General features: G+C 44.6%; 52 protein-coding genes, 2 tRNA genes, 1 other RNA gene and 1 other annotated feature (1 of these 56 running past the window's edge). Of the genes, 11 read left to right on the forward strand and 44 right to left on the reverse strand.

Annotated features, from left to right (window positions below):
* Positions 1–126: 126 nt before the first annotated feature.
* From PEPTYR26121_RS07245 to PEPTYR26121_RS07265, 5 genes are all read right to left on the reverse strand, one after another.
* A complete protein-coding gene (locus PEPTYR26121_RS07245) occupies positions 127–1,092 on the reverse strand; it encodes a 3-hydroxyacyl-CoA dehydrogenase (protein ID WP_180500645.1) in 966 nt (321 codons plus the stop codon).
* A gap of 501 nt (positions 1,093–1,593) precedes the next feature.
* Positions 1,594–1,669 (reverse strand) — tRNA-Val (locus tag PEPTYR26121_RS07250).
* A gap of 68 nt (positions 1,670–1,737) precedes the next feature.
* Positions 1,738–2,061 (reverse strand): cupin domain-containing protein, encoded by a 324-nt coding sequence (locus tag PEPTYR26121_RS07255; RefSeq protein ID WP_180500647.1) that lies wholly within the window; start codon positions 2,059–2,061, stop codon positions 1,738–1,740.
* Complete coding sequence (locus tag PEPTYR26121_RS07260) at positions 2,061–2,435, reverse strand: DUF488 domain-containing protein (RefSeq protein ID WP_180500648.1); 375 nt, start codon at positions 2,433–2,435, stop codon at positions 2,061–2,063. The genes PEPTYR26121_RS07255 and PEPTYR26121_RS07260 overlap by 1 nt, the downstream gene beginning before the upstream one ends.
* A 60-nt stretch (positions 2,436–2,495) precedes the next feature.
* On the reverse strand, positions 2,496–3,458 hold the full coding sequence (locus tag PEPTYR26121_RS07265) for a DUF4300 family protein (RefSeq protein WP_180500650.1): 963 nt from the start codon (positions 3,456–3,458) through the stop codon (positions 2,496–2,498).
* A 166-nt stretch (positions 3,459–3,624) separates the two neighbouring features.
* Here PEPTYR26121_RS07265 and PEPTYR26121_RS07270 point away from each other — a divergent pair, with 166 nt between their 5' ends.
* The gene (locus PEPTYR26121_RS07270; RefSeq protein WP_180500652.1) at positions 3,625–4,656 is read left to right on the forward strand and encodes an acyltransferase; all 1,032 of its coding nucleotides are present in this window, start codon (positions 3,625–3,627) and stop codon (positions 4,654–4,656) included.
* Between the two features lie 157 nt (positions 4,657–4,813).
* The gene (locus PEPTYR26121_RS07275; protein ID WP_180500654.1) at positions 4,814–8,692 is read left to right on the forward strand and encodes an S-layer homology domain-containing protein; all 3,879 of its coding nucleotides are present in this window, start codon (positions 4,814–4,816) and stop codon (positions 8,690–8,692) included.
* 96 nt (positions 8,693–8,788) lie between these two features.
* Here the strand turns inward: PEPTYR26121_RS07275 and PEPTYR26121_RS07280 are convergent, their stop codons facing one another.
* From PEPTYR26121_RS07280 to PEPTYR26121_RS07310, 7 genes are all read right to left on the reverse strand, one after another.
* Entirely contained in the window at positions 8,789–10,012 is a 1,224-nt protein-coding gene (locus PEPTYR26121_RS07280) for a Fic family protein (RefSeq protein ID WP_180500655.1), read from the reverse strand.
* A gap of 266 nt (positions 10,013–10,278) precedes the next feature.
* Positions 10,279–10,629, reverse strand: a transfer-messenger RNA (tmRNA) gene (ssrA, locus tag PEPTYR26121_RS07285).
* Positions 10,630–10,706: 77 nt separating this feature from the next.
* Complete coding sequence (locus PEPTYR26121_RS07290) at positions 10,707–12,461, reverse strand: ABC transporter ATP-binding protein (protein ID WP_180500657.1); 1,755 nt, start codon at positions 12,459–12,461, stop codon at positions 10,707–10,709.
* A gap of 21 nt (positions 12,462–12,482) precedes the next feature.
* A complete protein-coding gene (locus PEPTYR26121_RS07295) occupies positions 12,483–13,280 on the reverse strand; it encodes a TraX family protein (RefSeq protein WP_180500659.1) in 798 nt (265 codons plus the stop codon).
* Entirely contained in the window at positions 13,273–14,454 is a 1,182-nt protein-coding gene (locus PEPTYR26121_RS07300) for a cation diffusion facilitator family transporter (RefSeq protein WP_180500661.1), read from the reverse strand. Before PEPTYR26121_RS07300 ends, PEPTYR26121_RS07295 begins: the two co-directional genes overlap by 8 nt.
* 41 nt (positions 14,455–14,495) lie before the next feature.
* On the reverse strand, positions 14,496–15,746 hold the full coding sequence (locus PEPTYR26121_RS07305; RefSeq protein WP_180500668.1) for an HlyC/CorC family transporter: 1,251 nt from the start codon (positions 15,744–15,746) through the stop codon (positions 14,496–14,498).
* On the reverse strand, positions 15,746–16,309 hold the full coding sequence (locus tag PEPTYR26121_RS07310) for a DUF2140 family protein (RefSeq protein WP_180500670.1): 564 nt from the start codon (positions 16,307–16,309) through the stop codon (positions 15,746–15,748). The genes PEPTYR26121_RS07305 and PEPTYR26121_RS07310 overlap by 1 nt, the downstream gene beginning before the upstream one ends.
* Positions 16,310–16,406: 97 nt before the next feature.
* Here PEPTYR26121_RS07310 and sppA point away from each other — a divergent pair, with 97 nt between their 5' ends.
* Positions 16,407–17,435: a signal peptide peptidase SppA gene (gene sppA, locus PEPTYR26121_RS07315; protein ID WP_180500672.1), complete on the forward strand. Its 1,029-nt coding sequence runs from the start codon at positions 16,407–16,409 to the stop codon at positions 17,433–17,435.
* The gene (locus tag PEPTYR26121_RS07320) at positions 17,436–18,074 is read left to right on the forward strand and encodes an RDD family protein (protein ID WP_180500674.1); all 639 of its coding nucleotides are present in this window, start codon (positions 17,436–17,438) and stop codon (positions 18,072–18,074) included. It begins immediately after the preceding gene.
* A gap of 237 nt (positions 18,075–18,311) precedes the next feature.
* Here PEPTYR26121_RS07320 and PEPTYR26121_RS07325 read toward each other — a convergent pair whose 3' ends face one another.
* The 4 genes from PEPTYR26121_RS07325 to PEPTYR26121_RS07340 form a co-directional block, all read right to left on the reverse strand.
* Positions 18,312–19,529 (reverse strand): tyrosine-type recombinase/integrase, encoded by a 1,218-nt coding sequence (locus tag PEPTYR26121_RS07325; protein WP_001291561.1) that lies wholly within the window; start codon positions 19,527–19,529, stop codon positions 18,312–18,314.
* A gap of 81 nt (positions 19,530–19,610) precedes the next feature.
* Positions 19,611–19,814, reverse strand: a complete 204-nt coding sequence (locus PEPTYR26121_RS07330; RefSeq protein ID WP_000814511.1) for an excisionase — start codon at positions 19,812–19,814, stop codon at positions 19,611–19,613.
* Between the two features lie 460 nt (positions 19,815–20,274).
* On the reverse strand, positions 20,275–20,505 hold the full coding sequence (locus PEPTYR26121_RS07335) for a helix-turn-helix domain-containing protein (RefSeq protein WP_000857133.1): 231 nt from the start codon (positions 20,503–20,505) through the stop codon (positions 20,275–20,277).
* A complete protein-coding gene (locus PEPTYR26121_RS07340) occupies positions 20,502–20,924 on the reverse strand; it encodes a sigma-70 family RNA polymerase sigma factor (RefSeq protein ID WP_000804885.1) in 423 nt (140 codons plus the stop codon). The genes PEPTYR26121_RS07335 and PEPTYR26121_RS07340 overlap by 4 nt, the downstream gene beginning before the upstream one ends.
* Before the next feature lie 504 nt (positions 20,925–21,428).
* On the opposite strand from PEPTYR26121_RS07340, the gene PEPTYR26121_RS07345 reads away from it, so the two are divergent.
* A complete protein-coding gene (locus tag PEPTYR26121_RS07345) occupies positions 21,429–21,782 on the forward strand; it encodes a helix-turn-helix transcriptional regulator (protein ID WP_001227347.1) in 354 nt (117 codons plus the stop codon).
* Between the two features lie 59 nt (positions 21,783–21,841).
* On the opposite strand, the gene PEPTYR26121_RS07350 is transcribed toward PEPTYR26121_RS07345, so the two are convergent.
* The 21 genes from PEPTYR26121_RS07350 to PEPTYR26121_RS07455 all read right to left on the reverse strand — a co-directional run bounded on the left by PEPTYR26121_RS07350 (position 21,842) and on the right by PEPTYR26121_RS07455 (position 45,082).
* On the reverse strand, positions 21,842–22,009 hold the full coding sequence (locus tag PEPTYR26121_RS07350; RefSeq protein WP_000336323.1) for a cysteine-rich KTR domain-containing protein: 168 nt from the start codon (positions 22,007–22,009) through the stop codon (positions 21,842–21,844).
* A 118-nt stretch (positions 22,010–22,127) separates the two neighbouring features.
* Complete coding sequence (gene tet(M), locus PEPTYR26121_RS07355) at positions 22,128–24,047, reverse strand: tetracycline resistance ribosomal protection protein Tet(M) (protein ID WP_000691727.1); 1,920 nt, start codon at positions 24,045–24,047, stop codon at positions 22,128–22,130.
* A gap of 15 nt (positions 24,048–24,062) precedes the next feature.
* Entirely contained in the window at positions 24,063–24,149 is an 87-nt protein-coding gene (locus PEPTYR26121_RS07360) for a tetracycline resistance determinant leader peptide (RefSeq protein WP_011058339.1), read from the reverse strand.
* 92 nt (positions 24,150–24,241) lie between these two features.
* Positions 24,242–25,126: a conjugal transfer protein gene (locus PEPTYR26121_RS07365; RefSeq protein ID WP_425484718.1), complete on the reverse strand. Its 885-nt coding sequence runs from the start codon at positions 25,124–25,126 to the stop codon at positions 24,242–24,244.
* Positions 25,127–25,140: 14 nt separating this feature from the next.
* Positions 25,141–26,142: a bifunctional lytic transglycosylase/C40 family peptidase gene (locus tag PEPTYR26121_RS07370; protein WP_000769868.1), complete on the reverse strand. Its 1,002-nt coding sequence runs from the start codon at positions 26,140–26,142 to the stop codon at positions 25,141–25,143.
* The gene (locus PEPTYR26121_RS07375) at positions 26,139–28,316 is read right to left on the reverse strand and encodes a CD3337/EF1877 family mobilome membrane protein (protein ID WP_000804748.1); all 2,178 of its coding nucleotides are present in this window, start codon (positions 28,314–28,316) and stop codon (positions 26,139–26,141) included. The genes PEPTYR26121_RS07370 and PEPTYR26121_RS07375 overlap by 4 nt, the downstream gene beginning before the upstream one ends.
* Positions 28,317–28,318: 2 nt before the next feature.
* Positions 28,319–30,766 carry a conjugal transfer ATPase TcpF gene (gene tcpF, locus PEPTYR26121_RS07380; RefSeq protein ID WP_000331160.1) on the reverse strand — a complete coding sequence of 816 codons (2,448 nt, stop codon included), beginning with the start codon at positions 30,764–30,766 and terminating at the stop codon, positions 28,319–28,321.
* Positions 30,750–31,142 (reverse strand): conjugal transfer protein, encoded by a 393-nt coding sequence (locus tag PEPTYR26121_RS07385; protein WP_000723888.1) that lies wholly within the window; start codon positions 31,140–31,142, stop codon positions 30,750–30,752. The genes tcpF and PEPTYR26121_RS07385 overlap by 17 nt, the downstream gene beginning before the upstream one ends.
* Before the next feature lie 88 nt (positions 31,143–31,230).
* Complete coding sequence (locus PEPTYR26121_RS07390; protein ID WP_000342539.1) at positions 31,231–31,728, reverse strand: antirestriction protein ArdA; 498 nt, start codon at positions 31,726–31,728, stop codon at positions 31,231–31,233.
* 116 nt (positions 31,729–31,844) lie between these two features.
* Positions 31,845–32,066 carry a hypothetical protein gene (locus PEPTYR26121_RS07395; protein ID WP_001009056.1) on the reverse strand — a complete coding sequence of 74 codons (222 nt, stop codon included), beginning with the start codon at positions 32,064–32,066 and terminating at the stop codon, positions 31,845–31,847.
* Between the two features lie 42 nt (positions 32,067–32,108).
* Complete coding sequence (gene mobT / locus PEPTYR26121_RS07400) at positions 32,109–33,314, reverse strand: MobT family relaxase (protein WP_000398284.1); 1,206 nt, start codon at positions 33,312–33,314, stop codon at positions 32,109–32,111.
* A gap of 177 nt (positions 33,315–33,491) precedes the next feature.
* Entirely contained in the window at positions 33,492–34,877 is a 1,386-nt protein-coding gene (locus PEPTYR26121_RS07410) for an FtsK/SpoIIIE domain-containing protein (RefSeq protein ID WP_000813488.1), read from the reverse strand.
* A gap of 28 nt (positions 34,878–34,905) precedes the next feature.
* The gene (locus PEPTYR26121_RS07415; protein WP_000985015.1) at positions 34,906–35,292 is read right to left on the reverse strand and encodes a YdcP family protein; all 387 of its coding nucleotides are present in this window, start codon (positions 35,290–35,292) and stop codon (positions 34,906–34,908) included.
* A gap of 15 nt (positions 35,293–35,307) precedes the next feature.
* Positions 35,308–35,622, reverse strand: coding sequence for a YdcP family protein (locus tag PEPTYR26121_RS07420; protein ID WP_000420682.1), 315 nt, complete (start codon positions 35,620–35,622; stop codon positions 35,308–35,310).
* Between the two features lie 525 nt (positions 35,623–36,147).
* Complete coding sequence (gene abc-f, locus PEPTYR26121_RS07425; protein ID WP_180500675.1) at positions 36,148–37,749, reverse strand: ribosomal protection-like ABC-F family protein; 1,602 nt, start codon at positions 37,747–37,749, stop codon at positions 36,148–36,150.
* 244 nt (positions 37,750–37,993) lie between these two features.
* Positions 37,994–38,069: transfer RNA gene (locus tag PEPTYR26121_RS07430), tRNA-Thr, on the reverse strand.
* A 90-nt stretch (positions 38,070–38,159) separates the two neighbouring features.
* Entirely contained in the window at positions 38,160–39,776 is a 1,617-nt protein-coding gene (locus PEPTYR26121_RS07435) for a potassium/proton antiporter (RefSeq protein WP_246285921.1), read from the reverse strand.
* Positions 39,769–40,245 (reverse strand): methylated-DNA--[protein]-cysteine S-methyltransferase, encoded by a 477-nt coding sequence (locus tag PEPTYR26121_RS07440; RefSeq protein ID WP_180500677.1) that lies wholly within the window; start codon positions 40,243–40,245, stop codon positions 39,769–39,771. Before PEPTYR26121_RS07440 ends, PEPTYR26121_RS07435 begins: the two co-directional genes overlap by 8 nt.
* A 121-nt stretch (positions 40,246–40,366) precedes the next feature.
* Positions 40,367–42,517 (reverse strand): polyphosphate kinase 1, encoded by a 2,151-nt coding sequence (ppk1, locus tag PEPTYR26121_RS07445; RefSeq protein ID WP_180500679.1) that lies wholly within the window; start codon positions 42,515–42,517, stop codon positions 40,367–40,369.
* Between the two features lie 2 nt (positions 42,518–42,519).
* Positions 42,520–43,422 carry a Ppx/GppA phosphatase family protein gene (locus tag PEPTYR26121_RS07450; protein WP_180500680.1) on the reverse strand — a complete coding sequence of 301 codons (903 nt, stop codon included), beginning with the start codon at positions 43,420–43,422 and terminating at the stop codon, positions 42,520–42,522.
* A 49-nt stretch (positions 43,423–43,471) separates the two neighbouring features.
* The gene (locus tag PEPTYR26121_RS07455; RefSeq protein ID WP_180500687.1) at positions 43,472–45,082 is read right to left on the reverse strand and encodes an ABC-F family ATP-binding cassette domain-containing protein; all 1,611 of its coding nucleotides are present in this window, start codon (positions 45,080–45,082) and stop codon (positions 43,472–43,474) included.
* A gap of 178 nt (positions 45,083–45,260) precedes the next feature.
* Between PEPTYR26121_RS07455 and PEPTYR26121_RS07460 the strand changes: the two genes are divergently transcribed.
* Complete coding sequence (locus PEPTYR26121_RS07460) at positions 45,261–46,706, forward strand: nicotinate phosphoribosyltransferase (RefSeq protein ID WP_180500689.1); 1,446 nt, start codon at positions 45,261–45,263, stop codon at positions 46,704–46,706.
* A 38-nt stretch (positions 46,707–46,744) separates the two neighbouring features.
* Here the strand turns inward: PEPTYR26121_RS07460 and PEPTYR26121_RS07465 are convergent, their stop codons facing one another.
* From PEPTYR26121_RS07465 to PEPTYR26121_RS07490, 6 genes are read right to left on the reverse strand one after another with little or no spacing between them, the layout of a single operon-like run.
* Positions 46,745–46,945: a hypothetical protein gene (locus PEPTYR26121_RS07465; protein WP_180500691.1), complete on the reverse strand. Its 201-nt coding sequence runs from the start codon at positions 46,943–46,945 to the stop codon at positions 46,745–46,747.
* A gap of 10 nt (positions 46,946–46,955) precedes the next feature.
* On the reverse strand, positions 46,956–47,795 hold the full coding sequence (locus PEPTYR26121_RS07470; protein WP_180500693.1) for a two-component system regulatory protein YycI: 840 nt from the start codon (positions 47,793–47,795) through the stop codon (positions 46,956–46,958).
* Complete coding sequence (locus tag PEPTYR26121_RS07475; protein ID WP_180500695.1) at positions 47,792–49,129, reverse strand: hypothetical protein; 1,338 nt, start codon at positions 49,127–49,129, stop codon at positions 47,792–47,794. Before PEPTYR26121_RS07475 ends, PEPTYR26121_RS07470 begins: the two co-directional genes overlap by 4 nt.
* Positions 49,126–50,931, reverse strand: a complete 1,806-nt coding sequence (locus tag PEPTYR26121_RS07480) for an ATP-binding protein (RefSeq protein WP_246285922.1) — start codon at positions 50,929–50,931, stop codon at positions 49,126–49,128. The genes PEPTYR26121_RS07475 and PEPTYR26121_RS07480 overlap by 4 nt, the downstream gene beginning before the upstream one ends.
* Positions 50,921–51,601, reverse strand: coding sequence for a response regulator transcription factor (locus PEPTYR26121_RS07485; protein ID WP_180500697.1), 681 nt, complete (start codon positions 51,599–51,601; stop codon positions 50,921–50,923). The genes PEPTYR26121_RS07480 and PEPTYR26121_RS07485 overlap by 11 nt, the downstream gene beginning before the upstream one ends.
* Before the next feature lie 56 nt (positions 51,602–51,657).
* Positions 51,658–51,942 carry a chorismate mutase gene (locus tag PEPTYR26121_RS07490; protein ID WP_180500699.1) on the reverse strand — a complete coding sequence of 95 codons (285 nt, stop codon included), beginning with the start codon at positions 51,940–51,942 and terminating at the stop codon, positions 51,658–51,660.
* Between PEPTYR26121_RS07490 and PEPTYR26121_RS07495 the strand changes: the two genes are divergently transcribed.
* From PEPTYR26121_RS07495 to yedF, 5 genes are all read left to right on the forward strand, one after another.
* On the forward strand, positions 51,922–52,767 hold the full coding sequence (locus tag PEPTYR26121_RS07495; RefSeq protein ID WP_180500701.1) for a RimK family alpha-L-glutamate ligase: 846 nt from the start codon (positions 51,922–51,924) through the stop codon (positions 52,765–52,767). The two genes, PEPTYR26121_RS07490 and PEPTYR26121_RS07495, sit on opposite strands and share 21 nt — an antisense overlap.
* Before the next feature lie 127 nt (positions 52,768–52,894).
* Positions 52,895–53,137: a binding site (T-box leader), on the forward strand.
* Between the two features lie 54 nt (positions 53,138–53,191).
* Positions 53,192–54,511, forward strand: coding sequence for a branched-chain amino acid transport system II carrier protein (brnQ, locus tag PEPTYR26121_RS07500; protein WP_180500703.1), 1,320 nt, complete (start codon positions 53,192–53,194; stop codon positions 54,509–54,511).
* 10 nt (positions 54,512–54,521) lie between these two features.
* The gene (locus PEPTYR26121_RS07505; protein ID WP_180500705.1) at positions 54,522–55,802 is read left to right on the forward strand and encodes an O-acetylhomoserine aminocarboxypropyltransferase/cysteine synthase family protein; all 1,281 of its coding nucleotides are present in this window, start codon (positions 54,522–54,524) and stop codon (positions 55,800–55,802) included.
* 141 nt (positions 55,803–55,943) lie between these two features.
* Positions 55,944–56,951 (forward strand): selenide, water dikinase SelD, encoded by a 1,008-nt coding sequence (gene selD / locus PEPTYR26121_RS07510; protein WP_180500707.1) that lies wholly within the window; start codon positions 55,944–55,946, stop codon positions 56,949–56,951.
* A 4-nt stretch (positions 56,952–56,955) separates the two neighbouring features.
* Positions 56,956–57,546 carry a sulfurtransferase-like selenium metabolism protein YedF gene (yedF, locus tag PEPTYR26121_RS07515; protein ID WP_180500709.1) on the forward strand — a complete coding sequence of 197 codons (591 nt, stop codon included), beginning with the start codon at positions 56,956–56,958 and terminating at the stop codon, positions 57,544–57,546.
* Between the two features lie 98 nt (positions 57,547–57,644).
* Here the strand turns inward: yedF and PEPTYR26121_RS07520 are convergent, their stop codons facing one another.
* Positions 57,645–57,671 carry the 3' end of a sulfite exporter TauE/SafE family protein gene (locus PEPTYR26121_RS07520; protein WP_218956341.1) on the reverse strand. Its footprint extends 852 nt past the window's final position, so 27 of the gene's 879 nt are visible here — the last part of the coding sequence; the start codon falls outside the window, past its right edge — the gene reads right to left on this strand; its stop codon occupies positions 57,645–57,647.

The raw sequence follows: 57,671 nt of genomic DNA on the forward strand, positions 1-57,671 counted from the left end.
ATTCTTCGACAATTTTCTTCTTCAATTCATAACTGTATTTTGCCATTAAAAGACCCCCAAAGGTTGGATTTCTTGGTCCAACTTTTGGGGGTCAGTGCAGTTTCCCCTCGTGGATTTCCATCCTATTTATTTGCTGTAATCGTAGAATCCCTTGCCGCTTGTAACGCCAAGCTCTCCCTTGTCGATTTTTTCGTCGATCATTTCGATGAGACGATAGGTTACGGATTCGGGATCTTTTGCATCGGGTTTCATGTTTAAGATATTGCTTACGGTTTTAAGTCCTACTACGTCCATAATTTGGAAGGGGCCTACGGGCGCGCCTGTGCCGATACGCCAGGAGGCGTCGATGGTTTCGGGATCGGCAATGCCTCTCGCCCAAAGATTTTGGCCTGCATCGAGTAAGGGCACGAGGAGCGAGTTCAGCACATAGCTCGGTTGTTCTTTATGAAGCTGAATGGGCACCATGTTCATGTCTTCCGCAAATGCCACCACTTGTTCGTAAACCTTGGGATCGGTTCCTTCGTGTCCCATACATTCCGCCGTGTTATGTGCCCAGATGGAGTTGGCGAAGTGAAGCGCCATGTATTTTTCCGGGCGGCCGGTGTGTTCGGCGAAGGTGGAGGGCAAGAGGGTGGAGGAGTTGGTACAGAGGATGGTTTTTTCATCGAGGATGTCCTGAATGCTCTTGTAGAATTCGATTTTTTCCTCGGTGTTTTCCGCCATGGCCTCGATGGCGATATCCGCATCTTTCAATGCCTTTTCTTTATCCAACTCGAGATGAAGATTTTCTTTCATGTTTTTTTCGCCTTGGGCGATGAGCTCGTCGATTCCCTCCACGGTTATGTTGTTCCAATCGCGAATGAGGGCTTTCGGGTAAACGAAAGCGCCCAGGGGGTTGCCGACGAATTTCTTCGCATCTTCCAATGCCTGTAAAATAGCCTTGGTGTAGTATTCGATTTTAGGTTCCGTACGGCCGATGGAGCCTTCGCTTCTCAGCCAGATGGTGGTGTCGTGACCGGTGTAGGCGGACATAAGGGCGATTTGCGTGCCGAGGACACCTCCGCCTAATAGTACAACTTTTTTGAATTCCATGATTGCCTCCTTTTATATTATAACAAATGCTTTTTCCTTGCATTTACTTCTTCAAAATTTTACCTACCGAACAATCGAGGTTGTTCTATATGGTGGGTATTTCTTATGTACCCTATAAGCTTTTTTTAAAACAATATTTAATAGTTTTCCTCGGTTTTTTCTTTTATTTTTTTCATATAATTGCTTTTATAGATAATATTTTAATTTTTAACTCTTATTTCTTTTATTCTGCAAAAAATTCTGCATAAAAAACGCACCCTCTCGGGTGCACTCGACGCAAACCACATCAAAATACATCCACGCCACAAAGAGCGTAGACGAAGAGGCTGAAAATGTTTTAGCCGAGATCGCCAAGCCCAAACTAAAACTCGTTAAATAAAAAATCGGGATAAAAATCGGGACGTCGGGGAATAATCAGCAGCAATGATAGGCAGCTAAACGATAATGGAAAAGAAAAACGGCTGATTTACGCCATTAAACGTAATCAGCCGTTATCATACTTGGTGGACAGTACTGGACTTGAACCAGCGACCCCTACGATGTCAACGTAGTGCTCTACCAACTGAGCTAACTCTCCTCACTATTTATAACAATAAATAGTATACCAAGCTTTCTTCTTTTTGGCAAGAAGTTTTTACCTGTTCTTTACGCCATGAGCATAAGGGCCATTTTCATTTTACCTTGAGCTTCAACGGAATGGAGTCCCCCTTCTTCAAAGTACATAAGATCGCCGACTTTCAGTTCATGATCCTCGCCTTCGTAATTTACTTTAGCCTCGCCTTCTAAGACTGTGAGGACGGCGTCGGCGGGCGCCCGATGGGGGCTGAGTTTTTCGTCGCCGTCGAAGGCCATGAGGATGAGTTTCATGGCGTCGTTCGAAAGTATTTCTCTCTTAGCCACTGTCTTTTCTTCGTAATCGATCAGTTCTTTTAGTGTGGCGACGTCGCCGCCTTTAAATGATATGTTCATTATTCCTCCTCGCTCAATGGTTCTTCTATCCATTCTTGTAATACACGGGCGTGGTTGATCGTCTCGCTTTTAGCGGCGTAAATCAGTGTTACGGGCGAATCATTAAGGCTTTTAGTTATTTCTTTTCGCCACGCCCTCGCCTCTTTCGATGCGTTCAGCTCTTCCCGATATTTTTCGGCGAAATCCGAAAAGCGATCTTCCCGGTGGTCGAACCATTTTCTTAAACCGTTGGACGGGCACACTTCTTTTGCCCATCCGTCCAATTTCGCCTCTTCTTTTTTCACGCCTCTCGGCCAGTAGCGATCGACGAGGATGCGCTTCCCGTCGTCGGAAGAAGCTTCTTCGTATGCTCTTTTTATTTTTATCGAATGCATGTCTATCACCTAAATCCAGCATAGATCACTTTTGATTTTGATTCCGTCTCATTTGTTACGCTATCCCACGTAGCGATCATTTTCCATAATAAATGGCGGGGCGACTTGAGGATCGGTGTAGTCTTTGAATTTGTTTTTTAAATAGCGGTAGCATGCTTCTTTGGTTTTGAATTTTACGGCCTGATAGGGTTCTTCGAACGAAATTTTTTCCACAAACAGATAGCCGTCGCCGTCTTTTACGAGAATGCCCACGTGACCGATAAATAAATAGTTTCCGTCGAGATTATCGTGGAGCACCACGGACATCATGGCGGCATTTTTCGGAAAGCGCATTTTGGAAAGGAAGGACGCCATGACTTTTCCCTGTTCCGCCGGGTCTTTGCTTGCGCCGGTTTTAACACGGCTGAAGAGGCGCATAAAATCCGCCATTTCCTTCTCGTTGAGTATATTGGAACGGTTCAAGGCTTCCCGATCCATAAAGAGGAGTTCTCCGTCTTCCTCTGTCTTATCGCTCACTTCCATATTATTCTTTAATAGAAGATAAGATGTGATCCGGCAATTGGTATCGGGATATTCCCGCTTCCCCTTCGATTGGGCTTCAGTGATTTTTCCCACATCGTAAGTAGGGGCGGCCTTTTTTGTGAAGTCCGCCGTTAAATAAGCGGCGGCGGAGCGATTGTAATCCTCTGCGAGCTTCATCAGCCGATCTACATTCTCGGGATTTAAAGCTGATTTTAATCTCGTTTCCACATACTCTTTGTCTTCCGCACTGAGCATATTGGAAATAGGCAGGTTTTCGGCTTGTTTCTCGGGCAGCGTTTGTTTTTTGTTTGCAGTTTTTATTCTTCGCCTGCATAGGCGCCTCCTGTATCGGCGATTTCTCTTTTGCATCTTCCCTTTTCCGGCTGAAGCCGTTACGCTTCGCCGAACCCCCTTCCCCGAGTTTGTTCGAGGGGCAGCGCCGCAAGCGACGATGATCATGGCCAAGACCGCCAACGCAATTAGAATGTGCTTTAATTTCATTTTTATTTCCTCATCTTTATTTTATTTGCGCCTATTTTATTCTCTTTAATTGAAAAAATGGTGATCAAACGGAAAATTTACGGTGGCGAATCCCTTCGCTCCGCCGTGGAAGTTTTCCAATACTTTCGCTATAATCATATTATTAAAATAATTATAAAGGTGAATTATGTACCCTTCCAAACGAAATGATACGATCGATCTTATTAAAACTGTAGCTATTTTTTCAGTTATAGTCATACACGTTGCCGCTCCCTACGTGGCGGGAGATGTTGCCGGCAAATTTTGGCCCCTCGCCTGCTTTTTCAGGAGCCTGGCTTCCGGCGGCGTTCCCCTGTTTTTAATGGCCAGCGGGGCGCTCCTGTTGCGTCCTGAAAAATATATGCCTCTTGAAAAACTCTACGGAAAAAATATGCTCCGCATCGTGCTGGCGCTTTTTTTCTGGGCTTTTCTTTACCGCGCCGCGCCTCTTTACGGCGGCATCCATTCTCCGGGAGAACTGAAGGACATCCTCGGCGATTTAATCCTTTTTCGCCACAAGGATCATCTCTATTATCTCCACATGATAATTCTTGTCTACGCTTTTTTGCCCTTGAGTCGAATCGTCGCCTGCCACTCCACGAAAAACGAAATGCGCTATCTCTTGGCTCTGTGGTTTTTCCTCGGGATTTTTCTCCCGACGATCAGATCTTTTTATACCTTGGACGGACTCGGCGATATTCCCCTTCAATGGATCATGGTGTTTTCTTACAGCGCCATCGGCTACACTTTTATGGGCTATTATCTTTCGGTGCAAAAACCGCCTAAAAACCCCTACGCCTTAGGAGCGGCTTTGGGACTGGCCATTGTCTTCGGCGGTACTTTTTATTTTTCAAGGACGCTTGGACAATTGGAGGAGCGTTTTTTTGAAGGCATGTCCACAGGGGTCTTCCTTTGGTCTTCCGGCATCTTCGCCCTTTTGCAACACATTAGGCTTTCGGAAAAAGCTAAGGCCTTCGTCCTGGAAATTTCGAAAAGCTCCTTCGCCATTTATCTCGTTCACGTCCTCGTGTTGGATTATTTGAAGTACTTTTTCCCGGCTCTCGAAAGGCTGAGTCCTCTCATCGGAATCCCCGTCATGACGGCGGCAGTCTTCGCAGTTTCCTATATTCTTTACAAAATACTCTCCTACATTCCCGTCGTACGAAAATGGCTGATTTAGGAAATGAACAAGCGATGCACGAGCATCGCTTTTTTTGTTGGAGCTATAGAAAAATCCAATTTATCTTTCGATGTTTTTATTATAAAATATAAATTCATACATTTAAATTTGGTAAGTAATAATCATTCCCGGTTAACGGCAAGTGAAAGGAGAAAATATGAAACGAAAACTAGCCCTGGCCATGGCCTTTCTACTCTTTATGAACGGAACAGCGCCTACTGCTGAGGTTTTCGCCCAAACTACGGCGGAGACGAGGGATTCCGGCATTACTGACGAGCCGACGATTATGAAGCTCAGTGCGGAAAGTTTAACTTTTAAAGCGGATGACCTCGCTCGCACGGCGCGAACAAATTTGACCGGCACTAATCTTTCAAAAGAAGCCATTACTGTTACTACGGAGAAATTCCCTGCAGATGCACCCGATATAAAATGGGGCCTCATTCCTATCGATAGTGAATTTGTAATGGGATCAGCCCAGATGCCGGAGGCTCGCGATACGGAGGATTTGATTTACAAGACCACCTTCTCTACGGCCAATGGGTCAAGTAAGACTATAAGCATCGTCTTAAAGTCGAAGAGCGCAAAAACAACCGAGAAATCTTTAAAATCCGTGGACATCGATCCCGCCACACTGCCAAAATCCGGCGGCGATGTAAAGATTACCCTTAAGGGCGAAAATTTGGAATCGGCGGATATTCTTTCGGAGATTCGCATCCGCGAGGCTGAACAGGATATTCCCTTCAACTGGGAAAAAACGGCAGATGGTTTACAAGCCACTTTATCGATTCCGGCAAACACGACGGAAAAGAAGATCATCTACTCTTTATTTTTTGAGATGGCCAATGACATGACTCAAAATCAATCCGGAAAAATAACCGTCGCCGCCGACGAAAGTGAATCTGCGCCGAAAATTCTCCTTCTAAATGCAAACCCGACGAGCTTATCTCATGAAGGCGGAGAGACCACCCTCAATATTATGGCGAAAAATGCCAAAGCCGACGATATTTTCTGGACAGTAAAGAAGGATGGCCAAATCGCTCCGGACTTAAAACCTCAAGCAAAAAGTGATATCGCCTATTCCCTTTCCCTTCCGGAGAATAAGACGGATAGGGATATGGTCTACACGATCGAGGCTAAAACCCTATCGAGTAACGCACCGGTTGTCACGAAAGTTACTGTGAAGGCTAAGAGCGATGCATCGCAGACGGAGTCCAATTCCAAGATAATTTTTATGGGAGACAGTGACAAAACAGTGGACGCAAAAGGCGGAGAAGAAACCTTTAATGTCATTGCCACTCCTAATACAAGCGCCTCTAATGTAAAACTTCGCATTACAGAAAACGGCGAACCTGCCACTATCCCCTACACAGTTACCGGTGACGGGGCACGTAAAACCGTAAAAATTAACTTCCCCGAAAATAAAACAGCGTCTCAGGTAGTGTATAAGATTACTTTTAATGCCAAGGGAAGCGATACGGAGTTTCAAAAAGATGTGGAGGTCACCTTCACTCAAGCGCCCGGAGAAGTCGTAAGCGCAAAAATCAATGAAATGTCCGTCAGCAACGATCAGTTACCCCTCGAGGGAGGAGACACCACCATCTCCCTTAAGGGCACGGATCTGAGTAAGGCAAAACTTATAACGAAGCTTTACAAGATTCAAGACGGCACAGAAGAAGAGCTCCCTATTGAAAACTACCTGGCATCCGATTTTATGGGTGTCGATAAAGCGCAATCCGCCACTTTAAACTTCCTGGAAGTTAGGGAGGATACGGAGTTTCTATTGAAGGTCTCCGCCGACGGCGAGCACTGTTTAGAAAAGACGATTTACCAAACATCGGAAGGTTCTAATCGTAAGACGGAATCTCTCGCGCCTAAAAAGGCCTTCACCATCGGAGATAATAGTCTCATCGTGGATTTCGACGAGCCGGTGGAAGAAGCGCGCACAAATGCCATCTTAAAAAATCTGAAGATTTTGGCGGGAAATGACTCTATTTCCTTAAAGGCTGACGATGCTATTTCCTTCGACGGCACGACCCTGAAAATTAATTTTAAAGAGCCCGTATTCAAATTTCCCGACACTTATAGATTATCTGTAGGCGCCCGTACTTTTAAATTAAATGAAGATGCGGAAAATGCCGCCTTTGATTTCGCCATCGAAAGAAATGCTCCCTATATCGAGAGCGCTACTTTTGTCGAGGGCTATACCTTAAGTTCTCCGGGAGGAGAGGTCGTTTTAAAGCTTAAAGGCTATAATCTTCCCGAGAATTTGAAAGTAAAGATTCTGGAAAATAATAATGAAAAGACACCTCTCCAGGTGACGCCCGACATTACAGGGGGCGCCGACGAAAAAACCGTTCGCTTCACGGCACCTGCCAATGAAACGGATCGCGTGCAAAGCTACAGCGTCCTCGTCTCTACAGACGGTAAGCAGTATTCTTCGGAAATATCCAATATGGAGAACCGCTTCCGCCGCATGGTGGTGTCGGTTCTTCCGGAAAATGCGAAGGCCGATGCACCGCAAATCGATTTTATGCAAATCCAATCCTACGGCAATACCGAAGGCAGGGATACGACCCATACCAATACCCCCGCAGGTCAAGGCTCTAAAAAGACCTTGGTGTGGATTTACGGTGCCAATTTAGATGCCGATCATACCCGCGTGCGTCTCGTAGATAAAAATGGGGTTTACTGGTCTCCCACTTACAGTACGGGCAAAGATAAAAGTACCAGTATTCTCATGACCATGTTGGACGGCATGCGCGGCGGCACCCCCGGCATGACGGGCAAGGGCAATAATATGCTTATGGAGATTATCTTGCCGAGTGATTATAAGCCGGATGAGTGGGAAGGCTATAACAAGGGCACTACCTTTAAATACGAAGTCGCCCCCGACGGAGTAAATTTCGATACCGGTGTTAAAGTAAGCGCCACCGTCAGTTACGACGGCCGGGAACCGAAGATCGATTTGAATTCGTTGCTCGCCGATATTACGGTCCGCCACGTAGACAAGCAAGGTAAGGATCTCGTGGAGCCGGAAGACATTAAGGCCTACGAGCATCTGTCTCCCAATAATTTCCAAAAACTTCTCCCCCTTCGAAATGAAGGTGGATTTATGGAAGGTTTTATGGGTTATCGCGTCGCCGATACCGATGAGCTTGTGAAAGGTGCGGAAAATGAAGGGCCTCAAGGCATCGAATACTACGACGGTAAGACGGTTAAGGAGCTCGTCAACGAAAATGGCGAAATTGTTCTGGTTTATGACAAAGAACAGGATTCGACGGAGCCGGATAAGTCCACACAACCTAATGAGCCGGATGAAACCACTAAACCTGATGATCCTACTCAACCGTCTGAACCCTCCAAGCCAACCGAGCCGACGAAACCTATAAATCCTGCAGGGCCGTCGACGCCGAGCGATGACGGTGAACATTACGTCCTAACCCCGGTGACGCCGACTAAGGAAACGACGAAACCGGAAACCGAGTCCGCTCCTCGATCGGGCTATATTTCCGGCTATCCCGACAATACCTTCCGCCCGGCTAAGTCCATGACCCGCGCAGAAGCCGCATCTATTTTAGCGAGACTTCATAAATTACCGGTGACGGATGCATCGAAGCCCGCTTTCACGGACGCCGACGGATGGTATAACGGGGCGGTCAATGCCGTCGTCAAGGCAGGCTATATGAAGGGTTATCCCAACGGAAGCTTTAAACCTGATCAGCCCATTACCCGCGCCGAGTTTGCTCAACTCCTCTCCTCTTTCTTAAACGGAGAATCCGCCGCCAATCCCTTTACGGATACGGCAAATAGCTGGGCGAAGAAAGCCATCAACAAGGCATATTCTCAAAACATCGTCATGGGTTATGAAGACAATACCTTCCGACCCGAATCTCAGATTACGCGAGCCGAATCTGTGGCCATGATGAATCGTACCTTTAAGATTTCCCCCGCTTCCCACGCCGCGAATCCATTCGTCGACGTGAAGAAAGATCACTGGGCTTACGAGGACATTCTTGCCGCAGTCAATTTTAAATAAACATTTAGGGAGTACACGCTGTACTCCCTTTTTTGTGGAGAAATCTAGGGAGAAAATAAAAAACCACCCGAAAGTGGTTGTGTCGAAACTGTTGTATTACAGTTTACGAAGAAATGTCTCGCCTAAAACATAGGTAATGGGTCGACCTTTAATTCTTGTGATATAGCCGCTTTTTTCTAATTCATCAAATTCCTGAGTCGCCTTGTATTCGCTGATTCCTTCATTGAAAACATTTATAAGCTCTCTTCGCTCGATGCCTGAATTATAATCGAAGTAGTAGTTTTGAGCCAGGATTAATACGACACTCCTCTTGAATTCCGTATTTAATTCATTATCTTCTCCTATACATGTTTCCGCGCGATTTAACTTGTCCAGATTTCGATTGAGGTAGTCGATAATATCTTCCTGCCCGGCAATGAGCAATTTGAAAAAGGAATCGATGAAGTAATTCATCTCTCCTCGGCTTTGTGGCAGGTTCGTCGTGCTGAATGATTTGTAGTAATCCCTCTTCATAATTCGGGAACCCCGCGCCAAGGACATGGCCGTCAGATAATTATATTTTTCGATTAGATAGAGGCTGCCAATAAATCGGCTGACGCGACCGTTACCGTCATAAAACGGATGAATATAGCCGAAATAATAGTGAGCGATGGCGATTCTCAGCAATAAATCAATGCTTTCATCGGATATAAAGCCGAGGAGCAGAATGACTTCTCTTTCGATCTCTTCTTCGCCGAGGATGCCTCGATGGATAACCTCACCATCCACCGCATTCATTTTCTGGACGTATACCGCATCTTTTCTAAAATATTTTCCATCCGGTCTGTCCGATTCCTTGATTTCTCCCTTCGTTATTTCATCGTAAATCTTTCGAATGTCCTTTAGATCTTTAGGCGTTTTCAAAGAATCTTTTAATAAAAAATATGAATTGATCATGCTTGAAAAACGATCGTTCCCGCTATAACCCGATGTGACGAGCTTACGTGTGGTTTCTACGATTTCATCTTTACTGGAGCGAACACCCTCGATTTCATTGGTGCTTTGGAGCTCGGCGGAAATGATCTCGATTAAAAATGACTTCTGTGCAACGACGGGTAATTCGCTTTGTAGGTCATATAAGATTGTATCGTTGTGGCGAATACGATCGATGTAGTTTGCCGTATCGCGATTATATACGTAATAAAGTTGGTGGGTTTCATCGTGACCATAGGGCTTTATATACAGATCGGTCCTGAGCGTTTCTTCAAAATTAAAACGACTTTTATAAATCGCATCAAAATTCTTTTTATCGGCATAGAATACCTTGTGTAAATACATCATAAAATCACCTCCCACACAGCCGGACTTATATTTCGAATCGGTTTCATTATACCATTGTATTTTTTGAAAATGGCGTTTTTTTAAAAATAGAAGTCCTTAATAGCATCTGTAATTTTTGAAATAGACTATTTTCGCAAATTAGAATATGAAATCTCGTTTCTTTTTCCGATTAATCCCATTTTTCAAATTGAAATTTTATCTCTAAAATGCTCTCACATTATTATTGGACATGAAAAAGCCGGACTGCTTTTGCAATCCGGCTTTTTTGGTGGAGACGGCGGGGGTCGAACCCGCGTCCGAGAACTCTTCCACCGAGGTGTCTCCAAGCTCAGTTTTTCTTTAATTTTCCCCTATGACGAAAAGAAAAACAAAAGGTCGCCATAAAGTAGCTTCATAGATTCCACATGCGGGGCAAAGCTTAGCCGCATGCGTTTCACCACTTATTTGACACTTCCCTAAGCCGTGGTCCTCTTAGTTCCGTGAGCAGGGTTAATTACGCTGCTAGTGCTACGTTGTTTTCGTTAGCATTTAATTTTTTGAGCCATTTTAACGTTGCCTGACTCATCAACGGCTTGCTACCTCGGATTCCGAATCCCCGTCGAAGCCAATTCGTCCCCATAGGTAGTAATAGATTATCTTGTTTTTTCCACCTTGTCAAATTCCATTAAAAAAAGCCTGCCGTAGCAGACTCTTTTTATTCTTCGAAGTTTTCCACGAGATCGCCGCCCTTGGTGTAAAGATAGTAGTAAAGGCCGCCTTTTTTCATGAGCTCGTCGTGGTTTCCTTGTTCCACAATGCCTTTTTCCTTTTCCATAACGAGGATGGTATCCGCCGCTTCTACTGTAGAGAGGCGGTGGGCAATGGTAATCGTGGTGCGTCCCTTGGTGAGTTCGTCCAGGGAATTTTGTATGATCATTTCGCTTTCGTTATCCAGCGCCGAGGTGGCCTCATCTAAAATTAAGATCGAGGGGTTTTTCAAAAACACGCGGGCGATGGAAATGCGCTGTTTTTGACCGCCGGAAAGCTTCACGCCTTTTTCGCCGACGTGGGTTTTAAATCCTTTTTCCAGGGCCATTATAAAGTCGTAAGCATTAGCCAGCTTCGCCGCCGCCATTACCTCTTCGTCGGTGGCGTCGGGCTTGCCGTAGCGAATATTTTCCATAATATTGGTGTTAAAGAGATACACATCTTGTTGCACCATGCCGATATTGTTCCGTAAACTCTCGAGGGTTAGATCCCGCACGTCCTGGCCGTCCACTTTCACCGCTCCCCTATCTACATCGTAGAAACGGGGAATGAGATTGCAGATGGTGGTCTTCCCTGCGCCGGAGGGGCCCACAAGAGCCACGTTTTCGCCGGGGGATACGTGGAGGCTGAAGTTTTCGAGAACCTGTGTCTTTCCTTCGTAGGCGAAGTCGACGTCATCGAAGATGATGTCCCCTTTAGGATTTTTCAATTCCACGGCGCCTTCTTTATCTTCGATTTCGCTTTCGATGGACATGATCTCACGGAAGCGTTCGATGCCCGTGGTTCCTTTCTGGAAGGTTTCCGTAAAGTCGATAATACGGCGCACCGTGGCCACCATGGTGGTGACGTACATGATGTAGACGATCATGTCCCCCGGAAGGATTTCCCCTGCCATCATGTAGAAACCGCCGGCGATAATGACGATAAGGTACATAATGCCGTCGAAGTTACGGGTCACGGCGTTAAAGCCTGCCATGGCCTTGTAGTATTCTCGCTTGGTTTCCAAAAAGCGGATGTTTTCGTTTTCGAAGCGTTCTTTCTCGATGTCTTCATTGGCGAAGGATTTCGTCACCCGAATGCCGGAGATGGAATCTTCGATGGTGGCGTTTAAATCCCCCATCATGGCTCTTTGTTTGCGCTGAGCATTGAGCATACGAATGCGGAATTTCCGCGCCGCAATCATCATAATGGGAATCATGATATAGAGGATGACGGTGAGTTTAATATGCACCGATGCCAGAATAATAAAGGTGGCCACGACTTTTACCAGGCCGATAAAGTATTCTTCCGGCGCATGATGAGAAAATTCCGTAATGTCGAAGAGATCGTTGGTGATCCGGCTCATAATCTGGCCCACTTGAGTGTCGTTGTAAAAAGACGCACTCAGCGTCTGCAGATGATTGTACACATCTCGACGCATATCCTTTTCGATATTGGCACCCATCATGTGGCCGATATTGGTCATGTAATAGGCCGCGACGATTTCGATGGCCTTAATGACGAAAAACAAGATGGCGAGACGGGCGATAAGAGACGGGGTAATGAGGGCGATATCTTTCGTCCCCAAATTGGTCATGTACCGTAAAATCACCGGCAGGACGATTTCCGAAACGGTGGTGAGTCCTGCACAGAGCAGGTCGGTAAACAATATGCCTTTGTAATGTGCAAAATAGGGTTTGATCACGTCAAACTTTTTTAACAATCCGTTCTCCTTTCTGTTCCGTTATATCCAAAGGGATAAAAAGTATAAGAGCAAGAGGTGCCCGGGGTAGAAAATATAAAAGCCGTAGCGGCTTCCCCTGCCCCGCTTGCCGTTGTAAGCGTAAATAAGCGGTAGTGACAAGTATACCATACCGTAGAAGGCGGCTTCAAAGAGAAAGGCGAAAAGGCCCATAGTCATGGTTCGACGTCTGCTCCACGCCGCTAAATAAAAGAGCACGATGGCGATAATGCCGGCGAGACCGTAATCGAAGTTGAGGATCTCGCATAGGATAGCTATAAGGATAAAGACGAGGGCTTGAAGCAAGCTCTTTTTTCTGCCGTCGAAACGTGTTTCCATTTCCCGTAAGATGGCCACGGTGGCGACGCCGAAAGCCAATTCAAAGAACACGTTTTGGTGACCTAAATAGAAGGGTTCACCCGAGAGGCATAGGTTAAAGGGGATTTCTGAAATAAGGGCAAAGGCCAGGAGCCGAAGGATTTGCTTTTTATAATCCCTCGTGAGCAGGGCGCCCTGTACGAGTAAAAAGCAAAAGATGGGAAAGGCGATACGCCCGAAGATGGTGGCGACGGTGCCCAGGGTCTCACCCATGGGGACGTTCCAAAAGACGGGCACGCCCAAGGAACTGTATGTCCTCGAAACCTGAAAGCCTATGGAATTAAGTGCCACACCCTGGCTTAAGTGATCGAAGAACATAAAGACGCAGGCGATGACCTTGAGTGCATTGCCGCTGAGACCGCCTTCTCTTCGCCAATTGGCGAGGAGCGATTCTTTTTCTGCCGGAGTTAAAAGACTATTCATTTTTCACCTCCAATAAATCCTGGTAGTCCATATCGTAGATCGTAAGGAGCTGATATTCCGGATGATCTTTCGCCACGCGATCTTTCAGCTCCTCGTCGATGTCCTTTATTTTCTGTTCCAAATTCATGGGAAGCAGCACGTCGAAGACGAGATTGAGCCCGTCTTTTCGATCGACGATGCGAAAATCGTGAAGATCCGATGTGGGCACGATGGCGCGGAGATTGGCCTTTACGTAATCGTAGAGCGCGTTACTTCGGGGGTCGTCGATGCGTATGGGATCGATGTGAATGGTCGCGTCCATATGGTATTTTTCTTCGATATGGCGCTCGATTTCATCGATGTCCTGGTGAATATCCATCACATCTTTTTCGCTGTCCACCTCCACGTGGAGGGTGAGGAAGCGATGGGTGGCGCCGTAATCGTGGTACATAAGATCGTGCACGCCGAGAGTTACGGGAAAGCTTTTAATGTCACGGGTAATGGCGCGCAGCAGTTCGGGATCGGTCTTTTGCCCAAGAAGAGTATCCACCGTATCCCGCAAAGTTTCCCAACCGCTTTTGGCGATAATGACGGAGACGATAAGCCCCATCCAGCCGTCCACATTGACGGAAAACATGGAGGTGGCGATTAGGGAGAGGAGCACGGCCCCTGTGGCAAACACGTCGCCCCGAGCGTCGTATGCCGTGGCGACCAAAAGCTCGGAATCCAGTCGCTTGCCCAAGATCAAATTGTAGCGGTATAAAAAAAGTTTTCCGAATATGGAAATAACCAAAACGGCCACGGCGAGGGGCGTAGCGTCGATGGTGCCCGGATTTATAATGTTTTTAACCGATTGCCACATTAAACTGCCGCCGGTCCAGAGAATAATGAGGCTCACTAAAAAGGACGCCAGATATTCCATACGGGCGTGGCCGTAAGGGTGATTGGAATCTGCCGGCATGGAGGCGAAGTGAAAACCGATAAGGGAAATAGCCGAGCTGAGCATGTCCATTAAATTGTTCATCCCGTCGGCGATCATGGAGATACCGCCGGTGAGAATGCCCACGCCGATTTTAAAGGTTGCAAAGCCTAAGTTCATGGCGATGCCCAGGATGGAGGCTTCTTTTCCCATGGCCATGCGCACCCTTTGATCGGCCGGATTCGGCGTTCGCCGTTTTAAATATCCTTCTAACATACATTTCCTTTCCGCTATAAGGAAGGGAGCCTTTCAGCTCCCTACCCTTCGCTTCCGATTTTTATTTTTAGTTTCGTCAGTTTCAGACCTTGCATTTCGTTCACCGTAAAGACGATGTCGCCGTAGCGAACTACATCGCCCTGTTTGGGAATGCGGTCCAAACGCTCGATGACGAAGCCGCCGATGGAGTCGGCTTTTTCGCTGGCCAGATTCAGGTGGAAGTGATCGTTCACCTCGTCGATGCGCAGTTCCGGATCGATGAGATAGACCCCTTTATCCAGGAGAATAATATCTCGGGAATCCAAGTCGTATTCGTCGTCGATATTGCCCACCAATTCTTCCAAAATATCTTCCATGGTGATAATGCCGCTCGTGCCGGCGTATTCGTCCACCACCACGGCGATGGAAAGATTTCGGGCCTTCATTTCCCGGAATATGCGGTCGGCCACGGCACTTTCGCCGATAAAATAGGGATCCCGTAAGATTTCCTTCAGATGAATCTTTTCCCCTTGAGCCAAGAGACGCACCACATCTTTCATATATAAGATGCCGATAATATTGTCGATGGAATCTTCATAAACGGGAACTCGACTGTAGCGATTTTCCCTGAGAAGCTCTAAAATTTCCTCTTCTGTCGATTCCACATCCAGGGCCACCACCGATGTTCGGGGCTTCATCATGTCCGACGCCGTGGCGGAGGAAAAGTCCAGGACATTGTCGATATAGGTGCGCTCCTCGCTTTGGAGCACGCCCTCTTCTTCCCCTACTTCTACGAGGGTCTTAAATTCCTCTTCCGTAATGGTCGGGGACTGGCTTCCCTGGGGAAAGAGAATGTTTTTCAAGAAATTCGTAAGGGCCGAGAGAAGGAACACGATGGGCTTAAAAATAAAGGCGATGCGGGCGATGTGCTTCGCCGCGGCGCGGCTCACCGCTTCCGGCTGCTCCTGGGCGACGGTTTTCGGCAGCACTTCTCCGAAAATAAGGACGAGCACCGTCATGACGATGGTGGCCACGAGGGGGCCGCTCGCACCTAAAAGTTCTGTGAAAAAGACGGTGGCCACGGCGGAAGAGGCGATGTTGACGATATTGTTTCCGATTAAAATACTGGAAATTAAGTCCTGTGGTTTTTCTAAAAGTTTGAGCACCGCCATGCTCTTCTTATCGCCGTCACTCGCTCTTTGACGCAAGCGAATTTGATTCACCGATGTCAGCGCCGTTTCCGACGAAGAAAAAAACGACGACAGAACGATCATAAAAAGTAATACCGGTATATATATCCAAACATCTTCCATTACGACACTCCTAATTGTCCTTCAAATACGTAGCGATCCTCTTTCAGATTCAATTCTTTTACGCGCAATTTTCCCGCTACCGTTCCTTCGAATAATGCGGCGGGGTTTAGACGAATTTCTCTACGGGAACTGTCTACCGCCATTCCCTGCCGGTTGACGACGCGACCGAAAAGAGCGAGGCTCGCCTCTTCGGGGAGGGGCAGGCGCCCGAGATCCATGCTCTGAATGGCCATGCGCACCTCGCCTCCCTCGGTTACCGAGGGCACGGCCCGCACGGTGAGCGTGCTTTTAAAACCGTAAGCCTCTACGGGCACGGCGAAATTAAATGTGTTGTCGATGTAAAAACGGGCCCCTTCCCCGGACTTTTCCAGTTCGCGATTGACTAGGGTTTCGAAGCCTTCTCCATTTAATCGAAGCTCCATTGAGGGATTTTTGACGATAGTTTCTTGCCGCAGTTCTTGAATTTCCCCTTTCGGCCGCGTCGCCGTAAAGAGGACGAGGACGAAAAAAATATTCAAACCCAGCAAAATGAAAAAAGCTCGTTTCCAAAGCGATTTGTGCATGGTTTACTCCTGTGATATTATTTTCTTGTGAGTATTCTCACTTATTCTTTCATCATACTATAACGGAAAAAATAATTGTAGAAAATTAGGAGGAAATATGCTTGAAAATATGAATACAAAGCGGTGGATCGCCTTCGGCGTCGCCCTGTTAATTATCGGCATCTCCGCTTTATCCACGGGTCTTAGCAATAAGATCAATAAAGAAAAGCGAATGAAGCAAATGGAAGAGACGGTAAAAAATTCCGTGGGAAATCTAAACGAAAACATCTTGGAAGACGGGAATAAAAACGAACGGATCGCCGTGGTAACCGTCGACGGTGCCATTATGAACTCCCCTCAATCCGGTATGCTCGGCGCAGGTTACGATCACAAGGGCACACTCAAAGCCTTAGACGATATTTTACAAGACGACACGATTAAAGGCGTACTCTTAAAGGTAAACTCTCCCGGCGGCGGCGTCTATGAAAGTGCGGAGCTTCATAAAAGATTCGACGCAATGAAAGCCCATAAGAAAAAACTTTACGTCTCCATGGGCAATACGGCGGCCAGCGGCGGCTATTATATTTCCGCACCGGCGGATAAAATTTACGCCGCGCCCTCCACGCTGACAGGTTCCATCGGCGTCATTATGGGAGGCAATAATGTGTCCGGTCTTATGGAAAAATTGGGAGTACAAAACCAAGCCATTAAAAGCGCCGCACACAAAGACATCGGCAGTTCCACTCGCCCCATGACCGACGAGGAACGGGCCATTTTACAGGGCGTTATCGACGATATGTACGGCGAATTCCTGCAAGTAGTCTCCAAGGGCCGGGGCATTCCCGTCGATCAGGTGCGCCCTCTGGCCGACGGCTCCGTCTTTACGGGCAATCAGGCAAAGGCCAACGGCCTCGTCGATGAAGTCGGCTATGAAGAAGATGCCCTCGCCGCCCTTAAAAAAGATTTAAAGCTGGATACGCCTCAAGTCTTTGAATACTCCAATGATTTCGGCTCCGCTTTCCTTTCCAATCTCTTCTCTTCAAAATTCGCGGCACCGCCGGTAACCGAAGAGCAAGTTGCGGCCAAGCTTTTACTGGAATCTTTCTCGGGAGCTTCCCGCCCCATGTACCTCTATGGAGGGATTTAGATGAAGAAAAACCACTACGACCCCTTTAAAAAAGAAAAGAGGAGTCTCTTTTCAAAGAAAAAAGAAGCTCCCGAAGTCGAAGAGGAAAATATCGAAGTGTCGGAAGAACCCAAAGTTGAAAACTTCGAAGAACTCCACGAGTTCAAGGAACGTCCCCTCCCCCGCCGAAGCAAATACCCGATTTCATCGGTGGTGGCGGCAGGCTTTTGGATTCGCACCGTGGCCTTTTTGCTGGATCTCGTTATCGCCAAGGCCTTCTCTTCCATGATCGCCTCCCCGATTATCGCCATCGCCGGATGGCCCGGCGGGCTCTTTTCCGCGGCGATCAAGGGAATCGCCTTTTACCTCTACTTCATCCTCTCCACCTATTGCACCAACGGCCAAACCTTGGGCAAGATCATCTGCGGTCTCCGGGTGATTCACCCCGAGGAAGAGCGCCTCTCCTTTACTACCGTCCTCGTCCGGGAAGGCGCCGCTCGCTTGATTCAAACCACCTTTATGATTCTCTATGTGGTCACGGCCTTTACGGAGCGAAAACAAAATATCGGCGATCTCCTCGCCGACACCTATGTGGTAAAAGAAGAACTTTACGCTATGGAGCGAGAAGACGAAACATTGTTTTATAATTACAGTATTTAAAACACCCTGTACAACCTCCAAGCTTGGAACAATAAATTCAAGCTTTGGAGGTCTTTTTAAAATAAACAAAGTATAAATTTCTAATTATCTTTTTATATTTTCTTAAATGCTCGTAAAGCCTTATTCTATGTGCTTTCGAGTATTTTTACTGTAGGAAGATACTTCACGTTTCTTTGCATATTTCCTCATGTCTTAGCTGTCAGAAGTGGTAAATAAGTAGTAAATTCATTTGTACTACTAAGCAACAAGACGCTCCTGTTGCTTCTCTTTATTCAAGCGTTTCATTTCTGCCATTGCAGAATCGAATGTTGCATGTGCGTAATAGTTCAGCGTCATGGCTATATTAGCATGTCCCATAATGTACTGTAATGCCTTTGGATTCATTCCTGCATTTGCATAGTTGGTACAGAATGTATGTCGCAAACTATGTGGAGTGATGTGTGGCAATTTATCCTCGTTATACTTATTGTATTTCTTAACAAGACCTTTCATCATGCCGTTGTAATCACTTGCCACTTTTGGATAGTTCTTTCTATTAAGAAAGAGGAAATCACTATATCCATCAATCTCAACACGCTTATCATTCTTTCGATTCGCTAACACTCGCTTAAATGCTTGATAGGCTTCTTCAACCATAGGAACTTGACGTTCGCCACTTTTGGTCTTTGGTGTTTCAATGTAGTACCCAATTTCAGTATCTCTCAATAGCTGATGGTCTATATTGACAAGACGATTCTCAAAATCTAAATCTGGAAGTGTCAAACCACCAAACTCTGAAATACGAAGACCTGTTTTTAAGAGTATCAGAATTTCATCATAATTTTTGCTGTAGGTTTTATCAGCTTTTGCAAAGGCTAACAGTTTTTCTTCCTGTTCTTCTGTTAGTACGGTCTTAGGGACAGTATCATCATCAAGAACTGCTTTCAGTTGAAAGTCAAATGGATTCTTCCGAACACAATCATCTTGTATAGCAATATAGAATGAAGCCTTTAAAGAACGTTTGTAGTTATTGATGGTTTGATAAGCATAACCATTTTCACTCATTCTAATAGCCCATTCTTTAGCGTCTGATGGCTTAATACTGTCAATACTTCTTACACCTAACTTGTCTTTCTTCAAAATATCCATAAGATATTTGCGTCCAGTTTCAGTGTTTTTTCTAACCTTTGGTCTTTGAGCGTTCTGTTTTGCGTAAAGCTGGCAGAGTGTCATTTTCTTTCCTACAACATCAATACCATCATGAATGTCTTTCTGTAACTCTGCGATTTTCTCTCTAAGTGAGATACAATCACGCTTTCCTGCTGGTACTCGGTCTGTAGCCACAAGTTTCCACGAGTAAACAAATTGCGGTTCTCCAAATGAATCTATATATTTGTATAAGTATCTTCCGTCTTTTCGTTGGCTCTCTCCAGTCTTTAAGATTCGACCTTTATTGTCACGTCTTTTTTCTGACATGGCATTTGCTCCTTTCCTTTATGGAAAGAGCCTTGATACGACTTAATACTATTTTATCATATACAAGACCCTTTGGCGACGCTAGATTGCGTCCAATGTATCTATAATTTTTTCAAATTGTTTTCGTTTAATCTGAATACGATTGCCATTCATAATCAGCCAATTTGCATTTTTATTTTCCTCTGCCAAGCGTCGTAGCTTGTTTTCGCCAATACGAAAATATTTTGACGCTTCTTCAATGGTTAGGGTATAACGTTCCCAAATAGGAATGTCAGTCTGCTTCATAAAATCCTCCTTTCCAAATCACTTATTTGGATTTCATAAAAGTTGTTTTACCAGCAATCGAACAGCTTTAGCAAAGCTCACGGGAGTTCCACCCCTGCATGGTTCTCATGTAGCCATACTCATTGCCTGCGACGGTTTTATCACGCTCGGACTATTGACTGTATGGGAGTATCATTATCACGATAAGAATGTCGTTGCAGGCAATCCTGCTAAAGATTGCTTCTCGGATCACTAACATGAATCGCTCGCTATCTTTATAAGATAGGTCATGGCGGTTAGTTCCGTTGGCTCTTTTCTTATCGAAACGTATTCGATTACTTTTATTCAGTTTTCAAAGAACAATGGCTCGTTAGCCTATCAAAACACATTGAAAGCTCAATATGCTTTGGTGGAATAACAAACCTCCCTGTTCGGGAAGCGTGGAATGGTTTAGCACGCTTCCACGAAAGGAGAGAGGATATTACTTAATTTCAAATGACAAAATCTTTGTAATCAGTCTGGTTTCCATTCTTCCACGTAAGACTTCATCAACGACCATACTTTGATTGCCATATTCATCTTTCATAAGTCGTAGGGAACGCTTCGTTATGTACCCTCTGTAATGATGTAGAATCTGGTTAATCGCTTCGGTATCGCCATCTGTTGCCTTTACAATGAGAGGAAAGGGAATCATAGGATATTGTGTTTTCATTCTTCAAATTCCTCCATAAACTTTTTAATTAAGGCTAGTCCACTGGTTCTATGCCGATAGACAGTAGAACGGTTCAATTTCAACAGGTCTGCAATTTCTGAATCGCTCATGTCCATAAAGTAAAACAGCAGTAGAATTTCACGTTTCTTGTCTGGCAACTCACGTAATGCTTCACTCAACAAATCATTTTCAACGCCTACTGATAACCCATTGAGTGTAAAAATCTGAAAGTCAGTTGAATAGTTATCTGTTGTCGCAAACTGGCTAACAAGATAATCGCCAACATCCGAAAAGGACACCTCACGCTTTGCAATCCTTGAAAGATAAAGCATATAATTCTTTCGCTCGTCTTCCATAGCACGTTTACAGATATAGTCAAACTGATTTTCTATTGTGGTCTGAAAAGAAGATGGTTTCATGTTTCTCACCCCCTTTCTGTCTAGGAAAGGAAGTGAGCCTTGCTCGTTTATCTCCTTTCACTCTTAGTCCCAATGTGAAAGGGGGATTTGTTGCATTACTGATAAATAAACTTTGTAAAAAAGTTCTGAATAGCCAAAAAAGCATATAAACAGATTTATTTCTCTGTTTACATGCTTCTGTTATTCTATCTATATGATTTATAAAACCACATTGGTGGACGTACTTATCTATTGCAGATAGACGACTTTTTTTGACAAGAACCCAATGTAAGGAAATTTATTGTATATGATGTACTTCATGGCGACGTTGACCTCCAACAAACCGCCATTTGGAAGTAATATACAATATTTTAACAGCGTAAATAGCACTACCATATAACGGTTTTTTTTATTGGCGTTTAGTAGTGCTTTTTATTAAATATAAACCTATAAACCATATAACACGTTTTTCTATACCTGTTTTTAATTCAGTAGGAACAATAAAATGTATAGAGGTGGTCTACTATGCGTAAAAAAGAAGATAAATATGATTTTAGAGCCTTTGGTTTAGCCATTAAAGAAGCTCGATTGAAACGAGGTTTAACTCGTGAACAAGTGGGAGCATTGATTGAAATTGACCCACGGTACTTAACTAATATTGAAAATAAAGGGCAACACCCCAGCATACAAGTTCTTTATGACCTTGTATCGTTACTTCATGTTTCCGTTGATGAATTTTTCTTACCTGCTAATAACTTGGTAAAAAGCACCCGACGATTACAGATAGAGAAATACATGGATAGCTTTACAGACAAAGAACTATCCTTAATGGAATCTTTAGCCAGCGGTATCAACGAAGCAAGAAACATCGAAGACTAATTAAAAGAATCCATACATAACGGAAAGAGCCGATAAAATGAGATTGTATTAATCTCATTTTATCGGCTCTGCGTCTTTGCGTCTGGCTCTGTAATCACAGTTACTTTGAACTGCTTTATTTCAATTAAATTTTCTTGTCTGCATTTCGGACAATAGAGGGGGAATTTTTTTAATTCAGTATCTTCCCTTATCTTTAATCGTGTTTTATTTCCACATACAGGACACAATATCCACTTGTAGTTTATAATAACTATCTCCTCCTTTACACTTTAATTCAAATCTTTATTAAAAAATATTTCATCTTATTTAACAAGAAACCATATTTATATAACAACATAAAATACACTAAGTTATTTTATTGAACATATATCGTACTTTATCTATCCGACTATTTGGACGACGGGGCTGGCAAACAGGTTCACCGGTAGTAACATGGTACCCTTTTAACTCTGTTAAACAAACACTACGTCCATTTGTAAAGAAAGTTAAATCACTACGATATTCTTGAATACACCGAGCAGGGATTTCTCCACTAAGAATGACCTCATTATTTTTCAATTGAGTGTCTACGATGTTCGCACAATATTTAGGAGCATCGTTGTATGCTCGTGAAAGATATTCCTGTGGCGCATAAATTTTAAAACTAAGATATGGCTCTAACAATTCTGTTCCAGCTTTTTTTAAGACTTGTTCCAATACAATAGGAGCAAGCATCCGAAAATCTGCTGGGGTACTAACAGGGCTATAGTATAAGCCATACTTAAAACAGATTTTACAATCCGTCACATTCCAACCATATAATCCTTGTTCGCAACCATAGCGTATCCCTTCCATAACTGCATTTTGAAATGATTGATTTAAGTATCCAAGAGAAACCGAGCTCTCATACTGCATTCCACTTCCCAACGGAAGCGGTGATACAGATAAACCAATGGAAGCCCAGAAAGGATTTGGCGGCACTTCGATGTGAATGGTATATTCTGCATTTTTTAACGGTCTCTCCATATAAATGACTGTAGGCTCTTTTAGTTCTATCTCCACATGATACTTTTCTTGCAACAGTGCACTAATCACTTCCATTTGTACTTTCCCTAAGAAAGAAAGTATAATTTCATGTGTCGTAGAATCCACGTAATATCGTAGAAGCGGATCACTATCTGAGATTTCCAAAAGGGCATCAAGCAACATTTCTCTCTGTTCAGGTTTACTCGGTTCAACAGTTGTTTGTAGTAGAGGGTGCGGATTTTCAATCTTTTTTCTCTGTGGCAATAGTTTTGTATCTCCAAGAACACTATTTAACTTCAAAAACTCATTTTGCAAAATAACAATTTCTCCAGAATAAGCTCTATCAATCTTACATAATTCACCATTTATTGAAGTATACATTTCTGTAACTTTTATTTTTTCTTTTTCTGATACTCTAACCGAATCTCGTAAATGTAGTACTCCACTATAAAGGCGTATATATGCAAGACGTTGTCTTTTTTTTGTATATTCAATTTTGAAAACATTTCCGCAAAGTTCAGACGGACCTCGATGTGTTGATGAATAAAATTTATTCGTAATCACTTCTATAAGGTTATCAATCCCTATATTGTTTTTTGCACTTCCGTGATAAACAGGGAACAGGGAACAATTATGAAATCTTATGCTTTCCTCTTGTTCGAGTTCCAATGCTTCTAATGATTTACCGGACATATATTTCTCTAAAAGGTCATCGTTTCCCTCTATTACCGTATCCCATTGTTCAGATTCGGTAAAGTTCGTCACACACATATTAGGATACAGTTCTACCTTCTGTTTGATTACAATTTCGGCAGAAAGTTTCTCTTTAATATCCTGATAAACCGTTGATAAATCAATTCCATTTTGGTCAATCTTATTGATAAAAAAGATTGTGGGAATCCCCATTTTCCTAAGTGCATGAAATAATATACGAGTTTGTGCTTGTACGCCATCTTTTGCAGAAATCAGTAGAATTGCCCCATCTAAAACTGATAATGAACGATATACTTCTGCTAAGAAATCCATATGTCCTGGCGTGTCTATGATGTTCACCTTCGTATTTTCCCACTGAAAAGAGGTTATTCCTGTCTGAATTGTAATTCCTCTCTGACGTTCTAAAAGCGTATTATCCGTCCTCGTTGTACCTTTGTCCACGCTTCCTAATTCTGTAATCGCTCCACTGTTATATAATAAGCTTTCTGTTAAGGTAGTTTTTCCTGCATCAACATGAGCTAAAACTCCAATATTAATAATTTTCATGTGATTTTCCTCCATTCAAAAACCCAAAAGGGCATAAAAATCCCAGTGATAAATACTTTTATCACTGGGATTTTTATGCATAACCATAGGTATACAAAGCATACAGATATTCTCTGGATACTTTAGAATCACATGATAAAGGTATTCTTAAACTGGGTACAAAAAACTAAGCCCTCCTAAAAAAGGACATCTAATTATTTGTTCCCGCTATCAAATTGAGATACCTGCGTTGCTTTGGTCTGCTGGTCGATATACTCCACTGTCAGCGATACCGTGACTTGATTATCCTTACGATTGTGAATAGGATTTACCAGTTCTTGAAAGATGTACTCTTTTCCGATTGGTTTTAATATCCCGTCATTCACATAGTAGGAAAGTTCACTGGCTGTCGCTGTAGGATAGAGCTTGAAGAACGTCGTTAAAAACTCATTGATTTCATTGGTTGTAATGGAATCAACCGTCCCCTCACTTTCAATGGCTTTTGGTTTATAACTTGATTTCTTAGGTATGTTGGTAATGGTCGGATTCTTAACCAGTACCATATTTCCAGAACCATCTACATAGACACTCACTATATAAGCAGAGTGGACGGTCTTTGTATTTTCTCCCTCTGTAATGAGCTGGTCTACACTGTAGGTTACATTAAACTCATTGTCGCCAGTTGGCTCTACCGTCCATATCTGAAATCCTCTTACAGAAGACGATACAGGAATATCTTTGCGTACTGTATCAACATTGAGAGCTTGAAGTTCATCTGTCAGATAGCCTTTTAGACTTTCCATTCGATTATCAATGGACTTGTCGGATTGCTCCCATGAATAGTAGACTTTCGCAAAGTTCTCTACAAAATTTTCTACATGATGAGTATCAACGTATTCCTTTTCTATGATAGTTGTTTCGTGAATAGTATGAGTATCTATAGCTGTAAAGTGCTTGAATATCGCAAAGCTGAAACTAAGCCCTAAAAGTACCCACAAGGCAATCACAACCTTTTTATGAGGATTGACCTTATAGACACGAGGTTTCTTTTCCTTTGGTATCTGTTTTTCTTTATTCTGATTTTTTCTAAATTTCATCATTAAATCTTCCTTTCTCATTGTTTGATTCGTCCTGCTCCCACTAAATGCTGTTGCCAGTAGGGGCTTGTTAAGTCGGCATAACCGATTGGGTCGCCTGCATGAAACATACGGTTATTGCCAAGGTATATCCCAACATGAGTAATATAAGAGCCAGCGTTATAGGTAGAATGAAAGAAAACCAAATCGCCAGCTTGTGCTTCCGATAGTGGGATATGCTGGGTCACATCATATTGCTGTTGTGCGGTTCGTGGTAAGTTAATTCCAGCTTTTCCATACGTCCATTGTGTCAGTCCGCTACAATCAAAAGAAGTAGTCGGGGAAGCTCCACCGTAAACGTATCGCCAGCCCTCATATTTCAGTGCTTCGTCCATGATGGCTTGTACCGTATCATCATCAAACTCTGTTGTGACAAGATACTGCGTTACCAGTTGCACATAAAACATATTGCCATAGTTGTATCGCCAGCCCCCATTGATAGGTATGGCTATGGGATTGGGGTAAGACACTTTTTCGCCACCTGAATACTCTTTTGAGAAACTTTGAGCCAGTTCAAAGGTATATTTATTTCCACGATTAGCCACATACCCTAAGAAACCACCACCATAATTGTAGGACTGGATAACCGATTCTAAATCTACACTGAGCCTTTCGCTACTGGCTAATAATTCACTGAAATACTTCACACCTTGCTTAATGGATTCTTCTGTACTCAATGAATTAGGTGGAAGACCGAGGGATTCCGAGGACTGCATAACATCTTCCGCAGTACCGCCCGATTCCACCTGTATAATCGCAAGAAGTATGTTGACATATTCTTCAACGCCATATTCTTTGGCATATTTTTCTACCATAGGCTTATGAGCCAGCACTTCTGCGGAAACATTCACACCTCCATAATGAATATTGGAAATTCCGCTGTCCTGTTCATCTGAAAATAAAATGGCAACAAACAGAAGCAGTGAGAAGACCATCAAGAATAATCCAGAACCACCAATCACTAAAGTTTTCAACTTCATGGTTTCTTACCGACTTTCTTAATGGTGGCGGTTTTGATTGGTGGTCTACTTCTTGTATTTTGTAGTGGTACTCTTTGAACAGTAGACGGACGTTCTTTTGTGATTGGACGTTGTGAAGTTCTATCTGCTGTAGTGGTTGAAGTTGCTGGCTTTTGAACGGTTTTTTCTTGAACGGTATTGCCTTGGCGTTCCACTTTTGGACTTGAAAAATCGGACTTAACTGCTGGACGCTCTTGTTTGGCTTGTTGAGATTCCTTATATGAAGTCTGAATATTAGACTGTTTTGAGGTCTGTTCATCATGATATTGTTCTTGTCTTGTAGTCGGTCTTTCATGAACAGAAGAAGCAGGCTGTTTTTTCTGTTTGACCTGTTCCATTTCAGAGCGACGCTTCGCAATGGTTTTTCGCCTTTGTTCCTGCTGTTCCTTGCGTCCACTGGCTCTGTCCGCTTTGGTTTGAGAAATACTACTGGTTAAATCACGGACATTCTCTTTTACTTTGGATTTTCCTTGATATACTGCATATCTTGCATTGGTCGGCAAATCTTTAACCTGTTCTTTCAAACCACTAGCAGTGTCTACCATTCTGTCTTTGGTATCAGCTACTGTACCGATGGTTTGACCGATACGTTTTCCAAGTGTTGATTTTTCCTTTCCGTCTGGTCGGGAGTGATCTGCTTGTGTCCTTGCAGAACTCCCCGAACCCGACTGTCCTTTTTTACCTGTAACAATGGCAGACCCAGCCCCTAGAGTAGTCATGGAACGTCCAAGTTTCCGCTGTAGACGGTGCATGTGAGCGTGCATAAGCATACGAGGTTTTCTCATCACACGACTTCCCACACTTTGAGAATCGTTACTCTGTAGAGAAAACATACTCATTAAATCGCCCAGCTTGAAGTAGATTCCTGCAAAGGTCACAATCTGTAGAAAAGCAATCAAAAAGAACGGATAACCAGCCGATAAGGTATAGAGCATGGTTGAAATACTAAATGCTGTCGTAATAATCAATGTGATTCCAGCTCGTGTCAAAATGGTATTAAAGAGCTTTGTTATGGCTCGTTTTGACATACCATCAAATGATGGAATCATGCTTAAAATAAAGCTCACAGGCAGAAACATAGCATAGATGATAAAAAGTACCTGCGAGAAAATCATGATTCCTGTTAATAGGAATACAAATATGGAAATCCCAATATTGAAGACAAATAGGAAGAAGACTGTACCTAAACGGTTAATGGTCTTTGTAATGGTTAGATTGGTATTGCTTCTGTCTTCAATTTCTTCCGCAACAATTTTTTCTCTGTCTTCGCCATTGTTGGAATCTGGGCTGGTGGAGAGCAGGCTTTCCACACGGTCAATACCGATACTTTCAATGTCTGAACTGTTGTATTGAAGCAGTAGCCACGGTTGCTGAACCTGTATGGAAAACAGGCTATCTCTGATTAAGTCCACGCTGTCCTTGCCTTGACTATCGGAATGGGGCATGACAATCTTCGTGCCAAGTGATAAACTGGCATTACTGATGTCTGATGAAAAGTCATTGATTTTTTTAATGTAGTCGGGAGCGTAGGCAATAAAGGAAGCCGATAGGATAAACACCAGCACAAAATTCATAATGGCATGAATTGCCTTTGTGGTTTCTCTCTTTATCAGTCCCGTATAGGCAACATAAACCCCAAGAACCAAAATCAAGAGTAAGAGGAATCCAACATAGAAACCCTCTGTTGAAAATCCGTTTGCACTCACACCAGCTAAGGTCTGCATATTCTTACCAATGGAATCTGCTGTAGCGGAAATGAAGTCTAAGGAATAGGCTTCCTGTACTAAGTAACCTGTCGCATTGGAAACATACAAACTGATTGTCCAAATAAAATTGGTAATGGCATATAGTCCATACATGACCTGTTTTCCAATCCCGTCCGACCAGTTCCACGGAAGCCAGCCCCAGCTATTATCCACATAAAAATCCAGTTGATAGTTTTCAAGTGGGTATCGGCTGTATTCATTTGCCACATTGACCGTATCATCTACCAAGCCCGCAGCTTGAACCACCGTTCCCAGCATGGCTAAAAGAAAAATGGCAATCACAAGTGTGAAAGCCACTGTCATTGCCACTTTACCTAGACGTTTCAGCGTCCAGTTTGATTTTATTCTGTTTACTATTGATGGTTTCACATTTACACCTCTTTTCGCACAGGTGGTCTGGTATCAAAGGCATGGAGCAGTTCTTCAAATACAGGGTGGAACTGTATCACACCGACACGACCATATAAATCACTGATAAGGCATTGCCCGTTTTCCAAATCACGCAATCGCTTCTGATTGTTTTCGTCCTCTGGGTCTACACCAAAAAAGGCTAAGGTCTTTTTAATCTCGTTAAGGTCAGTGGAACGAAATGCAAATTTTAAGCCGAGGTTATTTTTCAGTTTTTCATCTAAGAGGTCGTCTGTATTTTGGGTCACGAAATATACCCCAGCGTTCATAGCACGACCAGCCCGAACCAGCTTCATAGATAGTGTTTTTCCTTGTGCTACCTGTAAAAAGCTCCATGCTTCGTCTAAATCTACAATCTTGAAAATGCTTCGGTCTGTATGGATAAAGTCTAAAGCAAAGGTACTAATGACAATCAGCATAGCAACGGATAAAAGCTCCATAGTGGTATATTCCTCAAAGGAAGTTTCCTTGTCGGGAAGTACCAAGTCCGCAACCTGTATAATGTTCAGTTGTTTTTCTAAGCTGATAGACTGCTCCACATAACCATTACTGAATAATAAATGTGCAAAGTCATAGTCTGTAAAACTTTCGATATGGTCGGCTATACTGGTACTTAGTGGCGTATTCTCAACCCGTAATTCCTCAATCACTTTCATCAACCCTCGTACTTCACTATTGGTTACTGCACGAATGGCTTTTCTAAGGATTGGGAAGCGTTCCCCATCACGAGAGGAAATCCCCGTAAGGAATGTCAGAATATCAATAGCCAGTGATTCAGAATCTTTGGGATTTTTCATAATCACATAAGGGTCAAGTAAGCCTTTGTTTTTCTCATCAGAAGTCAGAGTGACGATATTGATTTCATGGGAAATCTCTGGCAAGGTTTCTTTCCATCTGCCACGTTCTGCTTTTGGGTCTACAATCACTGCTTGTGCCCCATAAAGCACCGCATAATAGACGATAAGGTTATTCGCAAAGGATTTACCACCACCCAGCGAACCAACAAAAGCCGACGCTAACGCATTGGTTACTGAACCCTTAACCCCTTGACTGGCAAGAGCAGGTTTCAGATAGACATTGCGTCCAGTATCTAAGCTGTAGCCAACATAAATCCCCTCATTTTCCCCCAGCATTTGAGTAGCACCAAAACCTAAACCAGCGAGGAAATCAGAGGTCACGTATTGAATATAATCATTCATATAACGCTTGCTGGCAGGTAAAAATTCTTCATGTAAGCCGAGCATATCCCCAAATGGTCGTACCAGTTTTACGCTTAAATCGTCATAAAAATCTTTCACTTCATTACAACGACGTTTGAGTTCGTCAAGATCATTTGCTGATACCCTTACCACATAAGACAGCTTGTACATAGATTCCTTGCTTTGGTCTAAATTGGTTTCCAGCTCATTCACACTTTCCAGAGCTTCCGCCACATTGGAGCTGGTTTCATTATCACTTTGCCAAGCGTGGTTATCCAAGTCTTTCAGTTCTTTCTTTTTATTGCGGACAGTAGATAGGGCTTTACGATTCGCTACAATTTCCACATTCATTGACGTATCAATCGGGAATGTAAATTGCTGTTGCTGGTAGTAGAAGATTTCAGAGGACGGGAAGTCCAGTTCTCCGACAATGCTGTTAATGGTAAAGTAAGCTACATAGACGGTTTCATCTTCCTGCTGGATTTTCAAATATCGCTGTTTTTCTTCCACCAAACAGCGAGTAGGCTTAATCAAGTCATAGTATTTAATCAGCGTTTCATTATCCAGCTTTTTCTTTGATAGATGGTACTCATACTCTTCATAGGCAGTGCCTGTCTGTCCGTAAAGGTGTTCAATCAGATAGCCGAAGTCGTCCTTATCTAACCTGCGGATTTTGAAACGACGAGAGATTTTATTTTCTAAGAGCTTTTCCATCTTCTGAAAACGCAGGATTTCATCATTACTCATACTAACAAAATCGCCCATCAGCTTATGGTTCACATCATAGACAAAATCAGACAAAGCATTTTTTGCTTCAACGGTAAGACTTTTCATAGAAAACTCCTGATCGTTGAGAAGCAACTTAAAGCCGATAAAGAAACGGTAGTTCACTTGATTTTCGCCAATCATGGATATTAAAGCGTCTGTCTGTTGGTCGATTTTGTCATAGGCAACCGCTTTGAGCTTGCCAGTGACTTCATTTTTGGAACGCTCTTGTGCAGAACGTATGCTGGATTCTGTACTGATTTGTAAAGCATGAATTTTGCCATCACGATTTTGTGCGATAAGCTGTCTGAAAGAATCATGCACTTGTATTTTCTGTTCTGGACTTAGAAATGAGTAATTGTAAGGAACAAGCTCATAGTAAGCATAACATTCCCCGTCTTTATTCCAGACGAGATTGTTTTCAATGTATTTAATTGGATATGCCATAAAATTCACTCCTAACTGCTGTAATGGCTTCTTGTGGCTGGTTTCTGCCAAGCGTTACTTTTTTTCCTGCATAGGTCAGCTTTGGTCGCAGTGCATAAGCAATGACAGACTTCAAAAATCCATAAGGCTTTTTACCATCAAAAGTTTTTGTAGACATAAACCATGTGAAAGCCACAGGAATCCCAAAGTATTTGAGAAATGCTCCCTCTATCATGGATAGAGGGGGCAAGTTGCCAAGTATCATCACTGCAAAGAGTGACACGACAAACCATGTCATTTGCGTAAAGGTTATGGGAAACGGAAGTCTAAAATCATTGATAGAATACAGTACCTTTTCCACAGACCAGATACTGGTATAGCTTCGTATTTTCTTCATGTAATCAATCCTTTCATAAAAAATAGGGGTAGCTGATTGAGCCACCCCGTAAAATAGAAAATCTGCCAGTAGTAATGTACCGACAGATTTAATAGACGATTTCAAAAATCCCATGATTGGTTGAGATAAACGTTCCTGAAAGGTCTAAATCCCGACCATAGGCTTGATAATCAATATAGTTTTGAAGACTAGCTGGTACTTCGCCTAAAGCACCCGTTTCTTCAATGTAGTAGCGTGCCACGTCATACATATCATCACAATCGGAATGAATGATAATATCCTCTTGATGTTCGCTTAGTTCTTCAATGCTTGAAAAATGAGTGAGCAGAGCAGATAGCTCCGATTGTAATTCTTCGGGTAATTCCGATACCATTTCCCATAGTCGATTGAGTTCGCCAATGGAAGTGTATTCGTCAACCGTAAAGGGTAACTCGTAGTCATGAATGGCGTATTCCTCATATTCATCATTCAAGCCGATTTTCTCTTTGACTTCCTCAAAGTCAATGGGAAAGGTAAACCACGCACCGACCAATTCGCCCTCATTGTATTTGCCTAAATTCGCAATATAGACTTGCATATCGTCCATATATTCACGTCCTTTCTTTGTAGAGATTCAAAAATCCCTACCGCACTTCGTTTGGTGTACCATTCCTTTGCGGAACATAAGAAAACCACTTATATTCCACAAAAGAACGGTTTTATTTAAGCACCAATAATGCGATTGAATAGCTCTAGTAAAATGTCTTTTACTCCAGCAGCGTTGAAGACTAAGCCAACCGCAATAATCGCAATAATTAAAAAGCCAATCAGTTTGCTAAACTCACGCTTGAAGCCAAGATACAAGCCAATCACAACGATTGCTAAAAGCACCAGTGATTGAGCGTTTGATAGAAACCAGTTATAAAGGTTTTGTCCAAAATTCATAAAAATGTTCTCCTCTCTATATTCAATGAATTTGTATTTGAGTTATTTTTTTGTTGTTATCACGTCCTGTTCTTTTACTGACTGTTGCTTCAAAATCTGCTTGTGTCGGTCTGTCAGTTTCGCATGGTCGAGAATGTCTTTTACAACCTGCGTCTGGTTGATTTCATCAAGTTTAATCGCAACCTTTAAGGTCGGGGCAACTTGATGAGATAGCCAGTTCAGCGTCCTTTGGAAGGAGTAAGGCTCTGGTTTTGTGGTTAGTTTTAATCGTTCACGATTGTTCCCAATAAACCAAGCCCATTCTTCATTCAGTTTCCAATCAGAACGAGGTTTGGAATCGTCTTTATCTACAAAACGGATATACCGATTGATAATTTTAAAGGCGGTATGCTCTGGATTGTCATAGACGAGTAAATCACGGACTGCATAATAGGCACGCTCATTTTTCAATCGAATCTCAAAACGGTTTTTTACTTCTGCGTCTTCAATGGGAATATCATTTTTCTTGTACTGCTCGTAGTCCTTTTCATAGATACAGAAATAAACTTCACTTTGTAATGAACCGATATAGAGGGTGTTTCCCATACATTCCTTTTCCTCTTTGCGTACCAGTTCGCCACTGCGATAGCTTTTAAAACTGCGGAAGACGGAGATACATTCTTCCTGTTGGCACTTTTCAGTGAGTACAGGGATATTTAAAATCCCTGTCTTATCGTTAATGGCAAGGTCAAGGCGTTTCATCACACCGCCAGCCACCAAAACGTCCATAAAGAACTCATACCAGCTTCTTTGTTGTGCCAGAAGATAGCTTTCAAATTGTCTGCACCCACGACCTTTCAATTCCACCAGAACTCCTTTGTCCAGTTCATGGGAGCAAAGGACGAATATGTCGCCTAAAGCATAATGCTCTGAATAAGAATAGAAACCATAGTCCTCATGAAGAAAATAGGACAGTTTCAGTTGTAAGATGTTTTCGACCACCTGCTGTACGTCTGTTGTCGGAAAGCGAATTCTTACATAATCAAACAGCATTTCAAGGGGAGCGTCGGGATTGAAGCGTTCCAGAGCTTCCCAAAGGGACTGCTGTAAATCCTCTGATGGCTTGACTTTTCCTGTTTCAATATCGCTTAGATACTGCCTTGTAATACCAGTCGCAACAGCTAAACGGTTTTGAGATAGTCCATAAGCCAAGCGTTTTTCTTTTAAATGCTGTAACCAAGTTTGTTCATTCAGTAAAAATCCCTCCAATCAAAAAGGCGTATGTCAACTTTTAAAGCCCATTTGACATACGCTGAAATTTTGTAAATCCCTTGTAACCAAAGGATTTTCTAATGTTTTTTTGACTGTTTCCTGTCGATTTGTACCCCCCTGTTAGATACGGGGGGTTAAGTGCTGGCGTGGCTATTGCCACACCAGCCAGCAAGATCAGTCCACACCTGCGACTTCCGCTTCGCACGTCGCCTGCGTGGACTGTCTGCTGTTGGATAACTTTTTAATTTCCTCCAAGAAATCATATCCTTTTGGTACAAGGGGAGTATAAAACTCTGATATGACACTTGTTCCTACATCAACATAGCCACGACCTTTGATTCGCTTTAAGAAGAAATCCTTTTGTACGTCACTGCCAAACATCATGCCATAGCCCATTTCAGACATACGACCTAAAGCCACTCTGAAATTAAACTGATCACGGATTCCGTCGCCTAAATATTTTGCGTCTGGACGTTGACAAGCCAGTATTAGAAAGAAGCCAGCTTGACGACCTAACATGACAATCTGTTTCAGCTTATTCATAACTGCGGTGTTTTCTTTTGTTCCCAGCATTTCCATGAAAGCGACGTATTCATCAAAGATTAAGAAGTGTGCCGGGAGACCTAAGTAAGCATAATTTTTGCCAGTCTTATAGTTCTTCATCTGCTTCATTTCCTCACTACGTTTCATCATTTCTTCATAGAATGTTTCAATGCAAGAAAGCAAGTCTTCTTTTCTATAGTAGACATTTGCCATCACAGAACCTAAGTCCGCAAGATCAGCATTTTTCGGGTCAAGAATATACAGTTTTGAATCTGTATGAAGCAAGGCTTCAATCAGTGTCAGTATAAAGTAAGTTTTACCGCCACCTGTACCACCAGCAATCAACATATGAGGGAGCTTATCATATTCCCACCATACGTTTTTCATTAAGCGAAGTTTACCATCTTTAGCTTCTACTTCATCAATAGAAATACGACTGGCTATGGTGTCATAGAGCAAAGTATATTCCACATAGGAATCCTTTAACTCTTTATCCGTCAGCTCACAGTACAAGCCACTCTCTAATTTCTTTTCCAAGTGTAAGAGTTGGTCTTGATATTTTCCCAGCGTGATTTCCACCCGTATCTGTATCAAGCCATTTTTAAGTCGATAATACATTTTAGGGAAGTAGGTTATCTTTTCCTTTGTACGACCAGCACTATCTTTAAAGAAACCCTCTGTTTTGACCTGTTCAGATTCATACCACTTGTTTTCAAGTATCATCTTTGCCAGTTTTTGACGGTGGTAAAGTTGTTTAACCGTATCATAGCGAACCCGTTTGAATACAAACGCTACCAGCAAGCAGATAAGAATTGCGACACTGAAACTGATAATTAAATAGGGAATGTCAATCTTATCTGCTTGTGATAGGTTAAAATCCTGCCAGTTGATCTGCTGGATTGTCTTCACATGAAACAGTCCGACAACCAGCAGGAAAACAGGCAGGAGTGACGCTATCGTAAAATGAAAGACTAAATCTTTACCAGATGGGCGAATCCTTTTACCACGCTGTTTCATGCGAAAAAGTCTCCTTTCTACCTAGCGACTATTTGTCTTGTGTCGGTTCTTTCTTTGCTTGTGGTTGAGCTTTGAATGAACTAGAATCCTTTGTCAGCACAATATCGTCTGCCTTGATATACCAGTCAACATCTGCTCCTTGATAGGTGGCAGTAGCAACGGTGTCCGCAATGGGATTGATAAGTTCCACCCGTGCGTTATAATCAAACTCTTTCAAAGGCACGCTGGCAGGAATACTTACTTGAATCATGCGTCCTTGTCCTTTGGATTTTAAGTCATAGGTACGTTCCTTGATTTCATCTGAAACCGACCCGTCTTCATTTTGGATTCTCACTTCACGACGTAGAGCAGAGAATTTCAATTCTCCAAAAGTCGTGTCTTTATCTAATACAATGCCATTTGCTAATCTCATCATTTTTCCTCTCTTTCTTTATTCTTTTATCATGTCGTCAGCATGTAAAAGGTAATTTGTAAAACCACGAGTGCCGATTTTGTAGCCCTCTGCGGTAATACGTGGATTGACTAACTTCACACGTTCCTCAAAGCCGAAATGTTTTTCGCCAGCTTCAGCAGGAAGCACCACCACAATATCATCTGCTCTTTGAACATCAGAATAGAGATTATAGCTTCTTGATAAGACAGTTAGCCGTCCGTTGATTCTTCGCTGAACGACTTTATCCTCGCCAGCAAATTCTAAATTGCCGAATGTTTTTTCCATGTTGGGAATCACAAATTTAAGTTCCATATTTTTACCTATCCTTTCTTTTTTATTGGCTGAATGAATGTTTGATGGTCTTAAAGAGTGGGGAACGACCTTTTGATTCTTGATTTTTTGTTTTCATAAGTTCACTTCCTTTCAAAATCGGGTAAAAAAATAGACACCTCATTTTTTGAAGTGTCTACCTATTAAATATTCAAATTTTATTGGAAGTATCTTTATATCTTCACTTTTCAAGGATAAATCGTCGTATCAAAGCTCATTCATAAGTAGTAAATTAGTAGTAAATTGAGTGGTTTTGACCTTGATAAAGTGTGATAAGTCCAGTTTTTATGCGGATAACTAGATTTTTATGCTATTTTTAATCTAAAATAATGACAATATGTTGACCTTACATGAGTTTGCAATACAAATAGTAAAAGGAGATGAAATCACGGCCACACCAATTTTGAATACAAGAACAAATATAAGAGTTGAACGACTGTCTCTTATTCTAATTAATCTATTCATAATAATAGCACCTACCAAAGTAGATGCTTTTATTAATAATTGTTATTCATCTTTTTTTGCAAGAAGTTTTTTATACTCTGTTTCTAACTTTTCTCTTTCTTCTTTAGATATATCCATTGCTAGTCTTGAATTAATGGAAGATATTCTAAATCTACGTAAGAACTCATTCTCATCATAAGTCCTATCTTTTTGATTCTTCCTGCTCTTATACTGCTGCAAACTCCCTTTAAAAGGTGTGATTTTTTCGTCCTTAATTATCAAAAGAGCATTTGCTACATTGTTTATAAATTCTTCATCGTGAGTTACAAATATTAAAGGTCTATCATAAGATTTTAATAGATTTTCTAAACTCTCAATAGCCCTTATATCAAGAAAATTTGTCGGTTCGTCAAGAACAAGGTAGTTAAAATCAGAAGTCAGAATTTTAGCCAATTTCACTTTCGCTTTTTCACCATCACTTAGGACTTTAATTGTTTTGTGGACATCATTATTCCTAAAACCTAATCTTGCGACTACAATCCTTGTCATGGTTTCATCATAGATAGATGTAGTTAACAGGTTTTCCAATACGCTATTGTCTTCATCTAAAATATCATCCATTTGGCTAAAATAGCCTATTTTAAGATTTGGATGCACCCATATATTATCTTTATTCAGAATCATTTTTAAAAGAGTGGTCTTCCCACTTCCATTGTCACCGATAAGCGCCACTTTGGAACTATTCTCTATTGTAAAATCAGATTTCTCAAATAAGAGATTTTTCTGAAAAGCTTTATTTAGATCTTCAGCTCTTATTAAAACTTTAGAGTGAATTCTCTTATTATCCGGAACAGATAACTTTATTTCCACTTCTTCACTAGGTTTTTCCTTTGATTCTAGTTGGTTTATTCTGGACTCTACCGACTTAACTTGTTTATCCAGTTTCTTCTTGTTCCCTTGTCCACCCATCTTATGAAGCCTGGCTTCTGAATTTCCCATTCTCTTTGGTGTTGTTTTAACTTTTGAAGACTGTTCTTTAATACTGATAGCCAGATTCTCAAGTCTTCTTTTTTCCTTTACATAGTTCGTGTATTCTTTTTCTTTAAATTTTCGTCTTTTTATTCTTTCATCGAGATAAAACTTGTAATTCCCATTATACTGTTCGATTCTACCATCTGATAGTTCTAAAACTTTATTACAAGTATTATTGATAAAGTCGCGATCATGCGAAATTATTAGGTATCCGAATTTTCTTGACTTTAGTTTTTCTATTAATTTTTCTTTTTGCTCGATATCTAAATGAGATGTCGGCTCATCCATTAAAAGATAACTTGATCCATCAGCCAGTAGGTCCATAAGTCTTAGCCTTCTATACTCTCCGGGGCTGTACCTATCTTTAAGATTTAATTTCGCCTTAAAGTAAATTTCTCTGGGGATGTATTTACCCTCATCGTCATCATTCAATAAATATTCCAACTCTCTCTCTGCATTAACTTCCCCCGTATACTCCTTATCGAGTCCTAAAACAATTCGAAATAGTGTTGTCTTTCCTGCTCCATTTTCTCCTATCAGAGCCACTCGATCGTTTTCATTAATCGCTAAGTTTTCGATTTCAAGTAGTTGTCTATCGGGCAGGGTCTTCCTTAAATTGTTTATATATATCATAAATCCTCCTATTATCTTTGAGAGGATTTTCCTCTCTTAACTTTTCTTCATAAGATTTATGCTGATCATTTTTTATACCTCCAAATGTTGTTATTCTCTATATACCCAGATACAAAGTTAAAATGATTCTTTCATACCGAAGCTATCTTCATCAACCACTTGTCTTTAACCCATATCTTTTCTCATTTCCTTCACTGGATATTATCACACAAAAAAAGACCGCCCGAAGGCGGTCCTTTGTATTTGGAGCTATCGACGGGATTTGAACCTGCGACCTCTACATTACCAACGTAGTGCTCTACCAACTGAGCTAAGATAGCATCTCAATACCTTTCTTATTATAGGAAAGATATTGATTTTTGTCAACTCCGTTTTACAAGTTAATTATATCCTCTTATCACCGATCTGATTTAGCGTCTTTTTCTCCGCTCCCGCCGCTCGAATAATTCGTGGCGATCTTCCGTATAGACGATTTTATCGCCGGCGCAGACGACAGTCTGTCCGGAAGGCACGAGGATATTGTTGTCCCGCTCTAACATAAGAATCAGTTCAGAGGGTTTCAGATCTAAATCCATAATGCGCTTACTCGCCCAAGGATGATGTTCCCTGATAGTAAATTCCTGAAGATCTCTGCCCACTTCGTCGAAGTGGCTCTTGCCCCCGATGACCACTATATCTCCTTTTTCAAGAACGGTCTCTCCATGGGGGACGATAGTTTTTCCGTCGCGAACGAGTTTCGCTACGATAAAATCAAAGGTGAGATTGAGATCTTTGACGGGAAGCCCGATAAGTTCTTTGTCGAAAACTTTGGTCTCCAAAAAGCCGATGGGACTTCGATCCTGATAGTAGTTAAAGGTCTTTAAGACAGTATCGTCCGGATCGAGCATATCGGTTTTTTTTACGACCCAGGGAAGCAGGGACCCCTGAATTAAACTGGAGACAATACACACGGCAAAGACCGCGTGGAATATGTCGCCCTCCAGATTAGCGCCGCTGTTGACGACCATAATGGCAAAGGCAATGGCCGCCGCTCCCCTAAGGCCCGACCAGCAGAGCACGATATTTTGCTTGAAGGTGGATTTAAAAAAGGGCATGACGCCGAAGACGGCGACGGGACGGGCGATAAAGAGCATAAAGACCGTAACCACCGCGCCGAGAGGCAACCATTGAATAAGTTTTGTAATGTCGGAAAGGAAGCCGATTAAGAAGAACAGGCTGATCTGCATGATTTCCGTGAGCCCGTCGAAGAAAAAGACCACTTCCCGCTTGCCCATGTATTCTCTATTGCCGATTAAAATTCCAAAGAGATAGACGGCGAGATAGCCGTTGCCGTTTAAGACGCCGGTTAGAGAGTAGGTGCCTAGGGCCATGGTAAAGACGAAGATCGTAAAAAGTCCTTCTTTTTGAAAGTTCACCCGCTCCACAATAATGAAAAATATTTGGGTCATAACGTAGCCGAAAAGGAGCGCCAGCCCGATTTGCTGTACCACGAGAAGGGGGATGGACATATCCGATCCGAGGAGAATGCTTAAAAAGATCATGGTCATGGTATAAGCGGTCGGGTCGTTTGAACCGCTCTCAAGCTCTAAAAGAGGCGCGGAATTGTTTTTCAGGTTCAGATTTTTACTCTGAAGTACGGAAGAAACGGAGGCGTAGTCCGTGGAGCCGATTACCGAGCCGAAGAGCATGGATTCTACCATGGAAAAACCTAGAACGTAGTGGGCGAAGAGCCCGGTAACCAGGGCGGTGATCACGACGCCCAGGGAGGAAAGCAGAACGGCGGGCTTTAAGACCGGAAGCCCCATGGCGAGCTTTGTACCGTATCCCCCGTAAAACATAATGATGAACAGGGCGAAGGAAGCGTAGTGTTCCATAAAGTCGAAGTTTTGAAAATCGATAATGTATCCGGCGCCGATCCCCAAAATAAAGAATAGAAGCAGGGACGGAATGCCGTATCGATGGGAAAAACGAATGGCGAAAAGCGCCAAAATAAAACTGACTGCTATAAAAAGTAGTATCTCATTCACTGTGACCCTCTCGTTCTAAATGCAATAAATATTCCTTCATCTCCTGCCCTTCCTTAAAACCGCCGATGCCGCCGCTCTTCGGCACGACCCGGTGGCAGGGTACGAGAATTAAGTGTCGATTTTTATTGAGCGCCCCGCCTACGGCACGGGAAGCACCGGGCTTTCCTATGGCGCAGGCAATGTCTGAATAGCTTCGCACCTCTCCATAGGGGATTTTCTTCGTTTCTTCGTAAACTTTTGCTGAAAAGGAGGTGGGCGCCGGAGCGATCGGCAGATCCCCCGTTATTTTTTCGCCCTTAAAGTACGCTTCGAGGGCACGGGCCCCTCGCCTGCTTAGATCATTCTCTCCTTCGCCGGATCTTTCGTCCGTAAAACCTACCGAAAGAAGCCATTCGTCGTCTGCCTCTATTTTCATAAAACCCAGGGGCGTTTGAATTATAGTTGAATAAAGTTTTTCCTGTTTTTTCATCCTTCGCCCCTCTCTATAAGGCTTATTATATCAAAATTTTAAAAGAGGAGCCCTTTAATAGAATAAATCGATCACTTGAGAAATAAAAAATCGACAGGTTTCCCTGTCGATAGTCCTATTTTTATCCGAATATTTTCTTTATCAGCCGCGTAAAGAAACTCTCCGATTTTTTTCTTTCACTTTTTATCGCCACAACTTTTTCTTCATTCCGTTCTTTTTTGCCACGCTCATACTCTTCGGCTTCTTTCATCAGATAATCCTGAGCGATAAAGTTTTCCCTGTTTTCTACGGGAACGTAACGCTTTGAGGGGAGAAGTTCCCGACGCTTTATATCGTCTTTAAACATGGTGTCCATAAATTCCAATACTCGCTCCCTCACCGAGGGATCGAGAACGGGACAGGCCACTTCTACACGCTTCCTCAGATTTCTCGTCATAAAATCCGCCGAGGAAATATACACCTTTGCATCGTCTCCTTTTCCGAACTGATAGATGCGGTGATGTTCCAAAAAACGCCCCACGATGGAATAGACGGAGATGTTTTCGGTACGTTCGGGAATTTTCGGCACGATACAGGTAATGCCCCGCACGAGCATCTCCACTTTTACGCCGGCATTGGAAGCTTCGGAGAGTTTATCGATCATTTTTCTGTCGGAAATGGAGTTCATCTTGAGGCGAACATAGCCTTCTCCTCCGTTTTTGGCCTTTTCGATTTCCTCGTCGATGGCCGCCTCCACCCCTTCGGGCAAACTTTTCGGGCTCACCCACAGGTAATCGTAGCTTCCGTTTAATTCGCCGATGAGGAAATTATCGAAGAGGCGATTCACATCCCGCCCGATGCCCTGGTGAGCGGTCATAAGGGCGAAATCCGTATAGAGTTTCGCCGTCTTCTCATTGTAATTGCCCGTGGCGATCTGCGCAGTATAGACGGGCTTCGAATCGACGACGCGGGTAATGAGAAGTACTTTGGAATGGCACTTAAATTTATTGAAGCCGTAAATGATCCGGCAGCCGGCGCTCTCTAAATTAGAGGACCATAGAATATTGTTCTCTTCGTCGAAACGAGCGCGAAGTTCCATAAGGACGATAACGTCCTTCCCGTTTTCCGCCGCCTCCATGAGTTTTTCCGCCACCAAGGAGTTTTTGGCGATGCGGTAAAGGGTGATCTTAATGGAAACTACGGTGGGATCCTTCGCCGCCTCGTCCAACAAGCGGATAATGGGATCCATGGATTCGTAAGGATAGGAGAGGAGGATGTCCCGCTCTTCGATCTGCTCCATCATTGGCAGATTCTCGTCTACATCCCGCCCGATCCTCGGCTCGAAGGGTGCATCCAGATTTTCAGGTCCCATAAGGGGCGCAAGCTCCTCCACCATATCGAAGAGATAACCGAGGCGCACCGGGCTCGATGTAACGAACACCCGGCTCGGATCCAGAGATAAATTCTTTAATAGGGAGTCCAATACATCTTTCGGCGGCAGGCGATCGAGCTCCAGCCGCACGGGCATGAGACGCTTTCTTTTTTTCAACATCTTCTTCATGTGGGAGCGGTAATCCTCAGCAAATTCGTAATCTTCGTCGTCCCAGTCGATGTCCGCATTGCGGGTCAGACTCATGGTATACGTATCTTCCACATGGTAGGACTCAAAGAGGACGGCGCCGTATTTCTCGATCACTTTTTCCAGAAGGATGTATTTATTTTTATCTAGACGAATGGCCCGTTTTAAATTTGGCGGCACCTGAATAAGGCCGATGCAATTTCCGTCGTCCGATTCTTTTTTCCTCAAGCGATAGAGAATGACGATCCCCAGATTGGGAATCCGGGGAAAAGGATGGGTTAAATCGACGATTTGATAACTTAAATAGGGGCTTACGGTGTTTTCAAAATAGGCTCTTAAGATTCTTTCCTCATGTTCCGTCAATTCCTCGTTTTCTACGGCATAAAAACCCTTGGCTCGACACTGATCTCTAAGATCTTTAAAGACGTAATCTTTTTTCTGGTATAAACCCTTGACTCGATCCATAATGGCGGCCAATTGCTCATCCTGATCCATTTCGGATTTGTTGTCGATGACGCGCTTGTTGAGCATGGAAAGATCCGTGAGGGATCCTACCCGTACCATAAAGAATTCGTCGAGATTGGAATCGAAAATCGACAGGAATTTTAAACGCTCCAGAAGGGGAACGCGCCCGTCCTGAGCTTCTTCAAGGACGCGTTCATTAAAGAGCAACCATGATAATTCGCGGTTTTGAGTGAAAGAAATATCGTGCATTATTAGCCTCCTATAATGCGGCTGATAACGTACCCCTCCCGAATACCCGTCTGAGCGACGGCAATTTTATCCACGTGAAAATATTTTGCGATTCGATAAAGAATCGTTAAGCCGGGCAATAAGGTATGGATACGGTCTGCTTTTACCTTTAGAATAATTTCCATTTTTTCTTTATCATCAATGTCCAGCAAATGTTTCATTAAGGTCTTCAAATCGTCGGTGTTCATCTCGTCGTTGTCCGGATGCTCGTCGAAAAGAGTATTATACATTTTCAACGTCGCTCGGGCGCTCCCGCCTACGGCGCAGAGAATAGGATAGTGGTCCCTCGGAATGTCTTGAGCATTTAATAAAAATTTCAAGCGCTCGTCCACTTCTTTGCGATCGTCATTATCTATAAACAGGCCGTCTACATAGTCCCGAAAGACGGACAGAGAGCCGATGTCCAAAGAGGCGGAGTCCACAACACACCCCTTTTCAAAGAGTACAATTTCCGTGGAGCCGCCGCCGATATCCGTTAAGACGCCGTTCAGGTGGCCTTCGATTGCGCCGGCTGCACCGACAAAGGCCAGACGGGCTTCTTCTTCACCGCTTAAGATCTCGATATCGAGATCGAGGGCTTCTTTCACGCAGCGAAGAACTTCCTCCGAGTTTTTAATATTTCGGATGGAAGCGGTCGCGATAGCATGGGTATAGCGAATGGCGTCCAACTGATCGAGAATATATATAAAATGCCCGAGAGTTTCGATTAGGGCGCGAATACCTTCTTCCGTAAGTCGCCCGTTTTTCCGATAGCCTGCCAAGCCGACGGTTTGCTTTTCATTGAATAGATTTAGTGCCTTGCCGTCTTCTATGCGAAAAACCGACAGGCGTACGGTATTGGAACCGATGTCGATGACGCTGTGCATCGTGCACCTCTTTTCACTCTAACGTTGAAATGTTTTGTCTATGTTAAATTCAGTTTAATCCTTCATTAGGTTCCACAATATAGCGTTCGATAAAGTCTTCGTAATCGGTCTTCACATCAAAGACGGTGCCGTCGTCGCGAATTTCGATGATGCGATTGGCGATGGAGGAAATAAACTGGTGGTCGTGGGCCGTAAAGAGTACATTGCTCTTAAAATCGATAAGCCCGTTGTTTACCGCTTCGATACTTTCCAGATCCAGGTGATTGGTGGGCTGGTCGAAGATAAGCACATTGCTCGGATCGATCATCATCTTGGAAAACATCATGCGCACTCGCTCCCCGCCGGAAAGGACATTCACTTTTTTCAGCACTTCGTCGCCGGAAAAGAGCATACGACCCAAGAGAGAACGCATGACGATCTCCGATTGATCCTCGCTGTAATTTCTCAGCCAATCCACGAGGTTTTCGTCCCGACCGTCGAAGTATTCGCTATTGTCTCTCGGGAAGTAGCGCATGGTAATGGTCTGTCCCCATTTATATTCCCCTTCGTAGTCGTCGCAGTTGCCCGTAATGATTTCGAAGAAGCGGGTAATGGCCACGTCATTGCCGATAAAGGCGATTTTATCGTCTTTGTCGATTCTGAAGGACATATCTTTGAAGAGGACCTTTCCGTCCATAGAAGAGGAGAGATTTTCTACCGTCAAGATTTCGTTCCCCACTTCTCTCGAGAGGGTAAAACCCACGAAGGGATAACGTCTCGAAGAGGGGCGAATCTCCGTAAGGTCGATTTTATCCAGGAGCTTTTTACGGCTGGTGGCCTGTTTGGATTTGGACTTATTGGCGCTGAAGCGCTGAATGAAATCCGTAAGCTCCTTAATCTTTTCTTCTTTTTTCTTGTTTTGTTCTTTAATAAGCTTGGCGGCCAATTGACCGGATTCGTACCAGAAATCGTAGTTCCCGGTAACCATATTGATCTTGCCGAAGTCGATGTCCACCATGTGGGTACACACATTGTTTAAGAAGTGACGGTCGTGGCTGACCACGAGGACGATGCCCGGAAAATCGGCGAGGAAATCCTCGAGCCACATAACCGCCCGCACGTCGAGACCGTTGGTGGGCTCGTCCAGAAGCAAAATGCCCGGTTCGCCGAAGAGGGCCTGTGCCAATAGAACTTTTACCTTTTCCGCTTCGGAAAGCTCATACATGGTCTGCTCGTGCTTTTCCAGTGGAATCCCCAAGCCTTGGAGCAGGCGGGAAGCCTCCGCTTCCGCCTCATAGCCGTTCATCTCCTGGAATTTCGCCTCCAGTTCGCCGGCGCGAATGCCGTCCTCATCCGAAAAATCGGGCTTCAGGTAGATGGCGTCTTTTTCTTCCCGAATGGCATAAAGCTCTTCATTCCCCTGAATCACCGTGTCCAGGACGGAAAAGTCGTCGTAGGCGAAGTGGTCTTGCTTCAACTTCGAGATACGCTCGTTTTTATCTTTCGATACATGGCCGGTGGAGGGCTCCAGCTCTCCCGAGAGAATTTTTAAAAATGTGGATTTCCCCGCTCCGTTGGCGCCGATAATGCCGTAGCAATTGCCCCCTTGAAAGAGAAGATCCACTTCGTCGAACAATTTTTTGTCCGGAAATAATACGCTGACATTTGATACTTGTAACATAGTTCACCTTCTAAAATTATTTTAATCGAATGTATTGTACCATTAATAAGCCCGCTCGACACCGCTTTTAATCGGGATCCGAAAATATGGGACATGAAAATGTTTGCTGATCCTGGTTTTAGGGCATACTGTGCTATAATAGGTTCAAAATATCGTGTATTTTAAGAAAGTGAGCATTATGAAATTTACAGATAGTAACAATTACACACTCTTGGCGGACTTTTATGAGTTCACTATGGGAAATGGTTATTTTGAAAACGGAATGAAGGATGAGATCGTCCACTTCGACATGTTCTTCCGCTCCGCTCCCGACGATGCCAGTTACGTTATTCTTAGCGGACTGGAACAACTCATCGAGTATTTGGAAAATCTCCATTTCGATCCCGAAGATATCGACTTTTTAAGAAGCAAGGGCATTTTCAGCGAAGACTTCTTGGAATATCTCGCTAATTTCGAGTTCGAATGCGATGTGCGCGCCATTCCCGAGGGCACGGTGGTCTTCCCCTCCGAGCCTCTCGTCACCGTTCGCGGACCTGCCATTCAGGCGCAGATGATCGAGACCATGGTGCTGTTGACCATTAATCACCAAACCATGATCACCACCAAGGCCAATCGTATTTGTAAGGCCGCCGCCGGGCGCCCGGTAACGGAATTCGGTTCTCGCAGGGCCCAAGGCTACAGTGGCGCCAATGTAGGCGCACGTGCCGCCTATATCGGCGGTTGCAACGGTAGCGCCAATACCCTCGCCGAGCAGCTTTACGGCGTGCCCGCTCTCGGTACTATGGCCCATAGCTGGGTGCAAATGTTCGACGAAGAAATCGACGCCTTCAGAGCCTATGCAAAGGTCTATCCCGACAGCTGCTTTTTGCTTATCGATACCTACGATGTCCTGCATCAAGGCCTCCCCAACGCCATTCAGGTCTTTAAGGAGCTGAGAGAACAGGGATACGAAGGCCGCGGTATCCGCATCGACTCCGGCGACATTGCCTATCTTTCCAAAGCTTGCCGCAAAATGTTAGACGAAGCGGGCTTCCCCGATGTTACGATTATGGCATCCAACTCTTTGGACGAATATGTCATTGAAGACCTCTTAAAGCAAAACGCCCAGGTGGATTCCTTCGGCGTCGGCGAACGCCTTATTACCTCGAAGAGCCATCCGGTTTTCGGCGGCGTGTATAAGCTGGTAGCCCGCGAAGAAGAGGGCGAGATTGTTCCCACCATTAAAATTTCCGAAAACGTGTCGAAGATCACCACCCCCGGCGTCAAGGATGTCTACCGTTTCTACGATAAAGAGAAGGGCAAGGCACTGGCCGATGTGATCGCCGTCAAGGGAGAAGAAGTTCCCGAAGGTGAATACGAAATCTTCCACCCGCTCTTTACCTGGAAGCGCAAGACATTGAAAAACTACGAAGTGCGCTCCCTTTTGGAAGATATTTATATCGACGGCAAGCTCGTTTACGAAAGTCCCTCTCTGGAAGAAATCAGAGAGAAGGTGCAAAGGGAATTGGGAACGCTCTGGGACGAAACCACGCGACTCAATTCTCCCCAGGAATACATCGTCGATCTTAGTCCCGAACTGTGGACGATTAAAGACGATTTGCTCAAAAAACACAATTCCAATTAAAAGAAACGTCAGGTTTTGGCCTGACGTTTTTTGGTGGATTATTTTTTGTTTTCTTTCAGTTTTTCAAACTTGAAGTACAGAAGAATATTAAAAAATAGGTAAAAGAGCAGGGTTAAATTGGCGCTGTCCTGTAAGGCCGACGAGAGATCGCCGCTGCGAATTCCCTTAACCGTCAAGAGGGATAGGAACCATACCGCAGGTGCCGTCAGCTCGTAATATAGGAATTGTTTTCGTGACATCATCTCCTCCTTATCGCAAGAGCACCAGTTCTTCTCCGCCGTCCAATACCATGCGCCAAGCTACTGTAGAATAACCTCTCGTGGCGTGGGAGAGATTTTCCACCGATCCCTGATCTTCCAAATTGAAGTAGTAGCAGGGATCGATGGCTTCGATAGTGCGTCCCTTTAAACTTTCGTGGGAGAGGAGGCGCAGAAGAGATTGGCTGGCGAGGGGCAGGGGTTTTTCGCCGTCAGTTTCGGCGATCACATTGACCCAGAGTCGATCCATTTTAACTACGGCATCGCCTAGAATGTCGACCTCCGTATAAGTGGATTCCACATGACGATTATTATACATACAGGTATAGGTCAGTCGCCAGCGATTCCCTTCTTGTTCCGCCGTGACCAGTTGCATATCCCGGGTGGAAAATTTCCTCTTTTCGAGGAAAGATTTTGCCACCTGCTCCGCCTCTTTCTGCTCCAGGGAGCGATTGGACGTGTGGTCGGCCGTGTAGATCAGGTGCCGGTTGTCCGTGACCTTCAGCTTGGCGTGATCGCCCTCGATGGTGAGGTACTGATCCCGATCGGTAGTAATCTTTCCCTTCCCCTCAAACATCCGCGCGTTCCAGTTGTCGGCGGTGTCGTGTTCGTATTCCACATCGAGAATCGGAAGATGCTCCCCGTCTTTCGGAATGGAAGCGGCCAATGTAATACCGTTTTTCTCCAAAAGTTTCTTTGTCTCTCTGTGGAAGGCGATGGAGTCTTCTCTCGGCTCAATGCGCTTTTGATCCACGAGAAGGACTCCCGCCAGGAAAATATCGGTTACTAAGAGGGCGATTAAGAGCACGGTCTTCGCCTTTTGCCAGTTCACCGTTCATCACCTCCCAATAGAGCGCCGGTTTCCCCGTCGAAGACGTAGCGACCGCCCTTCATATCGATGACATAGCCGTGTCTGAGGGGGCTTTGAACCTCGCTCGCTTCGTCGATATAGCACATAAAGAAATTATTGAGATTTTTTAAGACCTTGTCATATCCATCTTCTTTTGTGCCGAAAATAGCGGGATTACGCTTCATAATCTCTTCAAAAGGTAAGCCTTCCTGCATAACTTTACTCTCCACCCCCTCGATCTTATTGCGGTAGATGGAGCGCATGTGTTCCACTCGATTGTTATAGATATCCAATACGATAAAATCGTCGGGGCTTCCCTTTAAAGGAAATACCGTCATGCCCTTTTCCGTAAAGTCCATGATCACGCGGTAACCGGTGCGCTTCCCGGACCCGATGGGCTCCATACTCTGCATATAGAGATCGTCGATATTGCCCGTGGTCTTGGCTAAAAATTCGTAGGCTATCTGGAGGGCGCCGGCGGCGTCGGTAACGGTTTGAGCCGTTTCGGAATTATTACGGTAATCCAGCATTCCGTTTTCCGAAAGCCTCACATTGCGCTTGCCGTAGACATAGAGGACGGAATCCTCTTCGTGGATGACGTGAATATCGTCGATAGAGGCATTTAAGAGCCGCTGCACTAAATCCGTGCGATATGGGCCCTTCATATCCTTAATCTCGTTGCGATACACCATGCCCCCTTCAAATGACGTAGGCCCGTCGGGCAAATAAACCGCTCGGGCGATACCGTAGCGTTCCCACAGGGAGGAGTAGGAAGGATAACTCTCCTTTTCCATGGTGCGGATATATTGGTTGATGGCGGAAAGAGGTGTCCATTTTTTCGTGCGATAGACACCGCTGTCTGTTTCAAATAAAATACCTTCCGCTTCGGAGAAGTAGATGCGAAGGAGCACGCCTTTTAAATCCTCTATATTATAGATCTTTTTAAAGAGGTCGGAATAGGTTTCATTTCCCAAATCGAAGACGACAGAGGGTTCGTCGTGTAATTTAAGATATTCCTTATAGTCCATACGGGCCCATTGTTTATCGTCTTTATCGGCCACATTTTGCTTTAAGAGATTGCGGTAAAAAGGCCACAGATTCTTTAATTGGTAAACTTTCGTGTGCTTCCCGCCGCCGAAATTCACCACGGCGGAAAAGGGGAGCAACCGGCCGGTTACGGATTCACTCAGGGTAACTTCCGACGCTTTGATTAATTTTTTACCCGTAGGAGGCGGCGAAATCCAAATTTGGCGCGCCAAAACTACGGTTATGACGAGCAAAACCGCTATGGCTCCGCTTTTTAGCCTTTCTTTCATTGTTCCTCCTGATCCATGGGAAAGCTCAAGAGCACCTCGGTTCCCTTGTTGAGTTCACTTTTAATACGAATACGCCCGCCCATATTTTCCATTACATCCCGTGCAATGGAAAGGCCCAGGCCGCTGCCGCCCCCTTCCCTGCTTCTTCCTTTTTCCGCACGGTAAAACCGCTCGAATATTCGTTCCAGGTCACTTCTGGAAATGCCCACTCCGTTGTCCTTTACTTGGATATGGACGCGGGAGCCGTAGTTTCGGCCGATAACTTCGATCTTTCCGGCGTAGGTCGTATACTTAAAGGCATTGGTCAATATATTGGTAATGACCTGGTAGGCGCCGTGGCGATCGGCGAGAAAGGGACGTATGTCTTCAGGAATATCCAAGTAGACCCGGTGATGCCGTTCCTTAATCATGGGCTGGAGAGATTCCAAAATGCTCGTAATTACTTCGTAGGCGTCCATGGAGACGAGATCCCAATTGGCGCGCTTGGCGTCCATATTGGAAAGCTGCAATAAATCCGTAACCAGATGGGTCATGCGGTCGGTTTCCTTGTTGATGATGGATAAAAAACGCCGCTGAGCATCGCGATCCAGCTGAGCCTTCAGCATGGTCTCCGTATAGGATTTAATCGTGGTAATGGGAGTCTTTAATTCGTGGCCCACATTGGCGACGAAGTCCTTCCTGAGAATATCCAGATTGTGCTCTTCCGTAATATCCTGCAGCACGGCGATAATGCCCTGGGGATTTTTGCTGTCCCCCTTATAAGGTGCGTAGCGAATATTATAGAATTTGTCTTTAATTTCGATCTGGCTGAGTCCGGTCAGGGAGCCGAGCTCGTAGTAGTTGATCTTCTCAATATTGAGCCGCTTTAAATCGAAGGGCTTGCCTACCGCATCTTCCGGCACATTTAAGATCTCCCGCGCTACGGGGTTGATGTGAAGTAAGATACTTCCGGAATCCACGGCGATAACGCCCTCCGACATATAGTGGAACATGGTGTCCAATTTGGAGCGCTCCGAGTCCATTCGGGAAATAGTCTCTTCCAATTCGGTGGTCAGATAGTTAAACATGCTTCCGAGCCGACCGATTTCGTCATTGCTCTTTACATCGACCTTTTGGTTAAAATTCCCTTCCGCCATTTCCCTGGCCTGCCGCGTAACGTCCCGAATGGGAAGGGTTATGGAGCGGGCGAGGAAATAAGCGAGGACCGTGGTAACAGCGAGGGCTACGACGGTCGCATAGGTCATAATGACCCGAGCGTCGCCGACTACATCGTAAATCGAGGACAGATTGGCGACCATGTAAAATAAGCCCATTACGCTCCCGTCTTTTGCGTAGACGGGCATGGTGTAATGGGCGTAGCGTACGCCGCTTTGATTGTCTTCTCTCAAAACCGAAGCCCCTTCCCCGCGGAAGGCATCTAAAATAAGCTTAGGGGAGAGATTACTGTCCCCTAAGGCATTGGTGCCGGACACGAGATTGGCGGAATTGGTGGTGGTGGCGAGAATCTTCGGCACATTGCCGGGGCCGATGGCGTAAATAGTCTCGTCGCTTCCGATCCTCCAGGCGTCCAGGGTGTTTTGGATCCTGTCCGCCGCCGCTTCCCATTTCATTTCCGTAAGATAGGGCGAGGAGTTGGTAATCGAGGAGAGAGTCTGCTCCATATCCGTCTGCACTTTTTCCAACTGGGCATCTTCCAGCCGGTTGACGATAAATGCGCCGATAATGGCCATGACGACGGTGACGAGCATGACGTAGATAAAAATGAATCGCCACTTTATACTGGCGTAATGCTTATCCTCCAAAGTAGTAGCCTACCCCTCTCTTGGTCAAGATATAGCGGAAGTCGCCGCCGTCTTCGATTTTTTCTCTGAGACGGCGCACGGTAACGTCTACGGTGCGAATATCGCCGTAGTATTCGTAGCCCCATACTTCCTCTAAGAGTTGTTCTCTGCTGAACACGGTGCCCGGCGATTGGGCCAGGTATTTAAGTAATTCAAATTCGCGGAGGGTAAGATCCACCACCTTACCCCTCTTGGTCACTTCGTATTTCACGGGATCGATAAAGAGATCCGATTCTTCAATGACTTCTCCCGGGAGATAGCCTTCGTTTTCATAATCCAAACGTCTGAAGTTGGCCTTGACACGGGCGACGAGCTCGCCCATGCTGAAGGGCTTTACAACATAATCGTCCGCGCCGTATTCCAGACCGCGAATGCGATCTCCTTCGGCGTCTTTTGCCGTAAGCATAATCACGGGCACGCGACTTTTCTTCCGAATTTCACGGAGGGTTTCAAAGCCGTCCATTCGAGGCATCATAACATCTAATAACACGAGATCGGGCTGAAAGCTGTCGAACACTTCGAGACATTCCACGCCGTCCCCGGCGGTCTTTGTCTCGTAGCCTTCGCCGGAAAGATTATAGGCGATGATTTCGGCGATGGCCGCTTCATCTTCCGTAATTAAAATTTTCATAAGTTCCTCCTTTGTCGATTATATCACACGATATTCGATATAATCAGGTAGAAGCCTCAGTCTTGCAGACCTCTGGAAAGTTCGAAGAGACGAGCGTATAATAAAGCGATCTCCCCATGAAATTCCGGCGCCCGTTTTTCGATTTTATCTAAAATAAATTGTTCCCGCTTTCCGTCCTTTACCTCCCGCTTCTCTTTCTTTTTCACCTCGCCCATGGCGCGGGAAAGTTCGAAGCGTTTTTCCAAAAGGCGGATCAGATCGTCGTCGATTTCGTCGATTTCCACCCGCAATTTTTCAATCGAATCCTTACAGGAGGCAGTATGATTCACATTATTTATCACGGTTATTTCTCCTTTACCATTCATAAAGTCGTCGCCGATTTTACGAAAAAATGCGACGGAATACTGGCCAAGGCCCACACAGATTACGCCCTTGTTCAAGAAGGCGGAAAACTACGCGCCGTGGATTTAAAAGGCGATCCCACCCCGAGCAAAATCATCTTTTACGATAAAGATATTCGCCTGGCTCGTGCCCTGGCCGAAGAATTTCCCGTCTATAATTCTCCCAAATCCATCGAAACTGCAGACGACAAACTCCTTACATGGGAGGCCTTGGAAGGTCGCGTGCCCATGATCGACACCCTCCCCGGTCCCTTTCACTACAAGAGCTCGACGCCGAAAGAGGATTTCCTCCGCTACGCAGAGGAGCGCTTCGGCTATCCCATGGTGGCGAAGGCGGCGAAAGGTTCCTTCGGAGAGCAGGTGTTTCTCGCCGAGAACAGGGAGGAGCTCGTGGCCCTCGTCGAAAACTTCGGCTCCGCCGATTACCTCCTTCAGCGCTATATTGAAGAAGCTCGAGGCGTTGACAAGCGGGTCATCGTCGTGGGCGATGAGGTGGTCGGTGCCATCGAGCGGCGCAATCCCACGGATTTTCGCGCCAATATCGATTTGGGCGGCTCGGCGCGCCCCGCTTCCTTGACGGAGGAAGAGGCTGCCATCGCCCTCGAAGCACATCGTCTGCTCGGCCTTACCTTTTCCGGCATCGATCTTATAAGATCCAATGAAGGTCCTTTACTCGTAGAGGTCAACAGCAATATGAGTTATTTGGGATTTCAGGAAGCCACGGGGATCGACATTACGGAAAAAATTCTCCGTGCTATCGAGTAATTTCCAAGGCAGCCGTACACCTCAAGCTTACCACGTTTCCACATAAGGGTAAAACCCGGATATTTCATGTATTTTAATTTTTTTAAAATATCTCTTGACTCCACCCGATACTTCACATATAATTCCATTCATAACGTTGAAGAGGAGAGTACAAAAGGGAAGTGCTTACAGAGAGATTTCATTTGGTGAGAGAAATCGGCACGGAAGTTTTGGAACATGGCCTTGGAGTGTTCGCACCGAAACCTCGGTTTAGGCTGCGACAGGTACGCCTGTTATAGCGTCACGGGTATGATAGTACTCTGTAAGGTTATTTTAGCGATAAAATAATGAAAAAAGGTGGTAACACGAGCATTTTGCCTTCGTCCTTTTGTGGACGGAGGCTTTTTTTATTTTCGCGAATAACCGAGGACAAAAGGAGAATGAAATGAAACAGAAAAATCGAGACACTTTTTACATCGGCTTGGCGCTCTTTGCCTCATATTTCGGGGCGGGCAATTTAATTTTCCCCGGCGCCCTGGGCCTCGTATCGGGAAATCAATGGAGCTTAGGCGCCGTAGGACTTATGGTTTCGGCGGTCTTAATGCCCATCGTCGCCCTGTACGTTATTTCGAGAGCGGGTTCGGTGGAGGCCCTTACAGAAAACATCCACCCGGAATTTTCTAAATACTTATTGCTCTTAATTATGCTCTTTGCCGGCCACATTTCCGTGCCGAGAACCGGCGCCGTGGCCTACGAGCTCGGCGTTCATGCGTTGTTCCCGAAGGTACCTATGACGGCGTTCGCCCTCTTTTATTTCGGTATCGCCCTTTACTTCGCTCTGGATTTAAGCGCCATGATCGACAAAGTAGCCCGCTATTTGACGCCGGCCCTCGTGGCGATCTTATTTATTATCGTGATCAAAGGCGTGCTCTTTCCCATAAACGCCGTCCCCGCCGCTCCTCAAGCGGACAATGTGCTTTTAAATTCTTTTTTGGGCGGCTACCAAACGGGAGATTTACTCGTCAGCTTTTTAATCGGCACGGTCTTTATAGGCGACATCGTGCGAAGAGGCTATGCAAGCGATAAGGAGCGAAACGGCATGGTCGCCAAGGCCGGCGTCATTACTTTCGGCCTGTTCTTTGTAATCTACGTCGGTCTCCTATATTTCGGCGCAAAATTAAGCGGACAGTATCCGCCGGACATCGATCACGCCGCCCTACTGCTCAATATCGTCCGCGCCATTTTAGGTGAAAAAGGACTGGCCTTATTGAGCATCGCCGTCGTTCTTGCCTGCTTGACGACGGCTATCGGCCAAATTACATCCATCGCCAATTTCTTCCACGAATTTACGAAAGGGAAACTTTCCCACAAACAGGCCGCTATACTATTTTCTTGTATCGGCGCGGGCATTACCTTACTGGGTGTAGAAAAAATCGTCTTCTTGGCGACGCCCATTTACCTCATGGTCTACCCGAGCGTGATCATGCTCATGATCCTGGGCGTTTTCTACAAACCCCTTGAAAATCACGCCCTCGCCTTCCGCGTCGCCATGGTCTTTACCTTGGTGGTCAGTTTACTGGAAGCCATCACCGCCTTTACGGGCCTTCCCCTATTAGAAGCCGCCGTGGACTCCATTCCCCTTTCGGGAGCGGGCTTCGCGTGGCTCTTACCGGCCGTTACAGGCTTCGTACTCGGATTAATCTATGAACTTGCGAAGGGTACGGCAAAAAACGCCGCCCCTTCCACTATCGAAAATGAACTTTAAGGAGGATATTATGACAAAACAAGGACTGGGAACATTATGTGTACAAGCGGGATACGATCCCCAAAACGGCGAACCTCGCGTCGTACCCATCGTACAGTCGACAACATTTAAATACGACTCTTCTCAACAAATGGGCGATCTCTTCGACTTGAAGGAATCGGGCTATTTCTACTCCCGGCTCGCCAACCCCACCAACGATGCCGTGGCGGCAAAGATCACGGCCTTGGAAGGGGGCGTCGCCGGCATCCTCACCTCCTCAGGTCAGGCGGCCAATTTCTACGCTCTCATTAATATTTTAAAAGCCGGCGACCACATCGTAGCATCATCCGCCATTTACGGCGGCAGCTATAATCTGATCGCCCACACCATGAAGGATATGGGCATCGAATCCACCTTCGTGGATCCGGCGGCCACGCGAGAAGAATTGGACCTGGCCTTCCGCCCGAATACCAAAGCGGTTTACGGAGAGAGCCTGGCCAATCCGGCACTTAAAATTTTAGATATCGAAACCTTCGCCGAAGCGGCTCACGCTCACGGCGTGCCCCTTATCGTGGACAATACCTTCCCCACGCCCATCTTCCTCCGTCCCTTCGAACACGGAGCCGACATCGTCACCCATTCCACGACGAAATATATGAACGGATTCGCCAATTCCGTCGGCGGCGCCGTCATCGATTCCGGAAACTTCGACTGGACGAAACACGGGGAAAAATACCCTCAATTGACAGAGCCGGACGAAACCTATCACGGGATTACCTTTACGGAAACCTTCGGAAAGGCGGCCTATATTACGAAAATGACCACCACCATTATGCGTGATCTCGGGAGCATCCCTTCGCCGCAAAATTCCTTCTATTTAGGCTTAGGTCTGGAGACCCTTCACCTGAGAATGCCTCGCCATTTCGAAAATGCCCATGCCGTGGCCAAATATCTAAAGGACCACGATAAAATCGCCTGGGTTAATTTCTCCGCATTGGAAGACGACAGTCAACACGAACTGGCGAAAAAATACCTTCCCGACGGTTCCTGCGGCGTCATCTCCTTCGGCATCGAAGGCGGGCGCGAAGCCGCCACGAAATTTATGGACAGCTTAAAGCTGGCCTCCGTCGTCACTCACGTGGCCGACGCCCGCACCTGTGTCCTCCACCCGGCGAGCACGACCCATCGCCAAATGAACGACGAGGAGCTCCTGGCCGCCGGCGTCAGCGCCGATCTCATTCGCATGAGCGTAGGCATCGAAGATAAAGAAGATATTATCGCCGATATCAAGCAAGCTCTGGAAAATCTATAAAAAAGATCGCCCATGGGGGCGATTTTTTTGAACCTACTATTTATTTTTCCTATACTCCATTATTAACTATCAATTAATTTTATAGAACAAAAACATTTCCATTTTTTGCCCTGTGTTATAATGATTTTATGGAGGGATACTATGCATTTAGACGTTTGTGGAGGTTGCAATGCCAAAATCGGCGCAGGCGACCTTTCCACTATTTTGAGAAATTTGCCCATTTATAAACGCGAGGATATTCTCGCAGGTTTCGAAGGCAATGAAGACGGCGCCATCATCCAAATCACCGATGACATCGCCATCGTCACATCTTTAGACTTCTTCCCGCCCATGGTGGAAGATGCCTATGCCTTCGGCAAGATCGCAGCGGCCAACGCCCTGTCGGATATTTACGCCATGGGCGCCGAGCCCGTAAGCGCCATGAACATCGTCGCCTTCCCCGAAGAAGAGGACATGGCCATTTTAGATGAGATTCTAAAAGGCGGAGCCGATGTATGCAAAGAGGCTATGACCACCCTAACCGGCGGCCACTCCATTCACGATCCCAAGATCAAATATGGCTTAAGCGTTATCGGAAAACTTAATCTAAAAGATATTAAGCGCAACAATACGCCGAGGGTCGGCGACGCTCTCTACCTTACCAAACCTCTCGGTGTCTCCCTTTTAATGAGCGGCTACACTGTAGACGAAGTAAGCGAAGAGGATTACCAAGCGGCGGTAGAATCTATGTGCCGCCTGAACAAACATCCTTACGATGTTTTGAAAAACTACGATGTCCACGCCCTGACCGACGTTACAGGTTTCGGGCTTCTCGGCCACTTGTGCGAAATGACAGAGGGCGCCAGCGCCGTTATTTACGCGGACAAACTTAATATTCTAAGCGGCGCCAAGGAAGCGGCTGAAAACTTCCTGTTTACCGCCGGCGGTCAACGGAACCGCAATGCCTATGGCGACAAGATTACCTTCGAAATCGACGATTTCGCTCTGGAAGAAGTGCTCTACGATCCCCAAACATCCGGCGGACTCTTGATCAGCGTGGATCCGGAAGACGGCAAGAAAATGTTCGATGAAATGAAAGCGAAGGGTATCGACGTGGCCTATATCGGCGAAATGATCGAACCTTCCGAAAAATCCATTTATGTGAGGTAATAAAATGAAAATTATCGACGCTATGGGGCTCGCCTGTCCCCGCCCCGTTATTTTAACGAAAAAAGCTATTCGCGAAGAAAATTTAGAAGAAGTAACCGTCAAAGTCGACAATAAAATCGCTACGGAAAATCTTTCCAAAATGGCGAAACAATTAGGCTTCACCGCCGACATTAAGACCAATTCCAATACGGATTACGAGGTTCATCTCGTGAAAACCGGCGAAGGCGAAACCGCCGCCGTGGCGGAAGAAGGTCTTTGCGGCGAATATGTAGTTGCCATTTCCAGCGATAAAATGGGCACGGGCGACGAAACCTTCTCTAAAAACCTATTAGAAGGATTTGTCTACGCCCTCACGGAACAAGATATTACGCCGACCTACGTTATCTTCTACAACACCGGCGTGCTCCTTCCGTCACTCAACGAAAAAGTTATCGGCGATTTAAAAACACTTGAAGAAAAGGGCACTCAAGTCCTTTCCTGCGGTCTCTGCCTCAATCAATACGATGTGAAGGATAAATTGCAAATCGGCGAAATCACCAATATGTATCGTATTGCGGAGCTTATGATTCAATACAAAGTCGTCAAGCCCTGCTAAAATATTGTTACACGCAAAAGAAACTGTGGCATACTCGTCACAGTTTCTTTTTTTGCGCAACAAAAAAGCAGGTCGTCGAGGACCTGCTTTTAATTGTTTTATGCATGTGCTTTGGACTTACGAAT

The organism is Aedoeadaptatus nemausensis (assembly GCF_903819165.1).
Classification (GTDB): Bacteria; Bacillota; Clostridia; order Tissierellales; family Peptoniphilaceae; genus Aedoeadaptatus; species Aedoeadaptatus nemausensis.

Bases quoted from the DNA above. Each gene is read 5' to 3' on its own strand.
- PEPTYR26121_RS07245 (WP_180500645.1), bottom strand. From the start codon at position 1,092: ATGGAATTCAAAAAAGTTGTACTATTAGGCGGAGGTGTCCTCGGCACG.
- PEPTYR26121_RS07255 (WP_180500647.1), bottom strand. From the start codon at position 2,061: ATGAACATATCATTTAAAGGCGGCGACGTCGCCACACTAAAAGAACTG.
- PEPTYR26121_RS07260 (WP_180500648.1), bottom strand. From the start codon at position 2,435: ATGCATTCGATAAAAATAAAAAGAGCATACGAAGAAGCTTCTTCCGAC.
- PEPTYR26121_RS07265 (WP_180500650.1), bottom strand. From the start codon at position 3,458: ATGAAATTAAAGCACATTCTAATTGCGTTGGCGGTCTTGGCCATGATC.
- PEPTYR26121_RS07270 (WP_180500652.1), top strand. From the start codon at position 3,625: ATGTACCCTTCCAAACGAAATGATACGATCGATCTTATTAAAACTGTA.
- PEPTYR26121_RS07275 (WP_180500654.1), top strand. From the start codon at position 4,814: ATGAAACGAAAACTAGCCCTGGCCATGGCCTTTCTACTCTTTATGAAC.
- PEPTYR26121_RS07280 (WP_180500655.1), bottom strand. From the start codon at position 10,012: ATGATGTATTTACACAAGGTATTCTATGCCGATAAAAAGAATTTTGAT.
- PEPTYR26121_RS07295 (WP_180500659.1), bottom strand. From the start codon at position 13,280: ATGAATAGTCTTTTAACTCCGGCAGAAAAAGAATCGCTCCTCGCCAAT.
- PEPTYR26121_RS07300 (WP_180500661.1), bottom strand. From the start codon at position 14,454: ATGTTAGAAGGATATTTAAAACGGCGAACGCCGAATCCGGCCGATCAA.
- PEPTYR26121_RS07305 (WP_180500668.1), bottom strand. From the start codon at position 15,746: ATGGAAGATGTTTGGATATATATACCGGTATTACTTTTTATGATCGTT.
- PEPTYR26121_RS07310 (WP_180500670.1), bottom strand. From the start codon at position 16,309: ATGCACAAATCGCTTTGGAAACGAGCTTTTTTCATTTTGCTGGGTTTG.
- sppA (WP_180500672.1), top strand. From the start codon at position 16,407: ATGCTTGAAAATATGAATACAAAGCGGTGGATCGCCTTCGGCGTCGCC.
- PEPTYR26121_RS07320 (WP_180500674.1), top strand. From the start codon at position 17,436: ATGAAGAAAAACCACTACGACCCCTTTAAAAAAGAAAAGAGGAGTCTC.
- PEPTYR26121_RS07325 (WP_001291561.1), bottom strand. From the start codon at position 19,529: ATGTCAGAAAAAAGACGTGACAATAAAGGTCGAATCTTAAAGACTGGA.
- PEPTYR26121_RS07330 (WP_000814511.1), bottom strand. From the start codon at position 19,814: ATGAAGCAGACTGACATTCCTATTTGGGAACGTTATACCCTAACCATT.
- PEPTYR26121_RS07335 (WP_000857133.1), bottom strand. From the start codon at position 20,505: ATGAAAACACAATATCCTATGATTCCCTTTCCTCTCATTGTAAAGGCA.
- PEPTYR26121_RS07340 (WP_000804885.1), bottom strand. From the start codon at position 20,924: ATGAAACCATCTTCTTTTCAGACCACAATAGAAAATCAGTTTGACTAT.
- PEPTYR26121_RS07345 (WP_001227347.1), top strand. From the start codon at position 21,429: ATGCGTAAAAAAGAAGATAAATATGATTTTAGAGCCTTTGGTTTAGCC.
- PEPTYR26121_RS07360 (WP_011058339.1), bottom strand. From the start codon at position 24,149: ATGCTTTGTATACCTATGGTTATGCATAAAAATCCCAGTGATAAAAGT.
- PEPTYR26121_RS07365 (WP_425484718.1), bottom strand. From the start codon at position 25,126: ATGATGAAATTTAGAAAAAATCAGAATAAAGAAAAACAGATACCAAAG.
- PEPTYR26121_RS07370 (WP_000769868.1), bottom strand. From the start codon at position 26,142: ATGAAGTTGAAAACTTTAGTGATTGGTGGTTCTGGATTATTCTTGATG.
- tcpF (WP_000331160.1), bottom strand. From the start codon at position 30,766: ATGGCATATCCAATTAAATACATTGAAAACAATCTCGTCTGGAATAAA.
- PEPTYR26121_RS07385 (WP_000723888.1), bottom strand. From the start codon at position 31,142: ATGAAGAAAATACGAAGCTATACCAGTATCTGGTCTGTGGAAAAGGTA.
- PEPTYR26121_RS07390 (WP_000342539.1), bottom strand. From the start codon at position 31,728: ATGGACGATATGCAAGTCTATATTGCGAATTTAGGCAAATACAATGAG.
- PEPTYR26121_RS07395 (WP_001009056.1), bottom strand. From the start codon at position 32,066: ATGAATTTTGGACAAAACCTTTATAACTGGTTTCTATCAAACGCTCAA.
- PEPTYR26121_RS07410 (WP_000813488.1), bottom strand. From the start codon at position 34,877: ATGAAACAGCGTGGTAAAAGGATTCGCCCATCTGGTAAAGATTTAGTC.
- PEPTYR26121_RS07415 (WP_000985015.1), bottom strand. From the start codon at position 35,292: ATGATGAGATTAGCAAATGGCATTGTATTAGATAAAGACACGACTTTT.
- PEPTYR26121_RS07420 (WP_000420682.1), bottom strand. From the start codon at position 35,622: ATGGAACTTAAATTTGTGATTCCCAACATGGAAAAAACATTCGGCAAT.
- abc-f (WP_180500675.1), bottom strand. From the start codon at position 37,749: ATGATATATATAAACAATTTAAGGAAGACCCTGCCCGATAGACAACTA.
- PEPTYR26121_RS07440 (WP_180500677.1), bottom strand. From the start codon at position 40,245: ATGAAAAAACAGGAAAAACTTTATTCAACTATAATTCAAACGCCCCTG.
- ppk1 (WP_180500679.1), bottom strand. From the start codon at position 42,517: ATGCACGATATTTCTTTCACTCAAAACCGCGAATTATCATGGTTGCTC.
- PEPTYR26121_RS07450 (WP_180500680.1), bottom strand. From the start codon at position 43,422: ATGCACAGCGTCATCGACATCGGTTCCAATACCGTACGCCTGTCGGTT.
- PEPTYR26121_RS07455 (WP_180500687.1), bottom strand. From the start codon at position 45,082: ATGTTACAAGTATCAAATGTCAGCGTATTATTTCCGGACAAAAAATTG.
- PEPTYR26121_RS07460 (WP_180500689.1), top strand. From the start codon at position 45,261: ATGAAATTTACAGATAGTAACAATTACACACTCTTGGCGGACTTTTAT.
- PEPTYR26121_RS07465 (WP_180500691.1), bottom strand. From the start codon at position 46,945: ATGTCACGAAAACAATTCCTATATTACGAGCTGACGGCACCTGCGGTA.
- PEPTYR26121_RS07475 (WP_180500695.1), bottom strand. From the start codon at position 49,129: ATGAAAGAAAGGCTAAAAAGCGGAGCCATAGCGGTTTTGCTCGTCATA.
- PEPTYR26121_RS07485 (WP_180500697.1), bottom strand. From the start codon at position 51,601: ATGAAAATTTTAATTACGGAAGATGAAGCGGCCATCGCCGAAATCATC.
- PEPTYR26121_RS07495 (WP_180500701.1), top strand. From the start codon at position 51,922: ATGATTCACATTATTTATCACGGTTATTTCTCCTTTACCATTCATAAA.
- brnQ (WP_180500703.1), top strand. From the start codon at position 53,192: ATGAAACAGAAAAATCGAGACACTTTTTACATCGGCTTGGCGCTCTTT.
- PEPTYR26121_RS07505 (WP_180500705.1), top strand. From the start codon at position 54,522: ATGACAAAACAAGGACTGGGAACATTATGTGTACAAGCGGGATACGAT.
- selD (WP_180500707.1), top strand. From the start codon at position 55,944: ATGCATTTAGACGTTTGTGGAGGTTGCAATGCCAAAATCGGCGCAGGC.
- yedF (WP_180500709.1), top strand. From the start codon at position 56,956: ATGAAAATTATCGACGCTATGGGGCTCGCCTGTCCCCGCCCCGTTATT.